At 63.8% G+C, this 55,903-nt stretch carries 58 protein-coding genes and 1 tRNA gene (1 of these 59 cut by a window edge); 28 read left to right on the top strand and 31 right to left on the bottom strand.

Annotation, left to right across the window (positions count from 1 at the left end; genetic code table 11):
* Positions 1–275 precede the first annotated feature (275 nt).
* From DFP89_RS15735 to DFP89_RS15775, 9 genes are all read right to left on the bottom strand, one after another.
* Positions 276–1,376 (bottom strand): hypothetical protein, encoded by a 1,101-nt coding sequence (locus DFP89_RS15735; protein WP_147273329.1) that lies wholly within the window; start codon positions 1,374–1,376, stop codon positions 276–278.
* Entirely contained in the window at positions 1,373–2,761 is a 1,389-nt protein-coding gene (locus DFP89_RS15740) for a hypothetical protein (RefSeq protein ID WP_147273330.1), read from the bottom strand. The genes DFP89_RS15735 and DFP89_RS15740 overlap by 4 nt, the downstream gene beginning before the upstream one ends.
* Positions 2,761–3,660 carry a DUF4123 domain-containing protein gene (locus DFP89_RS15745; RefSeq protein ID WP_181870363.1) on the bottom strand — a complete coding sequence of 300 codons (900 nt, stop codon included), beginning with the start codon at positions 3,658–3,660 and terminating at the stop codon, positions 2,761–2,763. The genes DFP89_RS15740 and DFP89_RS15745 overlap by 1 nt, the downstream gene beginning before the upstream one ends.
* Before the next feature lie 1,316 nt (positions 3,661–4,976).
* The gene (locus DFP89_RS21195) at positions 4,977–5,297 is read right to left on the bottom strand and encodes a PAAR domain-containing protein (protein ID WP_425452670.1); all 321 of its coding nucleotides are present in this window, start codon (positions 5,295–5,297) and stop codon (positions 4,977–4,979) included.
* A gap of 72 nt (positions 5,298–5,369) precedes the next feature.
* Positions 5,370–6,176 (bottom strand): hypothetical protein, encoded by an 807-nt coding sequence (locus tag DFP89_RS15755; RefSeq protein ID WP_114350348.1) that lies wholly within the window; start codon positions 6,174–6,176, stop codon positions 5,370–5,372.
* Positions 6,173–7,186: a type VI immunity family protein gene (locus tag DFP89_RS15760; protein WP_114350349.1), complete on the bottom strand. Its 1,014-nt coding sequence runs from the start codon at positions 7,184–7,186 to the stop codon at positions 6,173–6,175. The genes DFP89_RS15755 and DFP89_RS15760 overlap by 4 nt, the downstream gene beginning before the upstream one ends.
* Entirely contained in the window at positions 7,183–7,641 is a 459-nt protein-coding gene (locus DFP89_RS15765; protein WP_147273331.1) for a hypothetical protein, read from the bottom strand. Before DFP89_RS15765 ends, DFP89_RS15760 begins: the two co-directional genes overlap by 4 nt.
* A 312-nt stretch (positions 7,642–7,953) precedes the next feature.
* The gene (locus DFP89_RS15770) at positions 7,954–8,958 is read right to left on the bottom strand and encodes a DUF4123 domain-containing protein (RefSeq protein ID WP_114350351.1); all 1,005 of its coding nucleotides are present in this window, start codon (positions 8,956–8,958) and stop codon (positions 7,954–7,956) included.
* Positions 8,959–8,961: 3 nt separating this feature from the next.
* On the bottom strand, positions 8,962–11,358 hold the full coding sequence (locus DFP89_RS15775) for a type VI secretion system Vgr family protein (protein WP_114350393.1): 2,397 nt from the start codon (positions 11,356–11,358) through the stop codon (positions 8,962–8,964).
* 273 nt (positions 11,359–11,631) lie between these two features.
* Between DFP89_RS15775 and DFP89_RS15780 the strand changes: the two genes are divergently transcribed.
* The 3 genes from DFP89_RS15780 to DFP89_RS15790 all read left to right on the top strand — a co-directional run bounded on the left by DFP89_RS15780 (position 11,632) and on the right by DFP89_RS15790 (position 13,714).
* Positions 11,632–11,895: an antitoxin gene (locus DFP89_RS15780; RefSeq protein WP_114350352.1), complete on the top strand. Its 264-nt coding sequence runs from the start codon at positions 11,632–11,634 to the stop codon at positions 11,893–11,895.
* Positions 11,892–12,293, top strand: coding sequence for a type II toxin-antitoxin system VapC family toxin (locus DFP89_RS15785; RefSeq protein WP_220269854.1), 402 nt, complete (start codon positions 11,892–11,894; stop codon positions 12,291–12,293). The genes DFP89_RS15780 and DFP89_RS15785 overlap by 4 nt, the downstream gene beginning before the upstream one ends.
* A gap of 545 nt (positions 12,294–12,838) precedes the next feature.
* The gene (locus tag DFP89_RS15790) at positions 12,839–13,714 is read left to right on the top strand and encodes a hypothetical protein (protein WP_147273332.1); all 876 of its coding nucleotides are present in this window, start codon (positions 12,839–12,841) and stop codon (positions 13,712–13,714) included.
* 24 nt (positions 13,715–13,738) lie between these two features.
* Here DFP89_RS15790 and DFP89_RS15795 read toward each other — a convergent pair whose 3' ends face one another.
* Together DFP89_RS15795 and DFP89_RS15800 are read right to left on the bottom strand one after the other, a co-directional pair.
* On the bottom strand, positions 13,739–15,250 hold the full coding sequence (locus tag DFP89_RS15795; RefSeq protein WP_114350354.1) for a TniQ family protein: 1,512 nt from the start codon (positions 15,248–15,250) through the stop codon (positions 13,739–13,741).
* Position 15,251: 1 nt separating this feature from the next.
* On the bottom strand, positions 15,252–16,187 hold the full coding sequence (locus DFP89_RS15800) for a TniB family NTP-binding protein (RefSeq protein WP_114350355.1): 936 nt from the start codon (positions 16,185–16,187) through the stop codon (positions 15,252–15,254).
* Here DFP89_RS15800 and DFP89_RS20840 point away from each other — a divergent pair.
* Together DFP89_RS20840 and DFP89_RS20845 are read left to right on the top strand one after the other, a co-directional pair.
* On the top strand, positions 16,187–16,603 hold the full coding sequence (locus DFP89_RS20840; protein ID WP_245948807.1) for a hypothetical protein: 417 nt from the start codon (positions 16,187–16,189) through the stop codon (positions 16,601–16,603). The two genes, DFP89_RS15800 and DFP89_RS20840, sit on opposite strands and share 1 nt — an antisense overlap.
* Positions 16,604–16,645: 42 nt before the next feature.
* Positions 16,646–16,957, top strand: a complete 312-nt coding sequence (locus tag DFP89_RS20845) for a P-loop NTPase family protein (RefSeq protein WP_245948809.1) — start codon at positions 16,646–16,648, stop codon at positions 16,955–16,957.
* Between the two features lie 189 nt (positions 16,958–17,146).
* Here DFP89_RS20845 and DFP89_RS15810 read toward each other — a convergent pair.
* From DFP89_RS15810 to leuB, 3 genes are all read right to left on the bottom strand, one after another.
* A tRNA-Pro gene (locus DFP89_RS15810) sits at positions 17,147–17,223 on the bottom strand.
* A gap of 58 nt (positions 17,224–17,281) precedes the next feature.
* Entirely contained in the window at positions 17,282–18,235 is a 954-nt protein-coding gene (locus DFP89_RS15815) for a DMT family transporter (protein WP_114350356.1), read from the bottom strand.
* 60 nt (positions 18,236–18,295) lie between these two features.
* Positions 18,296–19,417, bottom strand: coding sequence for a 3-isopropylmalate dehydrogenase (gene leuB / locus DFP89_RS15820; protein WP_114350357.1), 1,122 nt, complete (start codon positions 19,415–19,417; stop codon positions 18,296–18,298).
* Positions 19,418–19,583: 166 nt separating this feature from the next.
* On the opposite strand from leuB, the gene DFP89_RS15825 reads away from it, so the two are divergent.
* Positions 19,584–19,985, top strand: a complete 402-nt coding sequence (locus DFP89_RS15825) for a carbohydrate kinase family protein (RefSeq protein ID WP_114350358.1) — start codon at positions 19,584–19,586, stop codon at positions 19,983–19,985.
* Positions 19,986–20,035: 50 nt separating this feature from the next.
* Entirely contained in the window at positions 20,036–20,854 is an 819-nt protein-coding gene (locus DFP89_RS15830) for a uracil-DNA glycosylase (protein WP_114350359.1), read from the top strand.
* Here DFP89_RS15830 and DFP89_RS15835 read toward each other — a convergent pair.
* Entirely contained in the window at positions 20,851–21,648 is a 798-nt protein-coding gene (locus DFP89_RS15835) for a protein-disulfide reductase DsbD domain-containing protein (protein WP_245948810.1), read from the bottom strand. The genes DFP89_RS15830 and DFP89_RS15835 overlap by 4 nt on opposite strands.
* A gap of 112 nt (positions 21,649–21,760) precedes the next feature.
* Here DFP89_RS15835 and DFP89_RS15840 point away from each other — a divergent pair, with 112 nt between their 5' ends.
* The 5 genes from DFP89_RS15840 to DFP89_RS15860 all read left to right on the top strand — a co-directional run bounded on the left by DFP89_RS15840 (position 21,761) and on the right by DFP89_RS15860 (position 26,069).
* A complete protein-coding gene (locus DFP89_RS15840; protein WP_114350360.1) occupies positions 21,761–22,333 on the top strand; it encodes a YqgE/AlgH family protein in 573 nt (190 codons plus the stop codon).
* A gap of 147 nt (positions 22,334–22,480) precedes the next feature.
* Complete coding sequence (locus DFP89_RS15845) at positions 22,481–24,172, top strand: acyl-CoA dehydrogenase (RefSeq protein ID WP_114350361.1); 1,692 nt, start codon at positions 22,481–22,483, stop codon at positions 24,170–24,172.
* Positions 24,169–25,191 (top strand): MBL fold metallo-hydrolase, encoded by a 1,023-nt coding sequence (locus DFP89_RS15850; protein ID WP_114350362.1) that lies wholly within the window; start codon positions 24,169–24,171, stop codon positions 25,189–25,191. The genes DFP89_RS15845 and DFP89_RS15850 overlap by 4 nt, the downstream gene beginning before the upstream one ends.
* Before the next feature lie 57 nt (positions 25,192–25,248).
* Positions 25,249–25,401, top strand: coding sequence for an aa3-type cytochrome c oxidase subunit IV (locus DFP89_RS15855; protein ID WP_114350363.1), 153 nt, complete (start codon positions 25,249–25,251; stop codon positions 25,399–25,401).
* A 23-nt stretch (positions 25,402–25,424) separates the two neighbouring features.
* Positions 25,425–26,069 carry a hypothetical protein gene (locus DFP89_RS15860; RefSeq protein ID WP_114350364.1) on the top strand — a complete coding sequence of 215 codons (645 nt, stop codon included), beginning with the start codon at positions 25,425–25,427 and terminating at the stop codon, positions 26,067–26,069.
* On the opposite strand, the gene DFP89_RS15865 is transcribed toward DFP89_RS15860, so the two are convergent.
* Both DFP89_RS15865 and DFP89_RS15870 read right to left on the bottom strand, forming a co-directional pair.
* Positions 26,054–26,386 (bottom strand): AzlD domain-containing protein, encoded by a 333-nt coding sequence (locus DFP89_RS15865; RefSeq protein WP_114350365.1) that lies wholly within the window; start codon positions 26,384–26,386, stop codon positions 26,054–26,056. The two genes, DFP89_RS15860 and DFP89_RS15865, sit on opposite strands and share 16 nt — an antisense overlap.
* Positions 26,383–27,159, bottom strand: coding sequence for an AzlC family ABC transporter permease (locus DFP89_RS15870; RefSeq protein WP_114350366.1), 777 nt, complete (start codon positions 27,157–27,159; stop codon positions 26,383–26,385). Before DFP89_RS15870 ends, DFP89_RS15865 begins: the two co-directional genes overlap by 4 nt.
* 98 nt (positions 27,160–27,257) lie before the next feature.
* On the opposite strand from DFP89_RS15870, the gene DFP89_RS15875 reads away from it, so the two are divergent.
* Positions 27,258–27,845 (top strand): GNAT family N-acetyltransferase, encoded by a 588-nt coding sequence (locus tag DFP89_RS15875; RefSeq protein ID WP_114350367.1) that lies wholly within the window; start codon positions 27,258–27,260, stop codon positions 27,843–27,845.
* Between the two features lie 9 nt (positions 27,846–27,854).
* On the opposite strand, the gene DFP89_RS15880 is transcribed toward DFP89_RS15875, so the two are convergent.
* Together DFP89_RS15880 and greA are read right to left on the bottom strand one after the other, a co-directional pair.
* On the bottom strand, positions 27,855–28,802 hold the full coding sequence (locus DFP89_RS15880) for a hypothetical protein (RefSeq protein ID WP_114350368.1): 948 nt from the start codon (positions 28,800–28,802) through the stop codon (positions 27,855–27,857).
* Between the two features lie 21 nt (positions 28,803–28,823).
* Positions 28,824–29,294 carry a transcription elongation factor GreA gene (gene greA, locus DFP89_RS15885; RefSeq protein ID WP_114350369.1) on the bottom strand — a complete coding sequence of 157 codons (471 nt, stop codon included), beginning with the start codon at positions 29,292–29,294 and terminating at the stop codon, positions 28,824–28,826.
* Positions 29,295–29,593: 299 nt separating this feature from the next.
* On the opposite strand from greA, the gene DFP89_RS15890 reads away from it, so the two are divergent.
* The 11 genes from DFP89_RS15890 (at position 29,594) to DFP89_RS15940 (ending at position 41,670) form a co-directional block, all read left to right on the top strand.
* The gene (locus DFP89_RS15890) at positions 29,594–31,240 is read left to right on the top strand and encodes an electron transfer flavoprotein-ubiquinone oxidoreductase (protein WP_114350370.1); all 1,647 of its coding nucleotides are present in this window, start codon (positions 29,594–29,596) and stop codon (positions 31,238–31,240) included.
* Between the two features lie 94 nt (positions 31,241–31,334).
* Complete coding sequence (locus tag DFP89_RS15895) at positions 31,335–33,272, top strand: tetratricopeptide repeat protein (RefSeq protein WP_114350371.1); 1,938 nt, start codon at positions 31,335–31,337, stop codon at positions 33,270–33,272.
* A 4-nt stretch (positions 33,273–33,276) separates the two neighbouring features.
* Positions 33,277–34,098, top strand: coding sequence for a 4-(cytidine 5'-diphospho)-2-C-methyl-D-erythritol kinase (locus DFP89_RS15900; protein ID WP_114350396.1), 822 nt, complete (start codon positions 33,277–33,279; stop codon positions 34,096–34,098).
* A 24-nt stretch (positions 34,099–34,122) separates the two neighbouring features.
* Complete coding sequence (locus DFP89_RS15905; RefSeq protein ID WP_114350372.1) at positions 34,123–34,869, top strand: pyridoxine 5'-phosphate synthase; 747 nt, start codon at positions 34,123–34,125, stop codon at positions 34,867–34,869.
* 31 nt (positions 34,870–34,900) lie between these two features.
* Entirely contained in the window at positions 34,901–35,323 is a 423-nt protein-coding gene (gene acpS, locus DFP89_RS15910) for a holo-ACP synthase (protein WP_114350397.1), read from the top strand.
* 57 nt (positions 35,324–35,380) lie between these two features.
* A complete protein-coding gene (gene lepB, locus DFP89_RS15915) occupies positions 35,381–36,172 on the top strand; it encodes a signal peptidase I (RefSeq protein WP_114350373.1) in 792 nt (263 codons plus the stop codon).
* A 46-nt stretch (positions 36,173–36,218) separates the two neighbouring features.
* Positions 36,219–36,908 (top strand): ribonuclease III, encoded by a 690-nt coding sequence (gene rnc / locus DFP89_RS15920; RefSeq protein ID WP_114350374.1) that lies wholly within the window; start codon positions 36,219–36,221, stop codon positions 36,906–36,908.
* A complete protein-coding gene (gene era / locus DFP89_RS15925; RefSeq protein WP_114350375.1) occupies positions 36,905–37,828 on the top strand; it encodes a GTPase Era in 924 nt (307 codons plus the stop codon). The genes rnc and era overlap by 4 nt, the downstream gene beginning before the upstream one ends.
* 24 nt (positions 37,829–37,852) lie before the next feature.
* Positions 37,853–38,188: a DUF1491 family protein gene (locus DFP89_RS15930; RefSeq protein WP_114350376.1), complete on the top strand. Its 336-nt coding sequence runs from the start codon at positions 37,853–37,855 to the stop codon at positions 38,186–38,188.
* A 102-nt stretch (positions 38,189–38,290) separates the two neighbouring features.
* Positions 38,291–40,726, top strand: coding sequence for a DNA topoisomerase (ATP-hydrolyzing) subunit B (gene gyrB, locus DFP89_RS15935; protein WP_114350377.1), 2,436 nt, complete (start codon positions 38,291–38,293; stop codon positions 40,724–40,726).
* Between the two features lie 218 nt (positions 40,727–40,944).
* Positions 40,945–41,670, top strand: coding sequence for an outer membrane protein (locus tag DFP89_RS15940; protein WP_114350378.1), 726 nt, complete (start codon positions 40,945–40,947; stop codon positions 41,668–41,670).
* A gap of 49 nt (positions 41,671–41,719) precedes the next feature.
* Here DFP89_RS15940 and DFP89_RS15945 read toward each other — a convergent pair whose 3' ends face one another.
* On the bottom strand, positions 41,720–42,193 hold the full coding sequence (locus DFP89_RS15945; RefSeq protein ID WP_114350379.1) for an Lrp/AsnC family transcriptional regulator: 474 nt from the start codon (positions 42,191–42,193) through the stop codon (positions 41,720–41,722).
* A 91-nt stretch (positions 42,194–42,284) separates the two neighbouring features.
* On the opposite strand from DFP89_RS15945, the gene DFP89_RS15950 reads away from it, so the two are divergent.
* Positions 42,285–43,688 carry an aminotransferase class V-fold PLP-dependent enzyme gene (locus tag DFP89_RS15950; RefSeq protein WP_245948813.1) on the top strand — a complete coding sequence of 468 codons (1,404 nt, stop codon included), beginning with the start codon at positions 42,285–42,287 and terminating at the stop codon, positions 43,686–43,688.
* On the opposite strand, the gene DFP89_RS15955 is transcribed toward DFP89_RS15950, so the two are convergent.
* Entirely contained in the window at positions 43,689–44,393 is a 705-nt protein-coding gene (locus DFP89_RS15955) for a helix-turn-helix transcriptional regulator (RefSeq protein ID WP_114350381.1), read from the bottom strand. It abuts the gene before it with no gap.
* Between the two features lie 62 nt (positions 44,394–44,455).
* Here DFP89_RS15955 and DFP89_RS15960 point away from each other — a divergent pair, with 62 nt between their 5' ends.
* Positions 44,456–45,043 carry a glutathione S-transferase family protein gene (locus DFP89_RS15960; RefSeq protein ID WP_114350382.1) on the top strand — a complete coding sequence of 196 codons (588 nt, stop codon included), beginning with the start codon at positions 44,456–44,458 and terminating at the stop codon, positions 45,041–45,043.
* Here the strand turns inward: DFP89_RS15960 and DFP89_RS15965 are convergent.
* From DFP89_RS15965 to DFP89_RS15975, 3 genes are all read right to left on the bottom strand, one after another.
* Complete coding sequence (locus DFP89_RS15965; RefSeq protein WP_114350383.1) at positions 45,004–45,921, bottom strand: DMT family transporter; 918 nt, start codon at positions 45,919–45,921, stop codon at positions 45,004–45,006. The genes DFP89_RS15960 and DFP89_RS15965 overlap by 40 nt on opposite strands.
* Positions 45,922–46,108: 187 nt before the next feature.
* On the bottom strand, positions 46,109–46,408 hold the full coding sequence (locus DFP89_RS15970) for an HU family DNA-binding protein (protein WP_114350398.1): 300 nt from the start codon (positions 46,406–46,408) through the stop codon (positions 46,109–46,111).
* Between the two features lie 163 nt (positions 46,409–46,571).
* Complete coding sequence (locus DFP89_RS15975; protein ID WP_181870365.1) at positions 46,572–48,053, bottom strand: AMP nucleosidase; 1,482 nt, start codon at positions 48,051–48,053, stop codon at positions 46,572–46,574.
* A gap of 98 nt (positions 48,054–48,151) precedes the next feature.
* On the opposite strand from DFP89_RS15975, the gene DFP89_RS15980 reads away from it, so the two are divergent.
* Complete coding sequence (locus tag DFP89_RS15980) at positions 48,152–49,138, top strand: LLM class flavin-dependent oxidoreductase (protein ID WP_114350400.1); 987 nt, start codon at positions 48,152–48,154, stop codon at positions 49,136–49,138.
* Positions 49,135–49,995: an SDR family oxidoreductase gene (locus DFP89_RS15985; protein ID WP_114350384.1), complete on the top strand. Its 861-nt coding sequence runs from the start codon at positions 49,135–49,137 to the stop codon at positions 49,993–49,995. The genes DFP89_RS15980 and DFP89_RS15985 overlap by 4 nt, the downstream gene beginning before the upstream one ends.
* Here the strand turns inward: DFP89_RS15985 and DFP89_RS15990 are convergent.
* From DFP89_RS15990 to DFP89_RS16020, 7 genes are all read right to left on the bottom strand, one after another.
* Positions 49,992–50,612: a COG3650 family protein gene (locus tag DFP89_RS15990; protein ID WP_114350385.1), complete on the bottom strand. Its 621-nt coding sequence runs from the start codon at positions 50,610–50,612 to the stop codon at positions 49,992–49,994. The genes DFP89_RS15985 and DFP89_RS15990 overlap by 4 nt on opposite strands.
* A gap of 57 nt (positions 50,613–50,669) precedes the next feature.
* Positions 50,670–52,601, bottom strand: coding sequence for a 1-deoxy-D-xylulose-5-phosphate synthase (gene dxs / locus DFP89_RS15995; RefSeq protein WP_114350386.1), 1,932 nt, complete (start codon positions 52,599–52,601; stop codon positions 50,670–50,672).
* 27 nt (positions 52,602–52,628) lie between these two features.
* Positions 52,629–53,492 (bottom strand): farnesyl diphosphate synthase, encoded by an 864-nt coding sequence (locus tag DFP89_RS16000; RefSeq protein WP_114350401.1) that lies wholly within the window; start codon positions 53,490–53,492, stop codon positions 52,629–52,631.
* Between the two features lie 23 nt (positions 53,493–53,515).
* Complete coding sequence (locus DFP89_RS16005) at positions 53,516–53,752, bottom strand: exodeoxyribonuclease VII small subunit (RefSeq protein WP_114350387.1); 237 nt, start codon at positions 53,750–53,752, stop codon at positions 53,516–53,518.
* Positions 53,749–54,666: a histone deacetylase family protein gene (locus DFP89_RS16010; protein ID WP_114350388.1), complete on the bottom strand. Its 918-nt coding sequence runs from the start codon at positions 54,664–54,666 to the stop codon at positions 53,749–53,751. The genes DFP89_RS16005 and DFP89_RS16010 overlap by 4 nt, the downstream gene beginning before the upstream one ends.
* Positions 54,667–54,785: 119 nt before the next feature.
* A complete protein-coding gene (locus DFP89_RS16015) occupies positions 54,786–55,250 on the bottom strand; it encodes a nuclear transport factor 2 family protein (RefSeq protein WP_114350389.1) in 465 nt (154 codons plus the stop codon).
* Between the two features lie 280 nt (positions 55,251–55,530).
* On the bottom strand, positions 55,531–55,903 hold the 3' portion of the coding sequence (locus DFP89_RS16020) for an FMN-binding negative transcriptional regulator (RefSeq protein WP_114350390.1). The gene runs 200 nt beyond the window's last position; the window shows 373 of its 573 coding nt (coding positions 201–573); its start codon lies off the right edge, out of view; its stop codon occupies positions 55,531–55,533.

Genomic DNA, 55,903 nt, shown 5'->3' on the forward strand with positions numbered 1-55,903 from the left:
TGCCAGAGGTCATCAGCGGGGTTGAGTTCCGCGACGGCGTCCGCCACATTCAAGCTGCCGCCTGATCAAGCGTCACCAACTTTCGAGCATATCTCTTCTGGCTATGATGCGAGAACGAGTCCTGACCCTAGAGGGGTCATTCGTTTCGCCCAACAAAGGCGAAGCATCACTACTACGAATACTTAGATTTCGCTGCGACATAGGCCAATCGGTTGCTCGTGGGAGCGGGGCATCGCGGCGAAATCGGTTCCTGACCGGTCGGCAACCGGTACGATCTATCGCAATGGTGCGACAGGCCCTGCATAATTGACCTTCTGCTCAAGCTCCTGCAGCAGCAAACAAAAATTTCGGCGTGTGTCAGCATCATTCCAATAATCATCACCGAGTCTCGACCAATCCAATTGCTCTAGGACACCCATATCCGTCACGATCTCACCATCGACCACGGGCGGGTAAAAATCACCGTAAAGACCATGAAAGATCCGCGCCGCCTGTTCTTGCGAATAATTGATTTTCTCTGGGAAAATGGCTTGCTGGTCATGACATGTCCGAACCAGTCGACTGAGACCGGCGCGGAAGAATTCGCGGACGTTCATTGAAAGCTTCAATCTCGATGGCGGTGCATTCGGCGCTGCTTCTGAGAACGGTATCACGGTCAACATGAGTAAGTTCCCGTTCGGCAGCCACCATTGGCCCAGATTTAAGGTCAGTGGAGTTCTGTTCAGGGCATCGGATTCATTCCTGATCTCTTCCCCTGCGTCGTGCAGAATTTGTCGCAATGCGACGCGCAAGTCGTCGGGGGCCTGAGGGTGGGCGATCAGTACGGTCCTGTCACAGTTGCCGCTTGCGCTATCACGCCGATCCTTCTCCAAAAATTCGAGCGGAATTCTATTATGATAACAAGATGCCATCTCTGCTGCGCGTGGTTCGACCGCCTGCAATCCGGCATAGATGCTGACGATGGCTTCGATATCGGCATCCGTTGCGCTGATATCGCCCGCAGTGCTGCCATCAACACGGGCAGCGTCGAAGTACATGAAGTCTAGGTCAATCTCATCTATGACGCCAAAGTTCATCCAGATCGTGCCACCTGAAGGGGTCCACGGAATGACGATGCTACTCTCGCCTCCGGCTTGCAGGGCCAACTGATAGGGGCCGTTGCCGTTCCATGATGCCAAAGGCGGCAGGGGCAGCCCCTGCATGTCGGGCGTGATGGGAATGTCGACCGCCATGGTCGAGCGCGTCATTGCGTCCCCCAACGGCTCGCCCGCTTGGATATCCAGCGTGAGAGGTTTGCTATCGCCCAGAGAACCTGCCATTGCAGCCAAAGATCCCATCATGAAAACCAAAACACTGGGCAGCGATTTTCCCGTCATCTTGGACCTGCGGCAGCGACCGCCTGAATTTCGGCATAGAGCAGGGGCTTCAGTTGAGGATGTCTGGACGCAGACACCCTGCCCAGATCCTCACCACCGCGCTTGAGAAATACAGGGTAAGAGGTATTGGTTCCTCCTTCGGGCCAAGTAAAATCCTCGTTCTCCGCACGAACGAAATGCCGGACCACATCCTTGAACCAGGGCGTGCGGACGTTCTGATCGGAGAAGTCGCCGCCAGTGAAGGGATACATAAACGGTTGCTTTTGGCTCTGAAGTGAAATTGACACCACGCCTGCCATAGTGATCGAAACATGCTCGATCCGGTAAGGCAGCGGCGTAGCGGAGAACAAGCCCCTGATACCGGAAAACATCGTGCCGGGACCGTAACGGTTTCCAGCCACTTTTTCCAGTGCATTCATAAACTTGCGGAACCTTGCATCACCACCACGACCGCCCAGATCAGAAAACGCGGCAGGTGGAATGCTGCTCTGGTTCAGGCGATACATAAAATCTTCAAGAATATTGCGCTGCTCGTGATCGATGATCGTCAGCGAGCGCTCAAAGTTATTTGCCGCGATTCCGCGAAGGCCATTTCGCAGATAGCCCCCTTCGGGTGAGCCGAAGGTGCCCTGACCGCTATAGACCTCATGCTCGTGGGCATATTTATCCTTCACGTAGTTTACGAAATGGTCGAAGCATTCGATGAACTCTTCAACCTTGCCGTCCCTGAAAAAATGAAACCGCTCTTCATGCATCTGGCAGAAATGCAGAACAGCACCCAGATCCATGTAGATGGCAAGATTTCCGTAGATCAGACGACGAAGGCCAACCAGCGTGTCTTGGTATGTAACCCCGTCGAACCAACCATCGCCGGTCAGTACCCAAGAACCGATCTCCTGCCAATCCACGAGATCGCCCGGCAATCCGTCATTCCTGATGCGCGTGCCATTTTCCAAGACGATATCGGCCGGCTCGTTCGGCGCCGCGGTGGTGCCCCACCCTTCCAGCGCATCGACCGCCGTATCCATGCCATAACCGATATGGGTCGATCCAAGCGCTGCACCGCCTGCGAATTTCAGGCGTTTTGCTTCGCCCGTTGGCTTCATGTAGATATTGGCATAGTCGGCCGAAATCGCCTTGTTTCGGCGTCGCTGAGCAGAAAAATTTTTAACCGTACAGGTATTTCCTGAACTGGTGCACATGTTCTTGACCCGCAGAACGCGCGACATGACCTGATCGTAAACTTTCTCGCACTGGCAGCGGTGGCATTCGAGCGGCTCAGTCTCACCAACCGCCTGTGAGGTCGAAAATCTGTTCGCCGCTCGCCCAGTCTCAACGGGTGCTTCGCGCAGAATGATGGCAAACTGGTCAAGAAATCTGAACACTATGAACTCGCTTTGAAAAAGTCATATGCTATGTCATGTATGCGGGCCAGTGTTGCCTGGGGAATTTCGTGGCGCAAAGGGCGCATGTCCAACCGCCGTTCCGCTGGCGCCCGCAAGAGCCACGAGGCGGCGACGTAGTCCGAGATGGTCCGTTCTGTTTTCAGCCCAAGCGTGTCACGCGCATGCACGGACAACTCCAACACAAAGCGCCGCTCAGATATTTCGCAGGGTAAGCTTCCATACGAGGATCGCATCCATATCAATACTCTGGTCACGAAATCATCCAGCCGCGCCACCTTTAGCGCGTAACGATCCATCGCATGCAGGCGAAATGGACTTTTCGATTTGAGGTCGCGCAACTTGTCGGGAAGGCTCCATATCAGAAACTCATCTGTCTCGGCCCCCCTCATCATCATAGGACCTGTGCGCAAGAGTCTTAAACGCATTTCTGTCGATCCATGTGACAGTAGGTATCGTGCATAAAGAGGATCCCAAAACCTCAGAAATACCTGCTTTCCACTTTCATCGTCGTAAAACTGGGTGATCTTGCGAAAGTTGGCGCGTACCCGCTCCAATGGCAGATCCGATCTGAGGATCAAGCCGCATTTGGCATCCCAAAGCCCGCTTCCGCGATCTCCTGCGGTGAATAGGCTGCGGGTGAAACGATCATTGTCAGCAATTTCGATTAGCCAAGGGGACGACGATGATGCGACCTCCGCCATCTGGCCATCGAAAAGGCATTGCGCTCTCGGTGTATGGTCTTCCAGCCGCTGAGCAAGATCGTCAACCCGCGCTGCATCAACCAATGCATAGCTATATGCCCACCGTTTTCCAAATATGTCGTCGCGCAACACATCCGGCACGGCTTTCTTTGGCCATACTCCAAACTGCTGACCCAAGGGCTGTACTGTTCGGGTCAGTAGTGTCAGCCTATCCTCAACATCGCGTGCATAACTCGCTGGGCTGGCGGGCAGTGCCCACGGATCTACAACAATGGGCTCGACTGACAAGTTAACTACCAAAGTTTAGTATTGGCCTGAACCGCAAGAACATGCTGGGCGATCATAGCGGCTGCCTGAAGAAGCAGCAACCTTTCCCTTGCTCGTGATGAAAGCGCCCTCGGGACATGCTCCGAGACGGCTGGTTACTTATTGGCGGAGCCATCTCGCTTCCCTGTTTCCATGAAATCGTCGCTCAGCCTTCCCCAACGAGAATCTGCCCTCTGTCAGCGGCTGCGGCACCGGGGTGAACCTGCACACTATGTTCGATAATGACGAATTTCTTTCCCGCGGCATCAACGCCTTAGCGTTGGAGGTAGGTTGTAGCATTTGAAAGGACAGGAATGCGCATGTCAGGACATCTCTTGTATATATCGCCGCCTTCGCCATCCTGGCCTTCTTCGGCCGTGCCTACGAGGATCTGTCGCCGGGGCTGGCGTTTCGGGATGCTGAGGGCCCCTTTTCTGTCGCGATCTTTTCAGTTCCGGGGTGGCGACGATGCTATGATCGCAGCTTAAGGATCTGCCTCACCCCACATCGCTACGCCTCGTATGCAGAGGAACGCGGAGCTTCGCGCGGACGAATTTCTGTGCCACACGTCGAACGACCGCTTCCGGGAACGCCGCCGCGCAGCATTCGCACATGGCGAATGTCTGCAAAGGGGCCGGTTTCGACGCTCAGAATGTCAAGTTGAGCAGACAAATATACTGTCAGTCACGCACTTTGCACAGGCTAGCGAAAGCGTCGGGGGCCCATCTGTCTAGCCAGAAGCTCCGCCTTCGTGAAACAAAAGGCAAACCTTCCTGAAACGCCAAATCGGGTGTGAAATTTCACGAAGTCTTGCTTTGTTCATGTAACGAATCATGAACGATTGCTGGGTCTCGCGCCAGTAATTTTTTGACGATTGCCTTTCGTTTCATCCAATGCTGTGCGGACTGAGAAACGCAAGTCCTATAGCCATTGCCCGTTTCGGACGCTTGAAGTCAGGAAATATTGAATTCTTCTCTTTATCTGGGTTGCTCTCCGATCAAATCGGCCAGATCGTCATAGTCGAATTGCTCCCGCGGGGAATCGGATATTTGGCGCGACATCCTGCGCCCGTCAGTGCGAGCCAGTGTCATGCTCGATGAAGCTCCCGCAGCAGTTTATCTTTACGATCAGTCAACTGCCGGCGCTCTCGCTCCAAAAGGCAAAGTACCCTGATGACACAAATGCGATCAGTCGGATCTAAGTGCCGGAACGCCCATCGCGATCTTTCCGCTATGCGCGGTTTGATCACCCACTCGCATGACCCCACGCCCGTTGATCTTCACTACACTTGATCCCTTGACCATCGGGTCGGGCAGCGGGGGCGCTCCGGGGCAACCGCATTGCCCGCCTTCAACGGCAAGCGGAATGCCATTGAACCGGACGAGAAATTGACCGGGGTTCAGCACTGGGCCACCGCCATGGACAGGACAGGTATGGGCATGGCCGATAAGTGCGATTGGCTGGGGCATCGTGCCTCCTATTCGATCCAAATCGGATGCATTCAGCATTACCCATGGGTGCCGACCACCAATGCAGTAACGCAGCGACAAATCAGGTCCCGCCCCCTTCAAAGAGCGAACTTACCAACCCTCGCGCAGTTCAACCATCCAGCGTGTCACCGTCACCCTATACCGGAACTCAAGCGTACGCTCGAACAGTATCAGGATCAGCGCCGGATCGGATGGCGGCATCTCAATGGCGAGCTTCATGTCGGTCGGTCTTACTTCGGCCGCAGCTGGGTAAGGCGCAAGCGCCTCTTCAAGCCACACAAGCGGGTCAGCTTCCGGATCAAAGGCGGTCTCTCCCAACAAGGCGTTCAACAACTCAAACCTCGCCGCGACCTCTGCCCGCGCCTCTGGCCGAAGAGCGTGCGAAAGCTCGAGTTGCATATCGATTAGCCAGTCGATCGGATGTTCAGGCCACGAACTGCCATCGCCGGCACCACTTGATGTAAGACGGGAATTAAGCGCGCTTCTCGCGGCCTGAACCGCAGCACCAAGGGATTGTTGCAGCCGCTCCATCGATGCGTCGGCGAACCGCGCTGCGCGCAAGACGCCTGCAATTATGAAGGGGTCTTCTTCCTGCCCCAGAAAGATCGCCTGTTCGATAAGGTTGAAAATGGCGGCCAAATGCCAGTCTTCGGAAAATACCGCGCCCGGCAAGATCACTTCGATCTCATGGCGAGACTTGGCGGAAATCCTTACTTTGGGCGCATCCGCGGAAGCTGCAGCGTCCGCCAGAACAAGGCCAAGATCAGAAAGCGCTCTGCCCATCACGCCGTCCGCCAACAGATCCTTCGCTGGATGACGCTCTGCTGTCGCCAGCGTGATTTGGATCACATCAGCCGTGCCGGTCTCGAATACCACGGGAAATCCAGGGTTTCTCATTCAGCTTGTCCCTTCTTAAACCACCTTCGGTCATAGAACCGCCTGTCCCAGTCTACGCCTTCATTCTGCAGCGTGTTCACGAAGACCGGACGTGGGTACTTCCTGCTTGGTGTCACGTCACCAGGTGGCTGAAGTCGCGCCCCAAGTTCGAAATAAAGCGGCAAAAGCGCGTCATCGATGCCTGCCTCGCCGGTGATCGGTCGATCGCCGATCTGGAAAAGGACAGTTTCGTTGCCCTTCTCCCAGGTTATCTCGGAAGGAAGCCCATCGGTGATCGAGGTAACCCCGCCCATGCGGGACAAAAATGGCTCACCCACCAGGGTGAGCCAGTTCAGCCCCAGAATCCAGGTTCGGTTCGGATCGTCGTCCGAACCGTTAGCCCAGCCCCGCGAACTCAGATACTGCGTATCAATCGCCGGAAACTTGCGTGCTACCTCATACGTCCTGTAACCCTGCGAAGGACCGGTTCCGTGATGGTCTTGCGACAGGCACAAGCCATAACCGGCGAAGCCAGACCTTGTGGGGATCGCCAGCAGCGCCGCCTTAAGTTCATCTACATCCAGCGTGCCATCGTCAAGGGCGTCTACCGGTACGGTGGCGTCCAGCCAGCTGGTATCGGTAATACGAACCCTGAACGAGGTAGGACCCGCGTCGTGAATATCGTCTACCGTCTTGCCTGACTGAAATTCGAAGCCGACAAATGTGAAGTCCGGTGGCGGCACCGATGCTTTCAGATGTGCGAAAGGCGTCCAGTCCCCTTTCTGTATCGACTTTCGTCGTCGGATCAGTCCGGGCTCTTCCCAGAATTTCAACCGCTTGGCGTCACGACGCAGGATCGGTTCAAAAACTTCGAACAGCCTCTGGTACTCATCGACAAATTCGAACGGGTGCGCCTGATGGATCGACGACAAAAGGCCAAGCCGAAAGGCGGGGCGCGCCGTTTGGGACAACAGGATGCGACCGTGCTCTTCATGCGAACCGTTGAATATGGGATCGTTGATCCAACTCATGATAACGCTCCACCGCTTCGAATATTGGCAGGTCCGTCACAGCCGCATTCCGCCGAGTTCACCTGGTGTGGTCGCTGATCAGCCGCGTTGGAATCCTGAAGCGACTTCCGATACAGTTCCTCCTGACCCTCCTGCCACTGATCGCCATCAAACTTGAAATCATAGATGCTTTGCAACTGTCCATTGGCGCCCTCAACCGCAACGTCAGGGCGCACGCGATAAATATCGCCCGACAATTGTTGCCGCGCTTGCCGTATCTCTTGCACGATCTCTATGCCTGCACTTCCGATATCGTAGACGTCATAGGCGGTCGAAATGACGTTCAGTATGGGAACAAGCTTGATCCAGGATCGTGCGGCCGCGCGACCGGCTTTGGTGGCCATTATCCTTGCGCCGCGCCGGCGGATCTGGCTTTCAATATTGTCCAGATGCCGCCGGATCGTTTCCGGCGACACGGGTGTTCTCCTCCACCGTCTGGGCATATTGTCGTAACGAACATAACGTTGGCTGTTGACTTGGGGCTGACCGCCGCGGATCCGGGGGTCAGCGTTGTTCTGGATGGCCCCTCGGAGCCGTCCGTCCGTCTTGGCCCTGTCCTCGGCCACTTGGCTCTGGGTCTTTCCTCTATGGCGGCCTTCGCAAAACTCTTTGCGGACCTGGCACATAATTCTGCAGAGGGACATATATATTGGATCGCCCTGGCGGTGACGGGCAGGATTTGACGCTCCGTTACCGCAATTCTGTCGGCAGGTCGGGCAGGTCATCAGTTAGGTCTCCGCTCGATTGCAGGCTTGTTTGGCATAGTGGATCCGTGCGTCAGGAGGCTTTTCGAGGTCACAAAGCTCCTCGAGCGCCTCTGCAAATTGTGGCTTTGTTTCAAATCCAGCGCCCATCAGAAGATCAAGCGTAACAAAGGTATGCAGATCTTCCAGTTGACCGATTTCATACTGTTCGGCCCGAATGACGGCGGCGTGGACCTGCCGCTCAAGGGCTTCTAATGAGAGGGCTGACGTCTGCTTCAACTCGGCCGAAATCAGCCTTGCGGCACCTTCTCGATTTGCGGCAGCAATGGATTGCGCCTCTTGGATAGTCAGGTGCATCAAGCCACCCGGACGTCGATCACGCGTGGGGCCGGTCAGCGAGATAAGCGTATCAGCGAACCAGATATTTTCGGGCGAGCAAAGCAGCGCGGAGGCGGGCCCAAGAACGCGTGTCTGGTTGGCGGGGCTCAAAGCGAAGATGGATTGCGCAATAACATTGGCGTCAGCGTGCCGATAGAGGACGGCGATCTCATTCTCCGCAACGAATTGCTGTTCGTAGATGGTCAGCGCCGCTTTCGGGTACATCACCACATTGATGCCCCTGAGGTGCTTATAGAGAGCATCGGCTCCATCCGGGCATTGCCAGAACACGGCGGCCGGGCGGCCGGCAATAAGTGCCATGAGGGCGGGGATGGTGTCCTTTGGCGCGCGGCCGGTTATTTTTTCCGGGTGTTCGTCCAGCCAGACCATATGCGGGGCGGTGATGATCTGTTCGGGGTTGTTATCGCCGCGATCCAGATAGAGCGGGCGACTGACGAAATCGCCCATCAGCAATTCCTGCGGCAGGTTGTCGAATTGCGCGCCGTCCAGAACCGCGAAGACCGGCGCGGATTTGTGGTCAAGGGCCAGCAGAGCATCTTCGAGAGAGGTGGGGGCCTGCGGTTCCACTTTCAGCTCTGTGCGTGCGGGTTTGTTTGCCGCATCAAGCGACCAGGGATCGTCCTGCTGCATCCCCTACCTCACGAATGGCGTTGCGGATTTGGCCATGGCACGGAGGCATTTGCTGCCTTCACCGGGGCCGCCGGACTTGAAGTCGATGGCGTTGCCCTCGATCAGCACCTTCAGGCCACGGATGCGGACGCCCGACTTGTTGATCTCGACATAGCCGCCGGGTGCGGACAGCAGCAGTGTGTCGTTGGCCTTGATCTCCCAGACCTTCGACGTTCCCTCGAACTTCTCCTCGGACGAGATCTGGTAGAGCTTGCCCGAACTATGCGCCGCGCGCTGGCCGGTATGGGTGGTGTATTCCTCGCCCACATCGACGGTCTTGGTCTTGCCGACCTGCAGCCGCTGCTCGACCCCGATCTTGGTGAACTCCTTCTGTCCGACCATGGTGTTGCGCACCGATCCGACCATGGTGTTCTTGAACAATCCGATCTGCTCGGTCCGCGCCAGGCCGATCGTGTCGGCCTTGAACTTCTCGACCAGCGTGTTCATCACGCCTGAGACCGGCATGATCGCCGACAGCGCCGAGCCAAGCGTCGTGCCGGCGCCGACCTGCTCGGCCCCGGCGATGGCCCGGTTCTGGCCCGCGCCGTCAAAGGCCGAGATCAGCGGGCTCGATGCCATCTCGCCGCCGACGGTCGCGGCCACGACACCACCCAGAAAGGCCGGGATCGAGGGATCGCCCGCTTCGCCCGCGACATTCAGCGCGTCCTTGGTCGCCTGACCGGCGATCCCGGCAAGCGCCGCGAAGAGCCCCATCTTGCCGCCACCGACGGTCAGGTTCATCGAGCCGCCGATGCGTTCCTGATGATTGCTGCCGATCTCGATCGATTTGTTGCTGCCGACGCTTTCGATCTGGTCATTATCCACCCGCTTCATGCGGTTGTTCAGAACCTTCAGCGTCTGGTCCTTCTGGGCATGAATAGCGATATTCTCCTGCCCGACCTCATCCTCGAAGCTGATCTCATTGAAGCCCTCGCCTTGATGGGTCTTGGAGCGCCAGACGGCCTTGGTCTTGTGTTCGGGCAGCGGGTATGGCGCGTCGTTCTTGCCGTTGAATACGTTCCCCACGACGATGGGCTTGTCGGGATCACCTTCAAGGAACTCGACCAGTACCTCCATGCCGATGCGGGGGATGACCATGCCGCCCCATCCGGCGCCGGCCCAGTTCTGGCTGACCCGGCAGCGCATGGAATAGGCGTTCTGCAAATCCCAGTGGAAGCGCACCAGAATACGGCCGTATTCGTCGCAGTCGATCTCGCCCTCGCCCACGACCTCGGCGGTCTGCGGCCCCTGAACCACCGCCAGCGGGGTCCGCTTCGGCGGCGCCATCGGCGCGGTGTCGGGCATCAGCACATAGCTGCCGGTAAAGGCATAGCCGTCGCTGCCCTGCCCGCCGGAACCATAAGCCTCGCTCACGAAGTGATGGCTGGCCGAGAGGCACAGATAGGTCTCGCCGGTCCCCGGCACCCTGTCGCCCGACAGTGTCATCCGCATCCCGGCGCCGAGTGAGACACAGTCGCCTACCGCGCGGTTGCGCCGGTCGGCGCCGCGCTCCTGCTCGGTGCGCAGACCCGCGACCAACCGGCCGACATCCTGCGCCAGGTAGTCGCCCGGGTAGTCGAAGCTTTCGATCTGGCCTTGCGCGTATTGGGCATCGCCCAGACGATCCACTTCCATGGCCTGGCTGGGCTTCTTGAAGTTGTAATCGACCAGCCTGACCGCGCCGGTGGTTACATTGCGCTCAGGCGCCCAGTCCCAGAAATGCTCCTGCTCATATTGGTGATGGCCATCATAGCGCTTGAAGGGGCGCGGCCCGATCTCTTCATGGGCCAGAACGTCGTCGGTTAGGACCAGCGTGTGGCTGCCCATCGCGTGCCTGAAGTGGAAGCTGATCCCGTGTCGCTCCATCTGCCGGCGGGCGAAGTCCAGATCGGATTCGCGATATTGCACGGTGTATTCAAGCGTCGGGTAGTCCTTCGACAGACTTATCTCCAGCGCCGGATCGCCTAGGGACGCGTAATCCGACAGCAGCTCCTGCAGGATCTCGATCACGGTCTTGTTGTGAAAGATCCGCTGGTTGCGCCGTCGCCCGGCCAACCAGAACCATGGCCGCAGCGTCAGATCGTAACGATGCCCGTTCTCGCCCACACCCGCCCAACGTGCTGAGGTGACGATACCGTCAAAGGGCCGCATTTCCTCATGAGCCTCGATCTCAACAGTGGCATGGGTGCCGATCAGCGCGTCGAAATCCAGATCGTCCCGGGTGGCGAGGGCCTCGACGCGATATTCGAAGAGGTCATTCAGATGATCGCTGCCATCAAAACGTAGGAGGGACAGAACATCGGCCCCAAGCTCCGTGGTCAACCGACCCAACCGCTCGGTCTGGCTAAAGGGGGCGTTCACCAACCAGCCTCCAAAATCTTCAACTACGCATCAACCCCACGCTGATAGCATATTGCGCAAATCACCGCCAGCGACAGTTGGCTAGGGTCAGCAGAGTTCAACCTTGCATCCATTGGTCTCAGTTCCGGCGCTTTGGGTTGATGAGATGAGCGGGCCCCGGCCCGCTCCTCACAATACGGGTTGTAGGGACGGGGCTGGCGCCGGTGCAGATTGAAAATCTCCGCATGATGATGTATATGTCACTGCATATACATATGAACAGGAGGGGCGATCATGCCGCGACCGCAGTCATATTCAGAACCTCGTGAAGCCAAGCTCTTTCGTAACAACAAGAGCCAGGCTGTCCGAATTCCCGCAGACTTCGAGATGCCGGGGGATCGGGTGAACATCTATCGTGATGGGAACCGGCTTATCATCGAGCCGGTGCGCCGCAAGAACCTGCTTGAAGTGTTGGCTGGGCTAGGCCCACTCGGACCAGAGGATCAGTTTCCAGACGTGGACGAGACGCTTCTCCCGGCCAGGGAAGTCGACCTTTGACCCTCTACATGCTCGACACCAATATCGTCTCCGATCTGCTGCGACATCCTGACGGCAGCGTGGCAAAGCGCATTGCCGAGGTCGGCCCGGACGCAATCTGCGTGAGCATCATCACAGCCGCAGAGCTGCGATATGGGTGCGCCAGGAAAGGGTTTGCGAAACTCCTGGCGCATGTTGAAGCGATACTGGAAAGTGTGCAGATTCTGGCGCTCGATGTGCCTGCTGACGCGGAGTATGGCGGCATTCGTGCCGAGCTTGAGGCCGCTGGCAAGCCCATTGGTCCGAACGACCTGTTGATCGCGTCACATGCCTGCGCCGCAGGTGCAATCCTCGTGACTGACAACACGGACGAGTTTTCCCGCGTTCGCGGGCTGCGGGTTGAAAACTGGATCAGGTAGTCGATGAACCGGGGTTCGATCCATGAATCTGAACGCCGCTCAGGGAAGGGACACTTCCAGACCCCATCGACCCGAAACGCCGGATAGCCCAGAAAACAGATCATGAGCACCTTTTGCTGTCATCATTGGGCGCATTCCTGCGAATGCGTTATAGGAATGCGTCGTCCCCGCTCCGCCTTCGTTACCTCAATCAAGGCCGCGACATCGCGCTCAGCTCTAAGCACTGTCGGCAGCCCGCGCTTTCGCATATCACGGAGTAATCCCTGTCCAAATATCTGTGCAGCACACAGCTGATAGGGCGTGCCCGCAAAGCGGGACAGCGCAATAGCCATCAGGTCAACCTTTGCTTTCCGACGCCGCATTTGATCCCTACAATTGGCAACGGATTCCACCAACCAGCCTTCGCCGACTGGCGATAGCTCAAGCAATGGGAACAGCAGCAAATGGAAGTCATACGCTTCTGTCGGGACGGGGTGCTCCGTCGCTCCTTCAGTATCGGCAGCAGGCGTACTGACAACCGGATCTCGCGGCGGGTGCCTTTGAGGGTGTGGGAGAACGCCGTAGATCCTGATGTATTTCTGAAATCCTTGAGTTCTCATGTCATTTTTGAGGACGGGCTGACGGTTGGCGAACTGATGGCGAACCTTGCCCCTTGGGCCGACACGATGACCGGGGTGGCCGCCATGGATTTTCCGGCCTTCCTCGCCGAAACGAGGCGTCCGTCCGCCGAGCCGCTAGAGGAGATATCGCATGTCGCTTTGCGCTATCACGTCTCGATCCAACCCGTGCCCGCATTCGAAAAATGCGAACCGTTGCTCCGCAAGACCAATGACGGATTGGACGCAGCCACGCCCGGAAAGCGGCTGCGGACAGGTCGTTTACAGGTGGAGGCAGGTTGGGACAACCACGCCATCCTCAAGCCGGAACGACGGTATCTCTATGACGGAAGCGAAAGTATTTCGCTGAGTTTCTCACCGCTGTCAGACTGGCAGCACCTGCCGATCATGATCAAGATGACGGGTACATTGGTGGACGAAACTGCGTTGGCAGGCAGCGCCGCCTATCTTGGTACGAGGAAGGCTCTCACCCGCAAGGACCACCCCAACGTGAGCGCTCAGGTACTGTCTGACGGGCGGCGGGGCAATCATGAAATCCAGATCGATGCACCTCTGCCGACGTTCTTCGACAGTATCGTGCGTGGATTCCTGTGGGATGTCGGCTTTCATTATACCCCCAAAGAACGCGACCGATTCAGCGAGGATCTGCGCGACCAGGCCGAAAAGATCGACGCTGGCACCATTGCCGCCGACGAGGACAAGTATGATCGTCAGGATCGGGAAGAGTTCGAGGCAGGTTTGAAAATGCTTGAGCGACTTGAGGCGGTCGCGGCAAAGATCGGCCTTCCGATCCAAGAGCTATGATCAGATAGCCTTGAATGCCACCAATTAGGTATTCGCACTGGTTATGCTGCTATTAATACCAGCAGGCAGGACTCTGCGCCGAGTTAACTTTGCGGCTTCCAACAGCGGAGCAATATCCTGGTCCGCCACACAGAGCGCCGCCAACCCACGTCGCCGTCGATCAGGAATGAAGGTCACATCCGCACCTCGCGCGGCGAGTAGCAGTTGGGATGTCCGCGTCCGGTTTGCCCGCGCGATGGTGGTCAACGGGGTCCTGGCAGTCCTGCCGCCTGACCTCTGAACCTGCGCTGGACTACTCCACCGGTTCAGGAATGCATCCAACGTCTCAGGTCGAAACCCCACCATCCTGTCGTTGAACCGATAGTCGGGCACCAGCACCTCATCCGCCATCAAACCTCGCAGCACATCGACACTGACACGGAGATAGCGCGCGGCGTCCTGAGCATTGATCAAATCCTTCAGCCTCGGGGCGAGATCGGCGATCAGGGACGGATCGACCTCATCACTGGCACCGGCACGGATGCCGTGCTGGGCCATCAGCACTTGGGCGGTGATTTTCAAACCGATCCCGTGTTGCGTGCAGAGCGAACGCAAGGTAGTTGGCGGAGTGCCGCGTGTCCTGATGCCGAATACCTTCTCCTGATGGGTGAAGCGGAAGTTCTCGCCGACATATTCGGCAAGGACGGCGCAGATCGGCTGATAGGCAGGCTGATCCTTGCGGAAGTAGAATGGATTGAAGGCCCGACCGAACGCGTGGTGATAGTCGTTACCATATCGTCCCCGGCCAATATGCTGGCCCAAGAAATCCTTGATTGCCATGGGCCCCTGGATCAGCACGTCCGCCCCGATATGGCCGTGCTGGCTAAGTTCATCGGCAGATATGCCCTCCCAACTGGCCTGCGGCCCACGGGTGGCCAATGCGCCGAAGACCTCCGCTGTATGGACAACGACATCAAGCTGCACGCCATCGATCCAGCGCCCGGCAGATCGCCCATCGAGACGTTCGAGAATGTAGGCTTCGAGGGTGGTGGGTTGGTCTGCAATTGGTGGCGGTACTTGCGCCGCCACCAGTGCCGGGATCATCCGGGAGAGATCGGATTGCATCCTTGCCTTTTTCGGAGGCTTGACGGCCATCAGCCTGACACCATGCTCGCCACAGACATGGTTGGCATCGATCAACCAATCCGTCCGCCCGATGCAGATCGCCCACATATCGCCTGCTGCCAGCCCGGCGATGCAAATCGGGCAGAACCGATAGCGATCCGGCGTACATTGCACTTTGTTACCAGGATCGGCCCCTAATTGCAGGCGGCGCGGATTTCTGGCATCCATGGCGCCGTGGCGAAGCGCCTGTGGATTACAGCCGGTATATCTGGCAAGGCGTTCGATACTGTGCCGATCCCCCATCAGGAGGGCACGGAGGTCCAGATCGAAGAGATGGGTCAACTCTGGCAGCGAGGCCAGACCCGACAGCCGGGCGATGCGATAGCCGTAGGAAGCAATGGTTTCGCGGGGGTGCGGGGCGGAAAAGATCATCTTAGCGCCTCCCGCGTGGTTTTCTGCGGCCTCCCTTGGGCGGCGTCGGAGGCTCCGGGTCAAGAGGAGCCCTCCCGGTCGGTATGCTGCGGAAATCAGGCACCAGGAATGGATTTCGCGCTGATACGTCCCCGCTACGCTCAGCGTAAAAGCGGGCGAAATCCTTGAGGCCGACCGCTGCCTTTCCGTCGCCTAAAGCACGGGTGATCGCACCGATGATCAGTTCGACCACGATCCCGAATTGTTCGCGCCCTGCATGGATCAGGCGGGGGACGAATTCGACATCCGCCAAATCAGGCGCCAACGGCAGATCCGCGAGGCCAGCATAACCCGCCGTCAGGCCGCGAACCTCGTCGCAGGCATCGAACTCGGTCACCGGTAGAAAGCGGACGACAAAGAACCGCCTGGACAGCTGGGGATCCTGCATCAGCAGGTCGTTCAGTTCCAGCGTGCCACTGACGATCAGATTGACCGGCCAGTCGGGGATCTGCATCAGGCTTTTGAGCGCATTGATGACTGCGGCCTTCTCGGTTTCGGATCCTCGGCCGCCAAGCTCCTGGCCTTCATCGAGGTGGATCAGCCAGCATTTGCGCAATCGCAGATGGTGGTGGACCAGCTCCCACATGCGTGAGGCTGTTGTGTCCCGCAGGATCGGGAAACTCAGTGCTTGCAGAATGCCCCGGGCGAGATCCTTCTGGGTGGCCGGAGTCGGGACGCGGATCGATATCCACCGCAACTCGCCCGATTCGGTGTGGGGTAAGTCCATCCGGCGCAGGATCCGCTGAACGGTGGTGGTTTTGCCGCTGCCGGATTCGCCGATCACGGCGATGCCACGCCCCTCCGACGACAGGCCAAGGCTTAACTCAGCCTGCCGCTTGTCCATCAACTCGCGGAACAGCCGCAGGGTGGTATCGTAGCCCGGATGCCTTTGCCGCAATGGCGGTGCTGCGCGACGGCTCACCGCTGGTCGATAAGAGAGGTATCCGGGCGGGGCGCGGGGGCCAGGCCACTGGCCTCGACGCAGCGTTGGCGGGCGTCGAAGCGCTGATGGCGCTATTTAAGAACGAACGGGATCCGAGTTGCGCCGAAGTGTTAGCGGTCGTGGCCGAGCACCGGCTGTTCCCGATCCCCGACCAGCTTCGGCCTTGTTTGCCTGACAAAAGTCCCGTGGACCAGGACATGGCCGACATCCTTGCCGATCTTGGTCGCTCATTTGACGAGCTGGATCTGACCACGCCCGAGGGCACACCACCCACCGAAACCACCATCACCGAGGCCTGGACGCAGGCGCTTAAGGCCCCGTTTTCCCAGGTGGCGCGCTACCTCGCCTATGTCGAAGACCGCAGCGCCTAAGGCACCCACCAAGGAGTCAAGGGGCTCGAATTTCCCCGGGTCATGGTGATCGCCGACGACGTCCATACACGCTTCAAAGGCCTTGCCTCGTATGAGACGCTGTTTGGCGTGAAGCACCTGAGCAACGACTCTCAGAAAAAAGCGAGTAAGGGTGAGGAAACCACGATCGAGCGCACCCGCCGCTTACTCTATGTCACCTGTACTCGCGCAGAGGAGAGCCTCGCGCTTGTGCTCTATTCCGAGGCCCCTGAAACAATCCGCAGGTTTCTGATCTCCAACGGATGGATGGCCCAGGACGAGATCGTGATGGCTGCGACCGACGGGACCTATCAGGAAGCTGCACTGCAGCGCTGAACTAGTTCAGTAATGACAGCTTTTGGCCGTTCTCGACTACCTTATGAGCCTTCTGAAGTGGGTGATGGCCGCTCAGAACCACCGGAGGTCATAGCCACGCAAGTTCAGGCGAGTGGGTGTGCGCCGCCGCGCGACAGGCGGCCTGACGACACAAAAGACAAACCTTCCTGAAACGCGATATCGGGGAAATGGTCGGAGCGAGAGGATTCGAACCTCCGACCCCCTGCTCCCGAAGCAGGTGCGCTACCAGGCTGCGCTACGCTCCGACCGTGAGGGGGCAGGTAGCCCGTGGGCTGGCGGAATGCAAGGGGGAATCTTGCAGCTTCAATCCCGGTCGCGCAGCAGCCGCTGAAGCAGGCTCCAGCGCGGGGCGGTGACCGGCTCGGCGCTCAGCCGCGATCCCGTCACCGGGCGCGTCCGCGACGTCCCCAGCCGCTCACGCATCAGGATGTAAAGCCCCGAGGCGACGATCAGCCCCGCACCCAGCACCGTCGCGCCGTCGGGATGTTCGTCGAACAGGAACCAGCCATAGCCCACCGCCCACAGGATCTGCGAATATTGCATCGGCGCGACATTGGTCGCCTCGCCCGCCTGATAGGCCAGGATCAGCAGGAACCCCGCCACCAGCCCAAGGATCGCGATGACCCCGGTCAGCGCCAGATCGCCCAGCTCCATCGGGCGATAGGCCAAGCCCAGCGAGGCGCCGGTCACGATGAAGTTGCCGATCATCGGCCACAGGATCAGGATCACCGTGCGCTCGGACCGGCCCAGCTTGCGCACCGCGATGGCCGAGACCGCCCCCGCCGTCGCCCCCACCAGCGCCGCCAGATGCCCCAGACCGATCTGGGTCGCACCGGGGCGCAGCACCACCAGGACGCCGCACAGCCCGACGACCACGGCCAGTGCACGGTGAATGCCGACCTTTTCGCCCAGAAACGGCACCGACAATATGGTGACGATCATCGGGGCGGCGAACAGGATCGAATAGACCTGCGCCAGCGGCAGCGTCGAAAAGGCGTAGAACCCGCAGACCCCCGAGATCACGATGCAGGCCGAACGCAGCCCCACCCAGAACGGGTTGCGCGGGCGCAGCGTCGCCGGTGTCGGATCGCGCAACAGCAGGAGTGCAATGGGCGGAAATGACAGCAGCGCCGAAAAGAACAGCACCTGCAGGGCCGGATAGGTCTCGCCCAGCAGCTTGATGATGACATCATGGGTCGAATAAAGCCCCATGGACAGCAGGGCCAGCAGTGCGCCCTTGATATTGCCCGGCGTCATGGACCCCTCAACGCTTGAATGAAAGACCCGCGCCCGTCGGGGACGGACGCGGGCAAGCCATCACAGTTCGGACAGTGCCTTGACGATGTGATCGCCCATCTCGGCGGTCGAGACCGGCTTGCCGCCCTGCGGCCCCATCAGATCAGCGGTGCGCACGCCATCGGCCAGCACCTTTTCGACGGCACGCTCCAGCAGATCGGCCTCGGCGCCCAGATCGTAGCTATAGCGCAGCGCCATGGCGAAGCTGAGGATACAGGCGATCGGGTTGGCCTTGCCCTGCCCGGCAATGTCGGGGGCCGAGCCATGGACCGGCTCATACATGGCCTTGGGCCGGCCATTCGCCATCGGCGCACCAAGGCTGGCCGAGGGCAGCATGCCCAAGGACCCGGTCAGCATCGCGGCGGCGTCCGACAGCAGGTCGCCAAACAGGTTGTCGGTCACGATCACGTCAAACTGGCGCGGGTTGCGCACCAGCTGCATGGCGCCGTTATCGGCATACATATGCGACAGCTCGACGTCCGCGTATTCGTTGTCATGGACCCACTGGACTTCCTCGCGCCACAGGATGCCCGATTCCATCACATTGGCCTTTTCCATCGAGCAGACGCGATTGCCGCGCTTGCGCGCGAGCTCGAACGCGGCGCGGGCGACGCGGCGGATCTCGCCCGAGGTATAGCGTTGGGTGTTGATGCCGACGCGGCCGCCCTCGTTCTGGGGGTTATTGTCGTCGGAATGGATGCCGCGCGGCTCGCCGAAATAGACGCCCGAGGTCAGCTCACGCACGATCAGGATATCCAGACCCGCGACCACGTCACGTTTCAGCGAGGAAAAATCGGCCAGCGCATCAAAACATTGTGCGGGGCGCAGGTTGGCGAACAGGTCCATTTCCTTGCGCAGGCGCAGCAACCCGCGTTCGGGCTTCACGCTGAAATCGAGGTTGTCGTATTTCGGCCCGCCGACGGCGCCCAGCAGCACCGCATCGACCGATTGCGCGCGGGCCATGGTCTCGTCCGACAGGGGTTTGCCATGCTTGTCATAGGCTGCGCCGCCGACCAGATCCTCGCTGACATCGAAGGAAAGGCCGCGGTTCGTCTCGAACCAGCCGATCACCTTGCGGACCTCGGCCATGACCTCGGGACCGATGCCGTCGCCGGGCAGGATCAGCAGGGAATAAGTCGTCATCGCAGGCATCCTCATATGCTTATGACTGTCGCGAACCCGCCTAGCCTTGCAGTCCACCCACGTCAAGTTCACGGCGAATTGGGTTGCGCCGGCGTGGCGGATCGGGCGGGATAGGGATCGAATTCGACTGCCCAAAGCCATGCCCAAAGCCACAAGGGGCCAATCCATGAAGACTGTCGCAACTGTTGCCGGCGCCCTCGCCATGATGTCGGGGGCCGCGCTGGCGGGCGGAGGCGTGACCGTGCAGCTTCCCGATGTCTCGGGACTTTCCGAGGCCGAGGCGAAATCCCTGATCGCCGAACTGGCGCAGGTCAATGTCATCACCTCGAACTGCCCCGATTACGCCATATCGGACGGGGAATGGACGCTGATCACGGGCTCGGGCGACCGGCTGGCGGCGCGGCTGGGACTGGATGCGGCGGGATATGAGCGCACCTATTACGCCCCGGCCTTCAAGCTTCTGGACGATCCGGCGGCCTGCGACCGCGTCGGCCCGGCCGCCCGGCCGCTGATCGAGCGCCTGAAATCCATGGGCGGCGACACGGTGCCGCTGACGCAATCGCAATGACGCAGGACGGGCACCTTGCCCGCGCCCGCATCCGGCCCTAGCCTGCCGCCATGACCGCCGATCCGACTTACAGGGGATTCGCGCTGGATGCCGAGACGGCGCTGGCGCTTTTGCAATGGCAGGCCGAGATGGGCGCCGATGAGCCCTGTCTCGACGCCGCCATTGACCGCTATGACCTGCCCGACCGGGCCGAGATCGCCTCTGCGGCTAAGCCCGCCGCCCAGACCGCCGCCCCAAAGCCCCGCGACGAGGCCGAGGACCTGACCGCCCGCGCCGAGACCATGGCCGGCGCCGCCGCCAGCCTGACCGCTCTGGCCGAGGCGCAAGAGGCATTCGACGGCATCGAGCTGCGCAAGGGCGCGCGGAATTTCTGCTTTGCCGATGGCAATCCGGCGGCGCGGGTGATGATCGTGGGCGAGGCCCCGGGCGAGGAGGAGGACCGCGTCGGCCGCCCCTTTGTCGGCCGCGCCGGCCAGCTTCTGGACCGGATGTTCGACGCCATCGGCCTGTCGCGCATGGCGGTCGATGCCGAAAAGGCGCTTTATATCACGAATGTCCTGCCATGGCGGCCGCCGGGCAACCGCCGCCCGGAACCCGCCGAAATCGCCATGATGCTGCCATTCCTGCGCCGCCATGTCGAACTGGCGCAACCGGATCTGTTGGTCCTGATGGGCAATACGCCCTGCATCGCGCTGCTGAACCAGCAGGGCATCCTGAAGCTGCGCGGGACATGGGCCACGGCCTTTGGCCTGCCGGCGCTGCCGATGACGCATCCGGCCTATCTCTTGCGCACGCCTCTGGCCAAGCGCGAGGCATGGGCGGATCTTTTGTCGCTGTCGGCGCGGCTCGAGGGCGGCGGGGCGTCTTAATCGACCAGTTTGCAGCCGTGATATTCGACGGCGTCCTGCGGCCCGATCAGGGTCAGGCGGATGTCGCCGGGGTCCAGCGGAAAGGGCTTGCCCGAGGCGGCGACGAAATCGGCGGCGACGGCAAGCCGGCCATCAAGCTCTGCCGTCTCGGGGGCCGAGACCCAGATATCCTTGCTTTGATGCTCCATCGCGACCTGATCGCCGGCCGCGCGGCCGCTTTCGGGCAGCATGGCGGTGACCTGCATGCCGTCGGCAATCTCGGTGATGCGGCAGTCGGGATGGTCCTCCGAAGACCCCGGAACCCGCGCCAGCGCCGCCTCGATCCGGGGGTCGGGCGCAGGCTCGGCGGGACCGGCCTCAAGGCTGACCTGCACCGGCACGCAGATGTCCAGACAGATGCCCAGATCGACCACGGCGCGCGGCTCGACCGGCTGGCCCGGCGCGGCGGGGGCGATGCGGATCGGCAAGAGCATGCGGTCGTGATAGCCCAAGGTCCGCTCGCCGCCCGAGGAGATCACCTCGGGGCGCGGCCAGAACAGTTCGACCTCACCAAGGTTCCCGGCCGCCTGCCAGTCGAAATGCGGCGGAATGCCCGCATCGCCCGGGCTGCGCCAATAGGTCTTCCAGCCCGGCTCCAGCTCGACCGCAAGGGCGGTCATGCGGGCGCCGTCAGACGTGACCCAGCCGGGCAGCAGCCGCGCGGAAACCAGCCCCGGCGGCATCTCATCAGGGGCAATATCCTGCGCGAGGGCGGGCGCGGCGGTCAGCACAAACAGGGCAAGGGTCTTGATCATGCGGCCTTATTAGTCGCGAAGCTCCGCCTGCGTGAAGTCACAAACGCGGCAGTCCCTTGCGAAACGCGCCCGCAGGGTCAATCTTGAAGGCAAAAGCGGAACGGAGCAGATCATGGACAAGGCCGCCAACCTGACAGGCAAGATGCTGATCGCCATGCCCGGCATGCGCGACCCGCGCTTCGAACATTCGGTGATCCTGATCTGCGCCCATTCCGATGACGGCGCCATGGGGCTGGTGGTGAACCGCCCGCTGCCGGATCTGGATTTCTCGGACCTGTTGGCGCAGTTGAACATCGACGCCAGCGACGACCTGATCGACCTGCCGGTGCGCTTTGGCGGCCCGGTCGAGCCGGGGCGCGGCTTCGTGCTGCACCGGGTGCCGCGCGACATCCAGATCGCCGACAACCAGATGCGCATTGGCGACGATCTGGCGATTTCGACCACCCGCGACTTTCTGGTCGATTACGCCCATGGCCGCGGTCCGCAACCCGCCGTGCTGGCGCTTGGCTATGCCGGCTGGGGACCGGGGCAACTGGATTCCGAGATCCTCGACAATGGCTGGCTGACCGCGGATCGCGGCGATGAACTGATCTTTGGTCCCGACAATACCGGCAAATGGCGCGCGGCGCTGAATTCGCTGGGGATCAACCCCCTGATGCTGTCGCCCGATGCCGGACATGCCTGATCCGGACGGATCGGCATAAGGTTGCTCAGCGCCGAACTTGTTGGTTTTACGTCAGGTTGTTGTTGTCGCCGCGCCCTGCCCGAATATGCTTTCGTCAGGGAACAGCATTGCACCGCAGCCCAGACGCGGCGCCCAAGGGAGATTGCCATGGCCTATACCGCCCCGGTCGAGCAGATCGAATTCATCCTGAACGAAGTCGTCTCGTTCCCGCAGCTTGCCGGTACCGAAATCTTTGCCGAAGCCACCCCCGAGACCGTTTCCGCGATCCTGTCCGAGGCCGGAAAGCTGGCCAGCGAAGTGATCGCCCCGGTCAATCGCGCCGGCGATCTGACCCCCGCGCGGCTGGAAAACGGCAAGCTGCGCTCGAGCCCCGGCTATGCCGAGGCGTTTCGCGCGCTGGCCGAGGGCGGCTGGATCGGTGTTTCCGCGAATCCGGAATATGGCGGCATGGGCCTGCCGCAGGCGCTGAACATGGCGGTGATGGAGATGGTCGCCTCGGGCTGTCTGGCGCTGCAACTGAACCCGCTCTTGACTCAGGGCCAGATCGAGGCGCTGGAGCATCACGGCAGCGAGGAGTTGAAGGCGCTCTATCTGCCCAAGCTGATCTCGGGCGAGTGGTCGGGCACGATGAACCTGACCGAGCCGCAGGCCGGCTCGGATGTCGGCGCGCTGACCAGCAAGGCCGAACGCGCGGGTGACGGCACCTATCGCGTCACCGGGCAAAAGATCTTCATCACCTGGGGCGACAGCGACGTGACCGAGAACGTCTGCCATCTGGTGCTGGCACGCCTGCCCGATGGCGGCGCCGGCACGCGCGGCATCAGCCTGTTCATGGTGCCCAAGTTCATCCCCGACGAAGCCGGCAATCCGGGCGTCGCCAATGACCTGCGCGTGGTCAGCCTGGAACACAAGCTGGGCATCCATGGCAGCCCCACCTGCGTCATGAGCTTCGAGGGCGCGAAAGGCTGGCTCGTGGGCGAGGAACACAAGGGCATGGCCGCCATGTTCACGATGATGAACGCGGCCCGGCTTGGCGTCGGCGTCCAGGGCGTGGCGCAGGCCGAAGCCGCGCTGCAGGCCGCCACCAGCTACGCGGCCGAGCGCGTGCAGATGGGGCCGATCATCCGCCATCCCGACGTGCGCCGGATGCTGGCCGAATCGCGGGCCGAGGTCTTTGCCGCCCGCAGCATCTGTCTGGCCTGCGCCACCGCGCTGGACATGGCCCGCGCCACCGGATCCGAGGAATGGGCCGCGCGCGCCGCCCTGCTGACCCCGATCGCCAAGGCCTACGGCACCGATGTCGGCATCCGCGTCGCCGACACCGCCGTGCAGATCCATGGCGGCATGGGCTATATCGAGGAAACCGGCGCCGCCCAGTATCTGCGCGACGTGCGCATCACCGCGATCTATGAGGGCACGAACGGCATTCAGGCCATGGATCTGGTCGGGCGCAAGCTGGCCGATGGCGGCACCGCCGCCATGACCCTGCTGGACGAGATTCTGGACGGCGCCAAGGCCGCGCAGGCGTCCGAGCCCGAGCTGGCCCATCAGGTCTGGCAGGCCGCCGAGACCCTGCGCGAGGCCACGCTGGAACTGCTTGAACGCGACCTGCCCGAGCGTTTCTCGGGCGCGGTGCCCTATCTTTCGGCCTTTGCCCGGGTGCTGGGCGCGGCCTATCACGCGCTGGCGGCGATGCGGGGTGGCAATGCGGCGCTGGCGCGGGTCTATATCACCCGGATCCTGCCGCATTACGCCGGCGATCTGGCGGCGGCCCGCGCCGGGCTTGCCGATCTCGAGGCGCTGGATGACGCGGTTTTCGCGGGTCAGATGGCCGGGTGATCCGCAGCCATACCCATAGCCCTCCGCCCGAGGGCGAGGCGCTTGAAATCGCCCCGGGCGTGCTGTGGCTGCAGATGCCCCTGCCCTTCAAGCCCGATGCGGTGAATGTCTATGCCCTGCGCGACAGGGATGGCTGGACGGTCATCGATACCGGCCTTGACACAAGGCGCGGCCGCGCGCTGTGGCAGGATATCCTTGCCGGTCCGCTGGCGGGTGCGCCGGTCACGCGGCTGATCGCCACCCATCACCATATCGACCATATCGGGCTGGCCGGCTGGTTTCAGGACCGGGGCGCAGAGCTTTGGACCTCGCGCACGGCGTGGCTGATGGCGCGGATGGGGGCGCTCGATGTGCAGGAACGCCCGACCCCGCAGGCGCTGGCCTTCTGGCGGGCCGCCGGCATGCCCCCCGAGATGCTCGAGGAACGCAGCCATGAGCGGCCCTTCAACGCATCCGATGTCTGCGCGCCCCTGCCCCCCGGCTATCTCCGCCTGCAAGAGGGACAGGACATCGCCTTTGGCGAACGGCGCTGGCGGGTGCGGATGGGCCATGGCCATGCCCCCGAACATGTGACGCTGTGGTCCCTGGACGACGATCTGGTGATCGGCGGCGACCAGATGCTGGCCACGATCTCGCCCAATCTGGGCGTCTATCCGACCGAGCCGGGTGCCGATACGGTCGGCGACTGGCTGGAAAGCTGCCGGCGGCTGGCCGAATTCGCCCGGCCCGAACAACTGGTCCTGCCCGGCCACAAGCTGCCCTATCGCGGGTTGCCGACCCGGCTGCGCCAGCTTGAGACCAATCAAGGCGCCGCGCTTGAACGCATTCTGGCCGCCCTGCGCGAGGCCCCACGCAGCGCGGTCGGCTGTTTCGAGGTGCTGTATCGCCGCCATATCGGCAAGGCGGAATTCGGCCTCGCGCTGGCCGAGGCGGTCGGCCATATCAACCATTTGCACGCAACCGGCCGGGTGTGGCCCGCCGGCAAAACCCCCGAGGGTGCCGCGCTTTGGGGGGCGTGACACAGGCCCGGCCTTAGGTTATCCCTGCCTGAACGCATCGCAGTTCAGGACAGGACCATGGCTTCGCATCACGAAATTTCCGAACACAAGCACGGCGAAATGGACATCCGCGCGCAGCAGGCGACATTCGCCGGCTTCGTCAAGGCCTCGGTCTGGGTGTGCTGCCTGGCAATCGCAGTGCTGGCATTCATGGCGCTGTCGAACAGCTGATCCCGACGGTCGGAGATTTCACGATGCAAAGGCGCGCGTTTCTTGCGCTGGCGCTGCCCATGGCCCTTGCGGCCTGCGGCGCCGACAATATCTGGGCCAGTGACGAATCGCTGCGGCGCGCGGCCTATGTCTCGGACGAGCCGCCCTCGATCACGCTCTTGACCGTCATCGGCATCCCCAAGGGCGAAGGCGCGCATTCGGCGCTGATGATCAATGGCAGCCAGCGGATCATCTTTGATCCGGCGGGCAGCTGGAACCATCCCGCGATCCCCGAACGCCATGACGTGCTTTACGGGATCACGCCGAATTTCAAGAATTTCTACATCGATTACCACGCCCGCCAGACCTACTGGGTGGCCGAGGACACCAAGCTTGTCCCGCGCGAGGTGGCCGATGCCGCGATCCGCGCCGCGCAGGCGCAGGGCGCTACCAACAAAAGCTTCTGCGCCGTCTCGACCGGGCAGGTGCTGCGCCGGATTCCGGGCTTTGAGGGCGCGCCCTCGGGCTTTTCGCCGCTGAAGCTGCGCGAATGGTTCGTGACCCTGCCCGGCGTCACCTCGCGCAAGCATCAGGATGGCGACCCGGCCAACAACCACAACGTCCTGCTGCGCCAAAAGGATGGCGTGGTCGCCGGCTATACCGGCGGCCATCTTCAGCCGATCAGGTAAAGCCCCAGATACAGCGCGGCCATCCCGGTCAGGATGGCCGCCAGCACATTGCGCGTGACCAGCCCCACCCCCATCGTGACCACCGCCGCGATCAGCCGCGCGGGATCGGGCGCCCCGCCCGTCGCGGCGGGCCATGCGACCAGCGGCGCGGCAATCGCCGGCAGCACCGCCACCGCCGTATAGCGCAGCAGGCGCTGCGCCCAGACCGGCATCGGGCGATTGCTAAACGCGCCCAGAAACGACCAGCGCAGACCATAGGTGCCAAGGCCCGACAGCAGGATGATCGCCCAGATCGTCAGGTCCGAATATCCGCTCATGCGCGCACCCCCTGCCTGCGTTCCATCAGCACCTCGACCCATGCCCCGGTCGCCATCGCCAGCGGCGCCGCCACGAACAACCCCAGCCCCGAGGGCAGGAAAGAAAAGACCAGCGAGGCGATGATTGCCACCAGCGCCGCCGCGATATGCGCGGGCGTGCGCAGCATCGGCCCGATCATCGCCAGAAACGTGATCGGCAGGGCGAAATCCAGCGCCAGCCCCTCGGGGATGGTGCGGCCCAGCACGTGACCCAGCCCGCTGGCCACCACCCATGGCACGCAGCACGCGACCGAAGCACCCAGAAAATAGCCGACGCGCTGCGGGATGCTCAGCCGCGGATGCTTTTCGTAATGCTGCACCGACAGGGCAAAGGTCTGGTCGATCAGCAGATAGGCGATCAGCCGCTTTTGCCCCGGCGTCGCGCCCCCCAGCCACGGCACCATGCTGGCCGAATACATCGCCATGCGCAGATTGACCGCGATGGCGGTGATGATGATGACCAGCACCGGCGCATTGTCGGTCAGCAGCTGCACCGCCGTGAATTGCGACGCCCCGGCAAGGACCAGCGTCGAAAAGCCCAGCACCTCGACCAGACCCAGCCCGGCCTCGGCGGCGACGACGCCGAACAGCAGGCCAAAGGGCACCAGTACCAGCATGAAGGGCAGAGACTGCACCAGCCCGTGCCAGAAAGCCTGCCTCGGGCTGCGGTTCAGCGCGCGGATTTGCGCCGGGGTCAGATCGTCCCCGGATGGAATATCGGCGGTGGCGGGCATGGTGAAAAGGACTCGTCTTGTCGCGAAAGCTTTGGGCAGATAGGCCGAAAGCGCCCAGAGTGACAAGAACCCAAGGACAAGAAGGCCCAAGCCCGCCGATGCCGCGCCCCCTGCCCCAGATCCGCATCCAGCACGGCCTGCCCGTTGAGCTGCGCACCGCCGCAGCCGCGCTCTATTGGCGGCATTTCGGCGCGCAACTGCTGCCGCTGCCGGCGCGGCACCGGCGCGGCATGGCGCTGGTCCGGGCGGCGCTCAGGGCCGATCACGCGCTGGTGGCGCTGTCGCCGCAGGGGCGGCTGATCGGCATTGCGGGCTTTCGCGATGCGCAGGGCGGGCTGCTGGCCACCGACCCGCACAGCTTTCGCGCCGTCTGGGGCGGGGCGCGGGGGCGGCTTTGCCATCTCAGCACCGGGCTTTACCGCGCCGGGCCGCAGACCGAGGATCTGGTCATCGACGGCATCGCCATCCATCCGGGCTGGCGCCGGCAGGGCATCGCCCGGGCGCTGGTCAGGGCCGTCGCCGATCATGCCCGCGCCCGCGGCCATAACGCGTTGCGGGCCGAGGTCGCCGCCGGCAACCCCGAGGCGCTGGCGGCATGGCGGGCCATGGGGTTTTCGCGGCTGTCGCGGCACCGGCTGGGCTGGCCATGGTCGCGCCCGGCGCATGTGCTGCGCCTGACGCTTTAGCCGATCCGCTCAGGTCGTGGCCGCCATCGAGCCGCGCCCCAGCATGCCGGTCGCCTGCGCCAGCAGTGTAAAGGCCCGGCCCGAGCGGGTCTCGGTCAGCACCGCCAGCACCTGCGGGTTTTCATCTTGCGCCTTGCGGCTCAGCAGGCGGTCGAAATGGCGCAGGAAGTGATGGGCGACATCGCGAAATACCTCGTCCCCGCGCAGCATCTGGCCGGCGGTCTCCAGCGCGTTTTCATCCTCGATCACTGCAAGCCCGGCCACGGCATCGCCGCGCGCCCCCTCGGCAAAGCGGCGCCACAGCATGGGATCGGTTTCGGGGATACGCAGTTCGTCCATATAGACACCCTGCCCGGCCAGCAGCGTGACCACGTCCTGCGCGGCGCGGATCAGCCGCGCCAGCCCCGGATCGGCCAGCGCCAGACGCAGGCAGCGAATCGCCTCGCGGTCATCGGGGCCATCGGGAAAGTTCAGGGCAAAGAACAGCTCGGGCGCGGTCAGTTCGGTCGCAGCGGGCGAATCAAGCTGCAACGAGGCCTGACGCCCATCCCCGGACGGACGGGCCGCGGGGGCCGGCGCCGGACGTGGCGGCGCGGGGGTCGGGCGGGGGATGCGCGCCTCGGGCTGCGGGGGCGCGACCGGGCGGGCCATGCCGCCGTCGCCGCCATCCGCCTGATCCTGCATGTTCTCAAGCAGGGCGCGCAGCTCCTGCGCCTCTTCGCGCAGCAGGGACAGGCTGCGGGCCGACCAGACCGCCAGCCAGATCAGCGCCAGCGGCAGCACCAGCCCGGTGAGCCAGATCAGCGTTGATCCGCCCTCGGCCCCGTCATCCGGGGCCAGCGCCGCAAACAGCGCCGCCAGCGCCAGCCACGCCGCGCTGGCACCGGCGCCGACCAGCAACAGCCGGTTGCGCTGCTGTTCGGCGGCCAGCCGCTGCAGGGCGTCGCGCGCGCTCATCCCAGGCGCCCCGCCTGCGGGTCAGAGATAGCGGATATTGAGGATTTCATAGGATTTTCCGCCGCCGGGGGTCACCACCTCGACGCTGTCCCCCTCGTCCTTGCCGATCAGTGCGCGCGCCAAGGGCGAGCGCATGTTCAAAAGACCGCGCTCCAGATCGGCCTCGGCCTCGCCGACGATCTGATAGGTGCGCTCTTCCTCGGTGTCCTCGTCCAGAAGGGTGACGGTGGCGCCGAACTTGACCGAGCCGCTCAGCTTCGAGGTATCGATCACCTCGGCGCGCGAGATCAGGCCTTCAAGTTCCTTGATGCGGCCTTCGACAAAGCTCTGCTTTTCGCGCGCGGCGTGATATTCGGCATTTTCCGACAGGTCACCATGTTCGCGCGCCTCGGCGATGGCGCGGATGACGGCGGGCCGCTCGACCGAGCGGAGCTGGCGCAGTTCCTCGTCCAGCTGGTCATAGCCCGCGCGGGTCATCGGTATCTTTTCCATTCCAGTCCTTCCGATCGCATCATATCGCCACGGCGCGACCTGCGCCGGTTCAACAGACAAAAAATTTGCCGAACGCCCCCAGCCTTGGGCCGGGGGCGTCCAGTAAATCGTCGGAAGGCAGCTTGGCCGGTTCCGTGAGCTGTTGCAAGACCCGGTGAAACCGATTTGCAAGACCCCGCCAATCGCGTGAATGACGCCACAAGAAGCACGATTGTTCGCTGCGTTCCGATTGCCCGAAAGAATATTACGCGCTAGGTGTTTGCCCCAGATCACGAGCCAGGGGAATTGGGGGCCGAGCCATGTCTGAGATCATCCGTGAATCCATGGATTATGACGTCGTTATCGTTGGCGGCGGACCGTCCGGATTGTCGGCGGCGATCCGGCTGAAACAGATCAACCCCGAGCTTTCGGTCGTGGTGCTGGAGAAGGGCTCCGAGATCGGCGCCCATATCCTGTCGGGCGCGGTCCTGGACACCAGCGGCCTGGACAAGCTGATCCCCGACTGGAAGGACAATGGCGCCCCGGTCGAGACCGAGGTGACCTCGGACAATTTCTACATCCTGGGCGAGGCGGGCCAGATCCGCGTGCCGAACTGGCCGATGCCGCCCCTGATGTCGAACCATGGCAAATACATCGTCAGCATGGGCAATGTCTGCCGCTGGCTGGCCGAACAGGCCGAGGCGCTCGAGGTCGAGATCTTCCCCGGCATGGCCTGTTCGCAACTGGTCTATGACGGTGACCGCGTCGCGGGCGTCATCGCGGGCGAAATGGGGCTGAATGCCGACGGCACCCCCGGCCCCGGCTATGAGCCGGGCATGGAGCTGCGCGGCAAATACGTCTTTATCGCCGAAGGCGTGCGCGGCAGCCTCGCCAAGGAGCTGATCGGCAAATACGACCTTTCCGCCGGCCATGATGTGCAGAAATTCGGCATCGGCATGAAAGAGATCTGGGAAATCGACCTCGCCAAGGCGAAACCCGGCACCGTCACCCATACGATGGGCTGGCCCCTGGGCAAGAATGCCGGCGGCGGCTCTTTCATCTATCATCTGGGCGGCAATCAGGTGCTGGTCGGCTTTGTCGTCCACCTGAACTACGCCAACCCCTATCTGTATCCCTACATGGAATTCCAGCGTTTCAAGCACCATCCGATGGTCGCCGAACTGCTGGAGGGCGGCAAGCGCGTGGCCTACGGCGCCCGCGCCATCAGCGAGGGCGGCTGGCAGTCGATCCCGAAACTTACCGTGCCGGGTGCGGTTCTGCTGGGCTGCTCGGCCGGGCTGGTGAACGTGCCGCGCATCAAGGGCAACCATAACGCCATGCTCTCGGGCATCGCCGCCGCCGAGGCCGCCGCCGAAGCCATCGCCGCCGGCCGCGAAGGCGACGAGCTGACCGGCTATGAGGCCGATATCCGCTCGGGCGACATCGCCCGCGACCTCAAGCCGGTGCGCAACGTCAAGCCGCTGTGGTCGAAACTGGGCCTGTGGTCCAGCCTGGCGCTTGGCGGTTTCGACATGTGGGTCGCGAATGTGACCGGCTGGAACCCGCTGGGCACCTGGAAACACGGCAAGACGGATGCCGAGGCGACCGGCAAGGCCGCCGATTTCAAGCCGATCGACTATCCGAAACCCGATGGCAAGCTCAGCTTTGACCGGCTGACCAATGTGAGCTTCAGCTTTACCAATCACGAGGAAAGCCAGCCCTGCCATCTGCGGCTGAAAGACAGCGCGATCCCGATTTCGGTGAACCTGCCCGTCTATGCCGAGCCCGCGCAGCGCTATTGCCCGGCCGGCGTCTATGAGGTGATCGAGGGCGAGGGCGGACCGCGCTTTCAGATCAACTTCCAGAACTGCGTCCATTGCAAGACCTGCGACATCAAGGACCCGTCGCAGAACATCACCTGGACCACACCGCAGGGCGGCGACGGGCCGAATTACCCGAATATGTGATCCAAAGCGGGTACGCCGCGCCGGACGCGGCGTTGCCCTGCGCCGCGACGGCGGCTAGGGTCGCGGCGGGATTGCCAAGAACTGGGCCAGAGCCGTGACGAAAAGACTGTTTCCATTGGCGCTGATCGCGCTGACCGCCGCACCGCTTTCACTGGCCGCGCCGCAGGGCCGGGCCGAGGCCTTGCCGCGTCTTGCGCAAGCGCAAAACCCGGCGACACCCGACAGCCAGCGCCCCGTGCATCGCCCCAATGTCCCCGGCAATGATGCTCCGGCCGCTGAAGGCCAACCCTCGGCGGATCAACCGCAAAAGGATCAAGCCGCCAAACCTCCGGCGCCTGATATCCACGGTCTGGCCGGCCCCTATCTCGCGGCCCGCATGGCCGCGATCCAGAATGATTTCCGCACCGCAGGTGACTATTCGCTGCGCGCGCTGGCCCAGGACGACACCGACCCCTTCCTGCAAGACAGCGCGCTGGTCGCCCTGATCGCCGCCGGCGACATGGAGCGCGCGACCGCTCTTGCCGGCACCATGGCCCATCAGGGCCGCCCGACCGAACTGGGGCGACTGGTGCGCCGCAGCGAACTGGCCCGGGCCGAGCGCTGGGACGAGGTGATCGCCGATATCGACGCCGCCCCCGCCGCCTCGGATGACGGCGACGCGACGGGTGGCAGCGCGCTGATCGACGGCATGATCCGCGCCTGGGCGCTGCTGGGCGCCGGCCGCGCCAGCGAGTCGCTGTCGGCCTTCAAGGAACTGGCCAAGACCCGTGGCGCCGCGCCGATGGTGAATTACCATCTGGCGCTGGCCAAGGCCAAGGTCGGCGATTTCGAAGGCGCCGAGGAATTGCTGGCCGATCCGGCGACCGGCAGCCATATCCTGGGCGTCATCGCCCGCGCGCAGGTGCTGTCGCAGCTGGAACGCAACCGCGACGCCATCGCCATGCTTGATGCCACGCAGGGTCTTGACGAAGAGCCACACCTGATCGCACTGCGCGACCGCATGGAAAAAGGCGAGACGCTGCCCTTTGACATCATCAAGACCCCCGCCGACGGTATGGCGCAGGTCTTTCTGACCTTTGGCTCGGTGCTGGCAGGCAGCGAGGAACCCGACCCGCTGGCGCTGATCCATGCCCGGCTGGCCGAATACCTGTCGCCGCAACTGGGCGAGGCGCGGCTGCTGGCCGCCCAGATCCTGCAAGGCTTCGGCGAATTCGATCTGGCCGAGCAGGAATTCGAGGCGCTGCGCGATCTGGGCGACATGCGCCCGGTGGCCGAACTGACCCGCATCGACGCGCTGGCCCGCGCCGACCGGCTGGATGATGCCGAAAAGGCGGCGCTGACACTGACCGCCGCCCATCCCGAACTTGCGCCGGGCTGGATCGCGCTTGGCGACCTGCTGCGCCAGCAGGACAAGTTCGCGCAGGCGGTGCCCGCCTATGACAAGGCGCTCAGCCTGATCGGCGACGCCTCGCCCGAGGCGCGCTGGTTCCCGCTTTACGCGCGCGGCATCGCGCTGGAACGCGCCGGCCAGTTCAAAAAGGCCGAAGCCGATTTCCGCGCGGCGCTGAAGATCCGCCCCGATTCCGCGCAGGTGCTGAACTATCTGGGCTACAGCCTCGTGGACCGGAACGAAAACCTCGACGAGGCGCTGAAGCTGATCCAGCGCGCGGTCGAGCTGCGCCCCGATGACGGCTATATCCTCGATTCGCTGGCATGGGCCTATTACCGGCTTGGCCGCTATGACGAGGCCGTGGCGCCGATGGAACGCGCCGTGGCCGCCATGGCGAGCGATTCACTGGTCAATGACCATATGGGCGACATCTACTGGATGGCCGGCCGCAAGCGCGAGGCGGAGATCCAGTGGCACCGCGCCCAGTCGCTGAAACCCCAGACCGAGGCCGAGGCGCATCGCATCCGCGCCAAGCTGGACCGGGGCCTCGACGCGGTTCTGGCCGAGGAAAAAGCCAATGGCGGCAAACTGCCGCCGCCGCCGCCCGCGCCCGAACCGGCGCAGGACGAGGCCGCCGACTGATCCCATGACCCAGATCCGGCGCGAGGCGGCCCCCGCCAAGCTGAACCTGACGCTGCATGTCACCGGCCGCCGCAGTGACGGCTATCACCTGCTGGATTCGCTGGTGGTGTTCTGCCAGATCGGCGATGTGGTGACGCTGACGGATGGCCCGCTGTCGCTGACCGTGACCGGCCCCTTTGCCACGGGCCTCGCGGCCGAAGCGGACAATCTGTGTCTGCGCGCCGCCCGCTTCGCCGGGCGCGAGGTGGCGATCACGCTGGAAAAGAACCTGCCCGTGGCCTCGGGGATCGGCGGCGGCTCGGCCGATGCGGCGGCGGTGCTGCGCGCCCTCGGCACCAGCCCCGCCGGAACCCAGAGCCTCGGCGCCGATGTGCCGGTCTGCATGGCCGGCCTGCCCACACGGATGCGCGGTCTGGGCGAGATCCTCGACCCGCTGCCCGCCCTGCCGCCCTTGCATCTGGTGCTGGTCAATCCGGGGCGCGGCCTCTCGACGCCGGCGGTCTTCAACGCCCTGCCCCGGCGCGAGAACCCGCCCATGCCCGATACCCTGCCCGATTTCCCGGACGCGGATGCGCTGATCGGTTTCCTGCGCGATTGCCGCAACGATCTCGAGGCCCCGGCGATCAGCCTGATGCCGGAAATCGCCACCTGCCTTGCGGCGCTGAATGACGCGGGGGCACGGCTTACGCGCATGTCCGGTTCGGGTGCGACCTGTTTCGGCCTTTTTCCCGATGCGGCCCGCGCGCAGGCCGCGCGGACTGCCATCGCCCGCGCCCATCCGTCATGGTGGATCGCCGCATCTGGACTTGCGCCCGCAAAGGGCTAACCTGCGGGCAAACAAGGGGGAAGCATGCAGCGTCTTGGCGTCAATATCGATCACGTGGCCACCATCCGCAACGCGCGCGGCACGCCTTGGCCCGACCCGGTGCGCGCCGCCCAACTGGCCGAAGAGGCCGGCGCCAATGGCATCACCGCCCATCTGCGCGAGGATCGCCGCCATATCTCGGACCGCGACATCGACCGCCTGATGGCAACACTGCGCCTGCCCCTGAATTTCGAGATGGCGGCAACCGTGGAAATGCAGGCCATCGCGCTGAACCACCGCCCGCATGCCGTCTGCGTCGTCCCCGAAAAACGCGAGGAACGCACGACCGAAGGCGGCCTCGACGTCGCCGGACAAGAAGCCTATCTCGCCGACTTCATCGCCCCCCTGCGCGAGGCGGGCTGCCGGGTCTCGACGTTCATCGGCCATGAGCCGGCGCAGATCCAAGCCTCGGCCCGGATCGGCGCGGCGGTCGTCGAACTGCATACCGGCGCCTATTGCGACTTCGACACCGAAGGCCGCATCGCGGAACGGGACGCCGAACTCGCAGCCCTGCAAAAAGGCGCGGCCTTCGCCGCCAGCCTCGGCCTCGAGGTGCATGCCGGCCACGGGCTGACCTTCGACACGGTCGGCCCCATCGCCGCCATCCCGCAGGTCATGGAACTGAATATCGGCCATTTCCTGATCGCCGAATCCGTCTTCATCGGCCTCGACGGTGCCATCCGGGAAATGCGCCGTCGCATGGACGCGGCGCGTGCAGGTTCTTCTTCATGAAAATATCCAAAAACCCAACCGGGCCACGGGCATGATCCTCGGCATCGGCACGGACCTGTGCAATATCGACCGCATCAGCGGCGTTCTGGCGCGCCATGGCGACCGCTTTCGCAACCGGGTCTTCACCGAAACCGAACTGACCAAGGCCGCACGCCGCAAGGACGAGGCAGGGACGCTTGCGAAACGCTGGGCCGCCAAGGAGGCCTGCTCGAAAGCCCTTGGCACCGGCCTTGCCATGGGCATCAGCTGGAAGGATATGGCGGTCCGGAACCTGCCCAGCGGCCAGCCCAGCATGACCCTGACCGGCTGGGCGGCCGAGCGGCTGGCGGCGATGACGCCCCCCGGCCACAGCGCCCATATCCATGTCACGCTGACCGACGATCACCCCTGGGCGCAGGCCTTTGTGATCATCGAGGCGCTTCCCGACGTCGTGAAAGCCCCTGCGGGCGCTTGACTTTCGGGCAATGCGCGGATCATGAACGCGCGACTTCCGCATGAGGGGACGGCATACATGGCCAACAGCGACGCCCGCAAGGATGGCGGCATCTGGGAAACGATCAAGACCATCTTCTGGGCGCTGGTGATCGCAGGCGTCTTTCGCACGCTGTTCTTCCAGCCTTTCTGGATTCCCTCGGGCAGCATGAAGGACACGCTGCTGATCGGCGACTTTCTGTTCGTGAACAAGATGGCCTACGGCTATTCGCGTGTCTCCTGCCCGTTCGAGATGTGCCCGATCTCGGGCCGCATCCTGGGATCGGAACCGCAGCGCGGCGATGTCGTCGTTTTCCGCCACCCGACCCGGGGCGATGATTTCATCAAGCGCGTCATCGGCCTGCCCGGCGACCGCGTGCAGATGAAGGACGGCATCCTGTGGCTGAACGGCCAGGAGGTTCCCCAGACCCCCGCCGGCACCTTCACCGAGGTGAACGAGCCGCAAGGCCCGCAGCAAAGCCTGCCCAAATGCGCCAATGAGCCGGTGATCGAGGGCGGTCCCTGCGAAAAACCCCGCTATACCGAGGCCCTGCCGGGCGGCCCCAGCCATGATGTGCTGAACATCTTCGACAACGGCCCCGGCGACAACACCGCCGAATTCACCGTGCCCGAGGGAAATTACTTCTTCATGGGTGACAACCGCGACAATTCGGGCGACTCGCGCTGGCCGGCGGCCACGGGCGGCGTCGGCATGGTGCCGGCCGAATACCTGATCGGGCGCGCCGACCGGATCATGTTCTCCTCGGCCGGGAAATCGCTGCTGTATTTCTGGACATGGCGCGGTGACCGCTTCTTCAAGGCGGTCGAGTAAAAGGAGAAATTGCCGCGATGCCCCGCATCGTGGCAAGATCACGGGCATGAAGATTTCCGCCGAACTGCGCGCCTTCTCGGAACGTCTGGGGTACGAATTTTCGCGCCCCGAATTGCTGCAGCGCGCGCTGACCCATGGCTCGATCTCGACCGCGACGCGGCCCGACAACCAGCGGCTGGAGTTTCTGGGCGACCGGGTGCTGGGCCTGACCATCGCCGAGGCGCTGTTCAAGACCGACCGCGCCGCCACCGAAGGCCAGCTTGCCCCGCGCTATAACGCGCTGGTCAAGGGCGAGACCTGCGCCGCCATCGCCCGCGAGATCGGGCTGGGCGATGTGCTGAAACTGGGCCGTTCGGAAATGCTGTCGGGCGGCCGCCGCAAGGAGGCGCTGCTGGCCGACGCCATGGAAGCGGTGCTGGCGGCGATCTATCTGGATGCCGGGCTCGAAGCCGCGCGCGGCGTCATCCTGCGGCTTTGGGCCGACCGGCTGAAGAATGTCGACGACGACGCCCGCGACGCCAAGACCGCGCTTCAGGAATGGGCGCAGGCGCAGGGCATGCAGCCGCCGCGCTATGTCCAGATCGCCCGCAACGGCCCCGACCACGCCCCCGAATTCGAAATCGCCGTCCGTCTGGACGATGGCCGCGAGGCCATGGCCCGGGGCACCGGCACCAAACGCAGCATCGAACAGGCGGCGGCGCAGGCCCTGCTTGACCAGATCGAAGGATCGACATGACCGAAACCCGCCCAGAAACCCGTGCGGGCTTTGCTGCCCTGATCGGCGAACCCAATGCCGGCAAATCCACGCTGCTGAACCAGATGGTCGGGGCCAAGGTCTCGATCGTCACGCATAAGGTGCAGACGACCCGCGCCCGCATCCGCGGCATCGCCATGCATGGCGACGCGCAGATCGTCTTTGTCGACACGCCCGGCATCTTTCGCCCGCGCCGCCGGCTGGACCGTTCCATGGTCAAGGCGGCATGGGGGGGGGCTGCGGATGCCGATGTCATCCTGTTCATGATCGAGGCCCATCGCGGGCTGACCGATGGCGCGCAGGCGATCATCGACCAGCTTCGCGAACATGCGGGAAAAACCCCGGTGGCGCTGGTCATCAACAAGATCGACCGCGTCAAGGCCGAGGCATTGCTGGCGCTGTCGCAGCAGGTCAATGCGGCGTTCGATTTCGCCACCACCTTCATGATCTCGGCCGAAAAGGGCTATGGCTGCGCCGACCTGATGGACTGGCTGGCCCGCGAGATGCCCGCAGGCCCCTGGCTTTACCCCGAGGATCAGGTCGCCGACCTGCCCATGCGCATGATCGCCGCCGAAATCACCCGCGAAAAGCTGACCCTGCGCCTGCACGAGGAAATCCCCTACCAGCTCACCGTGGAAACCGAGAAATGGGAGGAAAAGAAGGACGGCTCGGCCCGCGTCGACCAGATCGTCTATGTCGCCCGCCCCGGCCACAAGGGCATCGTCCTTGGCAAGGGCGGCGAGACGATCAAGGCCGTGGGTCAGGCCGCCCGCGCCGAGATGATGGAGTTCATGGGCCGTCCCGTGCATCTGTTCCTGCAGGTTAAGGTCCGCGAGAACTGGCAGGACGAGGCCGAGCGCTATAACGAGATCGGTCTGGATTTCCGCGACGGCGATGCCTGAGGCCCGATATGCTTGAGGCCCGCCATGGCTGAAGCCCGCCTTGCGGCCGGCGTCTGGGTGGCGGCCTATCTGCGCCGCCTGATGCTGGCCGATATCCCCGCCTATGTCACCCGCCATGGCGACGACACGGCAGGCGCGGTGATGGTCAAATGCGCCACATTGGACGGCCGCGCCAGCCTGTGGACCCGGCAATGGGATCTGGACACCGACCAGCGCCTCTGGACCCGCCTGAACGAGGCGTCCGAGCGTGACATCGACGCCGAGATCGCCCGCGAGGCCGGCCGCGACCCCGATCTGTGGGTGATCGAGATCGAAAGCCGCGACGCCCGCACGCTGCTGGATCAGCCGGGTCTGGCCTAGAGCTTGTTTGCCCGGCCGAAAGCCCTAAATCTTGTGGCTTTCCCGTGACATTCCGCGTGACCCACACTATAAGATGCGAGTCCAAGGCAGGATAAGACAACAATGAACGAACCCGCCCCGCAGCCCGCAGAATACGGCGCCGATTCCATCAAGGTTCTCAAGGGCCTGGAGGCGGTGCGCAAGCGCCCCGGCATGTATATCGGCGATACCGACGACGGCTCGGGCCTGCATCACATGGTCTATGAGGTCGTGGATAACGGCATCGACGAGGCACTGGCCGGCCATGCCGATTTCGTGCGCGTCAAGATTCATGCCGACAGCAGCGTTTCCGTTCGCGACAACGGGCGCGGGATTCCCGTGGACATGCACCCGACCGAGGGCGTCAGCGCGGCCGAGGTCATCATGACCCAGCTGCATGCCGGCGGCAAATTCGACCAGAACAGCTACAAGGTTTCGGGCGGGTTGCACGGCGTCGGCGTCTCGGTCGTGAACGCGCTGTCGGACTGGCTGGAACTGCGCGTCTGGCGCAATGGCAAGGAACATTTCGCCCGCTTTGAAAACGGCGACACCGTCGAGCATCTGCGCGTCGTCGGCGACACGCCCGGCGAAAAAGGCACCGAGGTGCGCTTTCTGGCCTCATCGAAAGAGGACCGGCCGGACGGCACCTTCTCGAACCGCGACTTCATCTTCAAGACGCTGGAAAACCGGCTGCGGGAACTGGCCTTCCTGAACTCGGGCGTGCGCATCATCCTTGAGGACGAGCGCCATGCCGAGCCGCTGCGGACCGAGCTGTTCTACGAAGGCGGCGTGCGCGAATTCGTGAAATTCATCGACCGCTCGAAAACCCCGGTCATGCCCGAGCCGATCTTCATCCAGGGCGAAAAGAACGGCATCGGCGTCGAGGTGGCGATGTGGTGGAATGACAGCTACCACGAAACCGTGCTGCCCTTTACCAACAACATCCCGCAGCGCGATGGCGGCACCCATCTGGCCGGTTTCCGTGGCGCGCTGACCCGCGTCATCAACAATTACGCGCAAGGCAGCAGTCAGGCGCGCAAGGAAAAGGTCGATTTCACCGGCGACGATGCCCGCGAGGGCCTGACCTGCGTGCTGTCGGTCAAGGTGCCGGACCCGAAATTCTCCAGCCAGACCAAGGACAAGCTGGTCTCCTCCGAGGTGCGCCCGGCGGTCGAGGGGCTGGTCGGCGAAAAGCTGGCCGAGTGGTTCGAGGAAAACCCCACTGAAGCCAAGCAGATCGTCGGCAAGATCATCGAGGCCGCGCTGGCCCGCGAGGCCGCCCGCAAGGCCCGCGAACTGACGCGGCGCAAGACTGCGATGGACGTCGCCAGCCTGCCCGGCAAGCTGGCCGATTGTCAGGAAAAGGACCCGGCGCTGTCGGAACTGTTCATCGTCGAGGGTGACTCGGCCGGCGGTTCCGCCAAGCAGGGCCGCTCGCGCCAGAATCAGGCCGTGCTGCCCTTGCGCGGCAAGATCCTGAACGTCGAACGCGCGCGTTTCGACCGGATGCTCAGCAGCGACCAGATCGGCACGCTGATCACCGCGCTGGGGACCGGCATCGGCCGCGACGAGTTCAATCTGGACAAGCTGCGCTACCACAAGATCGTCATCATGACGGACGCCGACGTGGATGGCGCGCATATTCGCACGCTGCTTTTGACCTTCTTCTTCCGGCAGATGCCCGAGCTGATCGAGGCCGGGCACCTCTATATCGCGCAACCGCCGCTTTATAAGGTGAACCGGGGCCGCTCCGAAGTGTATCTCAAGGACGAGGCCGCGCTGGAGGATTACCTGATCGAACAGGGCATCGACGGCGCCAGCCTGCGGCTTGGCAATGGCGAACAGATCACCGGCGCCGATCTGGCCCGCGTGGTCGAGGAAGCCCGCATCGTGCGCCGCGTGCTGCGCGCCTATCCGACGCATTATCCCCCGCATATCACCGAACAGGCCGCGATTGCCGGGGCGCTGATGCAGGGCAAGATCGACGCCGATGCCCCGGGCGCGGCCGAGGCCGTGGCCAAGCGTCTTGACCTGATCGCCGAGGAATATGAGCGCGGCTGGTCCGGCCGCCCGACGCAGGATGCCGGCATCCGCCTGACCCGCCAGCTGCGCGGGGTCGAAGAAAGCCGCACGCTGGACGGCCCGATGCTGCGCAGCGCCGAAAGCCGGCGCCTGGGCGCGATGACGCAATCCCTGAACGAGATCTATGGCCAGACCGCGCATCTGATCCGCAAGGACCGCGATACGCCGATCCACGGACCGCTGGGTCTGTTGCAGGCCATCTTCCTTGAGGGCGAAAAGGGCCTGTCGCTGCAACGCTACAAGGGTCTGGGCGAGATGAACCCCGAACAGCTGTGGGAAACCACGCTGGACCCCTCGGCGCGCACCATGCTGCAGGTCCGTATCGAGGATCTGGGCGAGGCGGACGACATCTTCACCAAGCTCATGGGCGATGTGGTCGAACCGCGCCGCGATTTCATCCAGCAGAACGCGCTGAGCGTCGAAAATCTGGACATCTGATCGCGCGCTGGGCGAGTGACCGGCGCCGATCTCACGGCAGAGTGACGCGAACAGCACAGATTGTTGCAGCGATGCCGCGCATTGGGTGCAGTGTCGAGGCAAAAGGGTAACAAAACTTGCGGGGCGAGGGCTGCGGCTCTAGGTCTGTCGGCAAGTCAGATGCCCCCGAGTCGATCTTGGTTTTCAGGCATCCCGCTCGATTACAGGAGTAGATCGTTATGTCCGCACTGCGCTCGAAAGCCTTGGTTGCCGCGACGCTTTCCCTTGCCACCACTGCGACCGCATTTGCCGGTGGCTATGCCGCGCCCGTCGTTGATCCGGTCGTTGCCCCGATCGTCGAGTCCGCACCGGCGGATTGGCAGGGTGGCTATGCCGGTCTGACGCTGGGCTATGCCTTCAACGGCGATGACGAGGTTGGCATCGACCAGCCGCCGCGCGGCTCTGGCGCCGGCACCCCGGACGAGCTGACGCTGAGCGGCGCGAATGCAGGCCTGCGCGTCGGCTATCGCTGGCAGCGCGACCGCTGGGTCTTTGGCCCGGAACTGGGCTATGAGGGCGGCGACATCAAGGACGACTTCTCGACCGCCGGCTATGACGCCGAATCCAAGATCAAGAACGTCCTCGCCCTGCGCTTCAAGACCGGCTACGTGCTGAACAACGGCGTCATGCTCTATGGCATCGTCGGTGCCGCCCGCGCCAAGATCGACTACAAAGTCGAGGGCGACGGCGAACATGGTGCGATCGACCTGAACGACGATTATTCGGAGAACGGCTATATCGTCGGCTTCGGCGCCGAGAAAATGCTGACCGAGCGCCTGTCGCTGACCGGCGAATATGAATATGCCAACTTCGGCAAGAAGACCCTGTCCGACGATGCCGATGTCGCGACCCGGGCCACGCCGAAATATCACAATGTGAAGGTCGGTCTGAACTTCAAGTTCTGATCCGGTCCGACAGCTGATCAGGAGGGGCCGCCGCAGGGCGGCACTTTTTTCATGCCGGGCTGAGCGGCCGGCCCTCAAAGATTGTCTCCATCGAAAAGACGCCGGTCACGCGTTCCAGATCCATGTCGGCGATCAGCTGCTTATACAGCGCGTCATAGCCGGCCATGCCCGGGATCACCGCCTTGGCCATGTAATCCCATTCGCCGCCGATGCGGTGGAACTCGGTGATCTGGGGCAACGCCTCGATCCGGGCGCGAAAGCGCCGCGCCCAGGCATCGTCGTGATGGCGGGTACGGATCATGATGAAGACCGTCAGCTGCAACCCCAAAGCATGCGCGTCGATATGGGCACGGCTGCCCCTGAGCACGCCCGCTTCCGTCAGCCGGTGCAGCCGCCGCCAGCAGGCATTCTGCGACAGTCCGACCCGCTCGGCCAGTTCGCGTTGAGACAGGCCGGCATCGCGTTGAAGCAATATCAGCAAGCGGTTGTCAATTTCATCGAAAGTTACAGATCTATCGTTCATATGACACGATAGATCAGAATACATGATATGAAATAAGAGTGATTCTTCGCATTACTCGGGTCAAGATGGCGTCGAAATCATGAGGAATGCAATGTCCCCCTTTGACAGCTATCTGACCCGGCTTGGCGCCGATCCCCTGCAGGCAATCCATCAGGGCATCATCGGCCGCGACGCGGTGATCGACGGCCCCTTCGGCCCCCGCCGGATGATCTATGCCGATTACATCGCCTCGGGCCGGGCGCTGCGCCCGCTTGAGGAATGGGTGATGGAGCATGTCCTGCCCTGGTATGCCAACAGTCATACCGAGGCCAGCCATTGCGGCGGCACCATGACCCGGATGCGCCGCGCCGGGCGCGCCGCCATCGCCGGTTGCGTTGGTGCCGGGCCGGAACATGCGGTGATCTTTACCGGGGCCGGGGCGACGGCGGGGATCAACCGGCTGGTGCATCTTCTGGGTGCGGGACCGGGCATGACCGTGCTGATCGGCCCCTATGAGCATCACTCCAACATCCTGCCCTGGCGCGAAAGCGGTGCCGAGGTGATCGAGATTGCCGAGGCCGCGACCGGCGGCCCGGATCTGGACGCGCTGCAAGAGGCGCTGGACCGTGCCGGCGGGCCGGTGATCGGCAGTTTCTCGGCCGCCTCGAATGTCACCGGCACCTTGACCGACGTCGCGCGCGTCACCGCGATGCTGAAAACGGCGGGCGCAAAGGCGGTCTGGGACTATGCCGGCGGCGCGCCCTATCTGCCCATTGACATGGGGCTGGGCATGAATGCGGTGGTCACCTCGCCGCACAAGTTCATTGGCGGCCCCGGCGCCTCGGGCGTGATGATCCTGCGCCGCGATGCGGTGGTGGTGACGCGGCCCAGCCTGCCCGGCGGCGGCACGGTGCGCTTTGTCTCGCCCTCAGGCCACGACTATTCGCTGTCGCTGGAGGCCCGGGAAGAGGGCGGCACCCCGAATGTCGTCGGCGATATCCGCGCCGCGCTGGTGTTTCTGACCAAATCCGCCATCGGCCAGGCGGAAATCGACGCCCGCAATGCGGAATGGCTGGCCATGGGGATGGCGCGGCTGCGCAACCATCCCGGGGTCGTGCTTCTGGGAAATCTGGATGCGGCGCGGCTGCCGTTTTTCAGCTTCCGCATCCGCGACGGGCGGGGCGGTTTCATCCATCAGCAGCTGGCGACGCGGATGCTATCAGATCTTTACGGGCTTCAGGCGCGGGGCGGTTGCGCCTGCGCCGGACCCTATGTCCATCAGCTTCTGGGCCTGTCGCCCGCCGAATCCCAACGCCTGCGCGCCGCCATTCTGGCCGGCGAGGAAATCGAGAAACCCGGATTCGTGCGGCTGAACCTGTGCTGGGCGGCCCCCCGTGACGAGGTGCAGGAGATCCTTGATGCCATCTGCGATCTGGCCGAGCACGGCCCGGCGCATCTTGAACAGTATCAGTGCGATACGGCCACGGCGATCTTTACCCCCATCGCCGCCGAGTGATCAGACGCCCGGCGCGGGCGCCTCGCTCCGGTGGGCGGCGATATATTCGCGCACCAGCCCTACCCGGCGCGGGCGAAAGCTGGTGCCGCCCGGCCGCATCGCCCGGATGCGCGGGACGTGAAAGAGGCGGAAATCCCCGCGCAGCCGGCAATGCGCCAGCAACATGATGTGATTGTCGCCATAGCTCAGGCCCAGCGGCCAGATCTCGCGCGTGGTCGCGGCGTCCTTCATGTCCAGATAATCGATGATCAGGCTTTGCTCGTCCCAAAGCGCCTGCCGCAGCAGCGTCATATCGACCTGCGGGCTGGGCAGTTCGGCGACGGGACGAAACAGCCGCATGATACTGTGCATGGCGTGGCGGCCCTGCGACTCGGGCAGGGTGGCGACGATGCGGGCCATGGCCTCTTCGCCGGCGCGGGTCAGTTCGCGGTCGCCAATGCTGCGCAGGGACGAGATCGCCAGCAGCAGCGCCTCGATCTCAAGGCGCGAAAAGCTTTGCGGCGGCAGGGCCGGGTCCTCGGTCAGGGAATAGCCCACGCCCGCCTCGCCATCGATCAGCGCGCCGCCCGCGCGCAATGTGGCGATGTCGCGGTAAAGCTGGCGGGCCGAGACGCCGGTTTCCGCGGCAAGCCGCCCGGCCGTGACCGGCGCCGGCAGTCGGCGCAGCGTATCCATCAGGCGCATCAGCCGGTCAGTGCGGGACATGCTGTCACCTTCTGTCAGGATTACAGGCCTATACCTGCCCCGTCAGAACACAGGAGTCCACCATGCTGACCTTTTATCACGCGCCCAATTCCCGTTCGACCTCGGTCAAGGTGCTGCTCCACGAGCTGGGCGTCGCTGATCAGGTCAAGACGGTCACCGTGAACATTCCGCGTCAGGATGGAAGCGGCGCGCGCGATCCGGCCAACCCCCACCCCGAGGGCAAGGTGCCCTATCTGACCGATGGCACCGATCACGTCCGGGAACGCGCGGCGATCATCCTGTATCTGACCGACCGCTTTCCCGCAGCCGGTCTGGGCCGCCCGGTCGGCGATCCGCAGCGCGGCGCATATCTGTCCTGGCTGTTCTGGTATCAGGGCGTGTTCGAGCCGGTGGCGATCCTGAGCTGGACCGGGCTGAGCCATCCGGCATTCACCGCATCCTGGCGCGACTATGACACCGCCATCCAGCGTCTCGATGAGGTGCTGACCCAGCAGCCCTATCTGCTGGGCAAGGAATTCAGCGCCGCCGATCTGCTGTGTTCCGGCCCCTTTGCCTGGTTCGGCGACCAGATGCCGGCAACGCCCGCGATCCTTGACTGGGTCGCGCGCTGTCAGGACCGCGAGGCGGTGCGGCTGGTCGCCGAGCGCTGATCCTCTTCGGGCGCGGGGATGCGGGCCATCTGCACGGCCAGGATCCCTGCCGCCACGATCAGCGCCCCGATCACGTCCGAGGCACCAAAGCGTTCGCCCAGCAGCATGGCGGCAATGGCGACGCCAAAGATCGGCGACAGAAAGTGAAAGGTCGCGGCGCGCACGGCGCCGATGCGATTGACCAGCAGAAACCACAGCCATGTCGCGCCGATCCCCGGCGCCAGCACCGTATAGGCAAAGGCCAGCAGCAGCTGCGGGCTCCAGTCCACGGAGCGGCCCCATTCCATCGCTGCGGCGGGCAGGATCAGCGCCAGCGCGCCGACGGCCATTTGCAGGCCCACGATCATCATCATGTTGCGGCTGCCGCCCGCGCCGCGCGCGGCCAGCGTCGCAAAGGTCAGCGCAACCACCCCCAGCGTACACAGGACCAGCCCCGGAATGCTGAGCCCATGTTGCAGCCGCACCCCCATGATCAGCGCCACGCCCAGAACGCCGGCGATCAGGCCGCCGACGGCCAGCGGACGCAGTTTCTCGCCATAGATCGCCCAGCCCAGAAAGGCCACGGCCAGCGGCATGACCGAGGCGATGATCGCCGCGGCCGAGGCCTCGACATATTGCATCGCCATCCAGTTGAGGCCCAGATACAGCGCGTTCTGGCACAGGCCGAATATGACGACCGTGCGCCATTCCGCCCGGCTGAGATGCCAGCTTTGGCCCATGGCCCGCGCCAGCGCCACCGCCACCACGGCAGACAGCGCGAAACGGATGACCAGCGCCGTCAGGGGCGGCGCCGCCAGCACGATCATGCGCGTCGTGGTAAAGGCCGAGGCCCACATGAGCGCAAAGCCCAGCCCCATCAGAACGGCTTTGAAATCCATGCGCGGTCCCCTGCTTGCCCCGAAAGGGCTAACAGATGAGGGGGCGGGTGCAAGGGGGGCGGGTCGGCTTTGTCGCCATCCGGCCCGAAATGCCGGCGGCCGGGGCGGGCGACGCGACCGACAATGCCGCACATGCAAGGGGCCGCGCATCGCTGCGCGGCCCCTCATGAAGAATGGTCGCCAGAGATCAGGCGTTCACGCTGTCCTTCAGCGCCTTGGCGATGGTGACCTTGACCACCTTGTCGGCGGGCTTCGTCATCATCTCTTGCGTCTGCGGGTTGCGGACCTGACGTTCGGGGCGCGCACGGCAAGCAACTTTGCCGATACCCGGCAGCGTGACAGCGCCACCTTCAGCGACGGTCTTCGAAACGATCGCCGACAGCGCGTCCAGCGCGGCGTTGGCGGTTTTCTTGTCGCTGCCCATCTCTTCGGCCAGCGTGGCCACGAGCTGGGTCTTGGTCATCGGTTTGGAAGCGGCCTGAGCCATATTCATTGTCTCCTCGTTGTTCCCCGTTCGGGAAATTTTCGGACGCCACCTTGGCGGCATGCAAGCCGCTACACAAGCTTTTTGCGCATAGTTCAAGCTTTTTCCTTTGTTTTCGCCTATCCGACGCAACGAAAACGGCAGAAAAGTGCTGTTCAGCGCCAAATCAGAGGAAAGCGGTCTCGTTAAACGACCTGAGCTTGCGCGAATGGATGCGTTCCAGAGGCGTCGCGCGCAGCTTCTCCATGGCGCGAATCCCGATCAAAAGATGGTTCGCGACCTGCGTGCGATAGAAATCCGTGGCCATGCCGGGCAGCTTCAATTCGCCATGCAGCGGCTTGTCGCTGACGCAAAGCAGGGTGCCGTAAGGCACGCGAAAACGAAAGCCGTTGGCGGCGATGGTGGCGCTTTCCATGTCCAGCGCGACGGCGCGCGACTGCGACAGGCGCTGCACCGGGCCGGACTGGTCGCGCAACTCCCAGTTGCGGTTGTCGATGGTGGCGACGGTGCCGGTGCGCATGATCCGCTTCAGCTCATAGCCGTCCAGCTGCGTGACCTCGGCCACCGCATCTTGCAGCGCGACCTGCACCTCGGCCAAAGCCGGGATCGGCACCCAAAGCGGCAGGTCGTCGTCCAGAACGTGATCCTCGCGCAGGTAGGCATGGGCCAGCACGAAATCGCCAAGGGACTGGCTGTTGCGCAGGCCCGCGCAATGGCCGACCATCAGCCAGGCATGCGGGCGCAGGACGGCGATATGGTCGGTCGCGGTCTTGGCGTTCGAGGGGCCGACGCCGATATTGACCAGCGTGATGCCATCGCCATCCGGCCGCTTGAGGTGATAGGTCGGCATCTGGGGCATCTTGCCGCCATGGGCAATCGCCCCGTCGGCGGTGGTGATGACCTGATTTCCGGGCGCCACGAATTCGGTATAGCCGGAATTCGGATCGGCCAGGGCCCGGCGGGCAAAGCCCTCGAATTCGTCGACATAGAACTGGTAGTTGGTGAACAGGACGAAATTCTGGAAATGCTCGGGCAGGGTCGCGGTGTAATGGCTCAGCCGCGCCAGCGAATAATCCACGCGCTGCGCGGTAAAGGGCGCCAGCGGATGGCTGCCATCGGGGTTCGGCCCGGCGGTCCCGTTCACGATATCGTCGTTCATCGTGTTCAGGTCCGGCACGTCAAAGACGTCACGTAACGAATACGCCAGCACGCCCTCTTGCGGGACGTTCAGGTCGCTTTGGGTCGCCACGGCGAAATGCACCGGCATCGGCGTGTCACTGTCGCCGACCGAGACCGAAACCCCGTGATTCTTCATCACCAGCGCGATCTGTTCGGTCAGGTAGCCGCGAAACAGATCCGGCCGGGTGATCGAGCTGGCATAGGTCCCCGGCACCGAGACATGGCCGAAGGACAGCCGCGAATCCGTCTTTGTATGCACGGGAATATTGATCCGCAGCTCGGGGTAAAAGGCGCGATAGCGGGCCTCGGGGGGCCTGCCCTCCAGCGTTGCGACAAAATGATCCAGCAGATATCGCGAGGAACGTTCGTATAGCTCATTCAGCCGCGCGACGGCGGCGGCGGGATCGTCGAAAAAGACGCGCTCGGCGGGTTCCGGGGTTTCAATGGGCAAGGTCCGGTTGTCGATCATGATGCGCGTTCTCCAGTTTCGCAGGACTGTGCCAGCGCCGGCGCGGGGTGGCAAGCCGGTCACGGGCCACCTATCTGTGCGATGAAGGAGCAATGCCCATGCAGTTTTCCATTCTTGATCTGGCGGTCGTCGCCGAGGGCTCGGATGCCCGTCAGGCCATCGCCAATTCCGTTTCGCTGGCCCAGGCCGCCGAGGGCTGGGGCTATCACCGTTTCTGGCTGGCCGAGCATCACAACATGCCCGGCATCGCCAGCGCCGCGACCTCGGTGCTGATCAACCACGTTGCCGGCCATACCAGCACGATCCGCGTCGGCGCCGGCGGCGTCATGCTGCCCAATCACGCGCCCTTGGCCATTGCCGAGCAGTTCGGCACCTTGGCCACCATCCATGGCGACCGCATCGATCTGGGGCTGGGCCGCGCGCCGGGCGGCGACGGCGCGGTCATGCATGCGCTGCGCCGGTCGATGCAGCGCAATGACGATTTTCCGAACGATGTCGTCGAACTGCTGCGCTATCTTGGCCCCGCGCAGCCCGGCAATCCGGTCGCCGCGCATCCAGGGCAAGGCACCAATGTGCCGGTCTGGATCCTTGGCTCGTCGCTCTATGGCGCCAGCCTCGCCGCCGCGCTTGGCCTGCCCTATGCCTTTGCCAGCCATTTCGCCCCCGGCGATCTGGACGAGGCGCTGCGGCTTTACCGCTCACGCTTCCAGCCCACCGAATTTGGCGACAAGCCGCGCTTCATGCTGGCGGTGAACGTCATCGCCGCCGATACCGATGCCGAGGCGCAGCGCCTGCGCACCAGCCAGCAGATCAGCTTTGCCCGGCTGCGGCTGGGCACGCCCGGCCTGTTGCCGGCGCCGGTCGATGATGTTCTGGACGCGGTGCCGGTGCGCATCCTGCCGACGGTCAACGCGGCCCTTGCGGTCAGCGCGGTGGGCACGCCCGACACCGTCGCGGCGGAACTTGACCGGCTGATCGCCCGCTATCAGCCCGATGAGCTGATCCTTGTCGGCAATATCTACGACCCCGAGGCGCGGATGCGGTCATTCGCCATGGCCGCCGAGATCCTGCGGGGCCGGACATGAAGGCGCTGGTGCTGGGCCATGGCTACACGGCCGGTTTCCTGACGCCGCTTCTGCTGGCCGAGGGCTGGCAGGTCACCGGCACCACTCGCGACGCGCCCCAACGCGTCCTTGACGCGGGCGCGACGCCCCTGCTTTGGCCCGGCGATGAGGACGCCCTGCGCGACGCCATCGCCGGGGCCGATGCCATCCTGATCTCGGCCGGGCCGGATCAGGGCTTTGACCCGGCGCTGGCCGCTTTTGCGGCGGATTTCGCCCGCGCCCGCCCGCGCTGGCTGGGCTATCTGTCCACGACCGGGGTTTACGGCGACCGCGATGGCGGCTGGGTGGATGAGGGGTCGGAACTCGCGCCCTCGACCCGGCGCGGGCGCTACCGCGTGGCGGCGGAACAGGCATGGCAGCGGCTGGCCGCCGACCACGGGCTGCCTTTGCATATCTTTCGGCTGGCGGGGATCTATGGCCCCGGGCGCGGCCCCTTTGCCAAGCTGCGGGTAGGCACGGCGCGGCGCATCGTCAAGCCGGGGCAGATATTCTCGCGCATCCATGCCGCCGATATCGCGCAGGTGCTGCTGGCCTCGATCCACGCGCCGCGCCCGGGCGCGATCTATAATGTCTGCGACGACGACCCTGCCCCGCCCGAGGCGGTGATCGGCCATGCCGCCGAACTGCTGGGCCTGCCCCTGCCCCCGGCCGAGGATTACGCCAGCGCCGAAATGACCCCGATGGCGCGCAGCTTTTACGCCGAAAGCAAGCGGGTCGCGAATGACCTGATCAAGCGCGAGCTGGGCGTGCGGCTGATCTATCCCGATTACCGCGCGGGCCTAGCCGCCCTGCTCAAGGTCGAGGAGACCGCCCCCTAGGGCGCGATCGAGCAGCAGCCCGTCAGCATCCGCGACGGGCTGTCCTGCCCGTCCATGATCACGGTGACCGCCAGTGCATAGGCGCGATCCGACATGCCGTCCGAACATTGCTGCGGCTGCAGAAAGGCGGTCAGCCGGCCCTTGTCATCCCCGGCGATCATGCCGCGCGTCGGCTCGCCCTCGATCCCGCGATCCATGACCTTGCGCAGCGTCAGCTTGCGCTCTCCGGCTTCGGGTTCGCTAAAGACCAGCCCGCTCTCGACCGTCTGCACCGACCAGAAGGGCTCGGTCCCGCCGCATTTCAGCGCCAGCGGCAACGAGGCAGGTTTCCAGACCGAAGCCTGTGCTTTCAGGAACCGCAGCGCCACCCAGCCCGATTGCTCGCCGATATTCACCCGACCCCATTTGCCCGAGGCGTCACGGCCCAGAAGCTCGACCCCGGTGGCGTTCGAGCGCAGCGTGCCGATGACCTTGGCCTTGCCGTCCGGCGCCTCGCGCACGTTCAGCGTGTCCCATGTCTCGACCACGGTCACGTCGTAAAGATTGGGCAGGAAGTCCTGCGCCGCCACGCCCAAGGGCGCCGCCACCAAAAATCCGGTCAGAAGAATACGCAGCATTCCATCGCCCCCTGTCACAGGCCGTCACTGTCAATTTTCACCGGGCATCGGCCAAGCCTATGCCCGCTTTTCCCCGATCTGCGCCACGCCCAGAACCTCAAGCACCTTGGCCTCGATATCGGCGGCGGACATGCCGGCCTCGCGATACATGGCATCGGGGCTGGCATGGTCGATGAAGGTGTCGGGCAGCACCATCTGGCGGAATCGCAGGCTTCGGTCAAAGACAGCCTCGTCCGAAAGAAGCTGCGCGACAAGACTGCCGAAACCGCCGACCGAACCTTCTTCGATGGTGATCAGCGCCTCATGCGTTGCAGCAAGCTTCAGGATCAGATCGCGGTCGAGGGGCTTGGCGAAGCGCGCATCCGCCACCGTGGGCTGGATGCCCCGCGCCATCAGCGCCTCACGCGCGCGCATGACCTCGGACAGTCGGGTGCCAAAGGACAGGATCGCCACACGGGCGCCCTCGGCAATGATGCGGCCCTTGCCGATTTCCAAGGGCTCGGCGCGCTCTGGCATCTCGATGCCAGTGCCCTCGCCACGCGGATAGCGGAAAGCGATGGGGCCGGCATCATGGCCGGCGGCGGTGGCAACCATGCGGGCCAGTTCCGCCTCGTCGGCGGCGGCCATGACCACCATGCCGGGCAGGTTCGCCATGAAGGCGATGTCATAGGCGCCGGCATGGGTGGCACCATCCGCGCCCACAAGCCCGGCGCGGTCGATGGCGAAACGCACCGGCAGGCGCTGGATCGCCACGTCATGCACGACCTGATCGTAGCCGCGCTGCAGGAATGTCGAATAAAGCGCGCAGAAGGGTTTCATCCCCCCCGCCGCCAGCCCGGCCGAAAAGGTCACGGCATGCTGTTCGGCAATGCCCACGTCGAAACAGCGGCGCGGAAAGCGTTCGGCGAACATGTTCAGCCCGGTGCCATCGGGCATGGCGGCGGTCACCGCCACGATCTTGTCGTCGCGCGCCGCCAGATCGGTCAGCATGCGACCGAATACCGAGGTATAGCTGGGCGCGTTCGATTTCGCCTTGGCCTGCGAGCCGGTCATCACGTCGAATTTCGCCGTGGCATGGCCCTTGTCGGCGGCGCGTTCGGCCGGGGCATAGCCCTTGCCCTTTTTCGTCACCGCATGGATCAGCACCGGGCCGGTCGCCCGCGCCTTGACGGTGCGCAGCAGCGGCAAAAGCTGGTCCATGTCATGACCGTCAACCGGGCCGACATAGGAAAAGCCCAGTTCCTCGAACAGCGTGCCGCCCACGGTCATGCCTTTCAGCATTTCCTTGGCGCGCCGCGCCCCTTCTTGCAGGGGCGAGGGCAGGAAGCCCACGGCGCCCTTGGCCACGGCCTTCAAGTCTTGGAACGGCCCCTCGGCATAAAGCCGGGTCAGATAGCTGGAGAGCGCGCCGACCGGCGGCGCGATGGACATTTCATTGTCGTTCAGGACCACGAACAGCCGCTTGCCCAGATGACCCGCGTTGTTCAGCGCCTCGAATGCCATGCCCGCCGACATGGCGCCGTCGCCGATCACGGCAATCGCGTCGCCCGGATCGCCACCCAGCTCGCGCGCCATGGCAAAGCCCAAGGCCGCGCTGATCGAGGTCGAGCTGTGCCCGGCCCCGAACGGGTCATAGGCGCTTTCCGAACGCTTGGTGAAGCCGGAAAGGCCCTTTTCCATGCGCAGCGTACGGATGCGGTCGCGCCGCCCGGTCAGGATCTTGTGGGGATAGCACTGGTGGCCCACGTCCCAGATGATCTTGTCGCGCGGCGTGTCAAAGACCGCATGCAGCGCCACGGTCAGTTCCACCACGCCAAGCCCCGCGCCCAGATGGCCGCCGGTGACGCTGACCGCGCTGATCGTCTCGGCCCGCAACTCATCGGCCAATTGGCGCAGCTCGCGATCCGTCAGATCCTTCATGTCCGCAGGGACATGGATCCGGTCAAGAACCGGGGTCGCGGGACGGTTGGAAGAATCGTCTTGGGTCATGGCTTGCCCCTCTCTGGGCGGGCTCTGTCAGGCGTCGCGTTCGATAACGAAACGCGCAAGTTGCCGCAAGTTTCCAGCCGCCTCACCATAAGGTTCCAGCGCGGCCTCGGCATTGCGGACCAGCTTGCGGGCCTTGTCCTGCGCGCCCTCAAGGCCCAGCAGCGACACGAAGGTGGCCTTGCCGGCGGCGTCATCCTTGCCGGTGCGCTTGCCGGTTTCGGCCTCGTCCCCGGTCACATCCAGAACGTCGTCCTGAATCTGGAAGGCAAGGCCCAGATTGCGGGCATATTCGGCCAGAGGTTCAGGGTCTTGCCCGGCCAGCACCGCGCCCGCCGTGGCCGAGAACTGGATCAGCGCCCCGGTCTTGGCCTGCTGCAGGCGCTTGATGGCCACGATATCAAGGGGCTCGATGGCGGTTTCGGCGGCAATGTCCTGCGCCTGCCCCCAGACCATGCCGCGCGCGCCGACGGCCTCGGCGAAACCCTGCAGCAAGGTCAGGCGGGTTTCCGCCGCGCCGATGCGTTCGTCGGCAAAAAGCCCGAAGGCGAGGCTTTGCAGCGCGTCGCCGGCCAGAATCGCCGTCGCCTCGGACCATTGCACATGCACGGTGGGCAGGCCCCGGCGCAGGTCGTCATTGTCCATCGAGGGCAGGTCGTCATGGACAAGGCTATAGGCATGCAGCGCCTCGACCGCCGCCGCGACCGGCAGCGCGGCGCTGTCCTCGATCCCGAACATGCGCGCCGATTCCATTACCAGAAAGGCCCGGACGCGCTTGCCGCCGATACAGGCATAGCGCATGGCATCCGTCATCTCGCCCGGGGGCAGATGGGCCATGGCTTCCTCAAGCGCGGCCTGGACCTGCGCCTTCACGTCGTCCAGCCGGTGCTGCATCACTTCCTGCATTGCGTCCTGCATCACAGGCCCTCGACCGGGGTGGTGCCTGCGGGCTGGCCATTCGCGGCCAGCGTGATCTTTTCGACCCGCTCCTCGGCCTGACGCAGCACCGCATCGCAATGCTGGCGCAGGGCCGCACCGCGTTCGTAAAGAGCGATCGATTCCTCCAGCGTGGCCTCGCCGTGTTCCAGCTTGCCGACCGTGGCCTCAAGCTCTTTCATCGCGTCCTCAAAGGACATGTTCCTGATCTCGGTCACGGCGACGTCTCCTTCAGCACTTCGACATGGGCGCGCGCCGAGCGGCCCAAAGCCGCCAGATCATAGCCGCCTTCCAGCGCCGATACCACCGGGGCCGAGCAGGCCGCCGCCGTGTCGCAGATCATCCGGGTAATGGCGGCGAAATCACGCTCGCGCCAGGTCAGGAAGGCCAGAGGGTCATCGGCATGGGCATCAAACCCCGCCGAGACCAGAAGCAGTTGCGGGCGCCAGTCCAGCACACGGGCGCAGATGCCCTGCCAGACCTCGCGCGCCCGCGCCCCGTCGCTACCCGAGGCCAGGGGCACGTTCACGATCTGGCCATGCGCGCCGCGTTCAGAGGCGGCCCCGGTGCCCGGATAGAGCGGAAACTGGTGGCTTGAGGCGAACATCGCCCGCCTTTCGTCCCAAAGCAGATCCTGCGTGCCATTGCCGTGATGGACGTCGAAATCCAGCACCGCCACCCGGTCCAGCCCATGATGGTCCAAGGCCCGCAAGGCCCCCAGCGCCACGGTGGAAAAGATGCAGAACCCCATGGCGCGGGCGCGTTCGGCGTGATGACCGGGCGGGCGCATGGCGAGAAAGGCATTGGCGTCCTCGCCCGCCAGAACGGCATCGACTGCGGCGCAGATGCCGCCCACGGCATGGCGCGCGGCGGTCAGGCTGCCGGGCGAGAGGTACGTGTCCGCATCCAGCATCGACCAGCCGTCATCGGGGGTCTTGCGGTCCAGCTGGGCCAGATAGGCGGGGTCATGGCCGCGCAGGATATCGGCCGGGTCGGCCTCGGGCGCATCGCGGCGGGTCAGGTCAAGCCCGTCCAGCGCGTTCAGAACGGCATCCAGCCGCGCCACCTGTTCGGGATGGCTGGGCGGCGTGACATGCGAATGGGCCGAAGGATGGGTGAAAAGCAGTGTCATCACCGGGCATTATGCTGCGGCGGCAGGAAACGGCAAGGGCTTCGCGGCGCGCATGGGTCCCGGCGGGTTCCGGCGGACAGGCCATGCCCGCCGGGTTCCCGCATCGGACGCCAGCGCGCCTAGAACATGGTGTTTTCATTGGCCGAGGTTTCGGGCACCGGCTGGATGACATCCCAGTGCTCGACGATCATGCCATCCTCGACGCGGAAGATATCGACGATGGCCTCGCCGCGGTCCTCGGCGTTCTGCGTCGAATTCAGGTGCAGCCAGACCAGATCGCCATCCGCGGCCGAGCGCACGACCTTGGCGCGGGCCTCGGGGTTGTCCTTGAAGAACTGGGTGAAATAGGAAACGAAGGGTTCCTTGCCATCGGGCACATGGGGATTGTGCTGCTTGTAATCCTCGGTCAGCACGGCGGCGCCTTCTTCGACCATGTGCTGGTTGAACACCTTGTCATAGAAATCGACCACCAGCTTGCGGTTGGCCTCCTCCTGCGCGGTGTCGCGCGGCTCCTGTGCCAGGCTGGGCGCGGCAAGACCCGCTGTCAGGATCGCTGCGGCAAGCAGGGGTTTCAAAGCTTTCATCAATGTCCTCGTGCTTTCGGTTGCAGGGACAGGAAAGCAGAAAGCCGCGCCGTTGGGAAATGAACTTTCCCACACGGCCTTGTCATGATTTCATTGGATTATAGGTATCCAGCCGTATCCGCATGCAGCCGCGCCACCTGCTCGGGATGGCTAGGCGGCGTGACATGCGAATGGGCCGAAGGGTGGATGAAAAGCAGCATCATAATCAAAGTGTTACGAAGCTGTCACGCCACCAGCAAGACGCATCCGCGCAACCCTGCCGAAAAGGCCGGGCCCGCGCTTAGCCCTGCTGCATCAGCCGTGCCAGATCCGGTGAGACGTGATCGGCCGCTGCCAGCCGCGCCTCATCAGGCTTGTTTTGGGAAAATTTCCACGTTCCGTCGACTTCCTCGACGATCAGCCGGAAAGGCAGGATCATGCGCATCATCCGCGCCAGCGCGTCTGCGTCCATCTTGGCCGCAGTCCATGGCATCTTGGGCAAAAGGCGGCTTTCAAAATGCGCCGACAGCCGGTCCAGATGGGCGCGCAGATCCTCGGCCGGCTCAATCCGGCCACGCAGGTGTACGGCAAGGTAATTCCAGGTCGGCACCTGATCGTCCATGCCATACCAGTCGGGCGAGATATAGCCATCAGGCCCAAGCACGGACAGCGTG

Source organism: Paracoccus lutimaris (genome assembly GCF_003337565.1).
GTDB classification, from domain to species: domain Bacteria; phylum Pseudomonadota; class Alphaproteobacteria; order Rhodobacterales; family Rhodobacteraceae; genus Paracoccus; species Paracoccus lutimaris.

Excerpts from the sequence above, each read along its gene's own strand:
- DFP89_RS15735 (WP_147273329.1), bottom strand. The coding sequence starts at position 1,376 with ATGACGGGAAAATCGCTGCCCAGTGTTTTGGTTTTCATGATGGGATCT.
- DFP89_RS21195 (WP_425452670.1), bottom strand. The coding sequence starts at position 5,297 with ATGCTGAATGCATCCGATTTGGATCGAATAGGAGGCACGATGCCCCAG.
- DFP89_RS15755 (WP_114350348.1), bottom strand. The coding sequence starts at position 6,176 with ATGAGAAACCCTGGATTTCCCGTGGTATTCGAGACCGGCACGGCTGAT.
- DFP89_RS15760 (WP_114350349.1), bottom strand. The coding sequence starts at position 7,186 with ATGAGTTGGATCAACGATCCCATATTCAACGGTTCGCATGAAGAGCAC.
- DFP89_RS15770 (WP_114350351.1), bottom strand. The coding sequence starts at position 8,958 with ATGCAGCAGGACGATCCCTGGTCGCTTGATGCGGCAAACAAACCCGCA.
- DFP89_RS15780 (WP_114350352.1), top strand. The coding sequence starts at position 11,632 with ATGCCGCGACCGCAGTCATATTCAGAACCTCGTGAAGCCAAGCTCTTT.
- DFP89_RS15795 (WP_114350354.1), bottom strand. The coding sequence starts at position 15,250 with ATGATCTTTTCCGCCCCGCACCCCCGCGAAACCATTGCTTCCTACGGC.
- DFP89_RS20840 (WP_245948807.1), top strand. The coding sequence starts at position 16,187 with ATGGCGGTGCTGCGCGACGGCTCACCGCTGGTCGATAAGAGAGGTATC.
- DFP89_RS20845 (WP_245948809.1), top strand. The coding sequence starts at position 16,646 with ATGGTGATCGCCGACGACGTCCATACACGCTTCAAAGGCCTTGCCTCG.
- DFP89_RS15815 (WP_114350356.1), bottom strand. The coding sequence starts at position 18,235 with ATGACGCCGGGCAATATCAAGGGCGCACTGCTGGCCCTGCTGTCCATG.
- leuB (WP_114350357.1), bottom strand. The coding sequence starts at position 19,417 with ATGACGACTTATTCCCTGCTGATCCTGCCCGGCGACGGCATCGGTCCC.
- DFP89_RS15825 (WP_114350358.1), top strand. The coding sequence starts at position 19,584 with ATGAAGACTGTCGCAACTGTTGCCGGCGCCCTCGCCATGATGTCGGGG.
- DFP89_RS15830 (WP_114350359.1), top strand. The coding sequence starts at position 20,036 with ATGACCGCCGATCCGACTTACAGGGGATTCGCGCTGGATGCCGAGACG.
- DFP89_RS15835 (WP_245948810.1), bottom strand. The coding sequence starts at position 21,648 with ATGATCAAGACCCTTGCCCTGTTTGTGCTGACCGCCGCGCCCGCCCTC.
- DFP89_RS15840 (WP_114350360.1), top strand. The coding sequence starts at position 21,761 with ATGGACAAGGCCGCCAACCTGACAGGCAAGATGCTGATCGCCATGCCC.
- DFP89_RS15845 (WP_114350361.1), top strand. The coding sequence starts at position 22,481 with ATGGCCTATACCGCCCCGGTCGAGCAGATCGAATTCATCCTGAACGAA.
- DFP89_RS15855 (WP_114350363.1), top strand. The coding sequence starts at position 25,249 with ATGGCTTCGCATCACGAAATTTCCGAACACAAGCACGGCGAAATGGAC.
- DFP89_RS15860 (WP_114350364.1), top strand. The coding sequence starts at position 25,425 with ATGCAAAGGCGCGCGTTTCTTGCGCTGGCGCTGCCCATGGCCCTTGCG.
- DFP89_RS15865 (WP_114350365.1), bottom strand. The coding sequence starts at position 26,386 with ATGAGCGGATATTCGGACCTGACGATCTGGGCGATCATCCTGCTGTCG.
- DFP89_RS15870 (WP_114350366.1), bottom strand. The coding sequence starts at position 27,159 with ATGCCCGCCACCGCCGATATTCCATCCGGGGACGATCTGACCCCGGCG.
- DFP89_RS15875 (WP_114350367.1), top strand. The coding sequence starts at position 27,258 with ATGCCGCGCCCCCTGCCCCAGATCCGCATCCAGCACGGCCTGCCCGTT.
- DFP89_RS15880 (WP_114350368.1), bottom strand. The coding sequence starts at position 28,802 with ATGAGCGCGCGCGACGCCCTGCAGCGGCTGGCCGCCGAACAGCAGCGC.
- greA (WP_114350369.1), bottom strand. The coding sequence starts at position 29,294 with ATGGAAAAGATACCGATGACCCGCGCGGGCTATGACCAGCTGGACGAG.
- DFP89_RS15890 (WP_114350370.1), top strand. The coding sequence starts at position 29,594 with ATGTCTGAGATCATCCGTGAATCCATGGATTATGACGTCGTTATCGTT.
- DFP89_RS15900 (WP_114350396.1), top strand. The coding sequence starts at position 33,277 with ATGACCCAGATCCGGCGCGAGGCGGCCCCCGCCAAGCTGAACCTGACG.
- DFP89_RS15905 (WP_114350372.1), top strand. The coding sequence starts at position 34,123 with ATGCAGCGTCTTGGCGTCAATATCGATCACGTGGCCACCATCCGCAAC.
- acpS (WP_114350397.1), top strand. The coding sequence starts at position 34,901 with ATGATCCTCGGCATCGGCACGGACCTGTGCAATATCGACCGCATCAGC.
- lepB (WP_114350373.1), top strand. The coding sequence starts at position 35,381 with ATGGCCAACAGCGACGCCCGCAAGGATGGCGGCATCTGGGAAACGATC.
- rnc (WP_114350374.1), top strand. The coding sequence starts at position 36,219 with ATGAAGATTTCCGCCGAACTGCGCGCCTTCTCGGAACGTCTGGGGTAC.
- era (WP_114350375.1), top strand. The coding sequence starts at position 36,905 with ATGACCGAAACCCGCCCAGAAACCCGTGCGGGCTTTGCTGCCCTGATC.
- DFP89_RS15930 (WP_114350376.1), top strand. The coding sequence starts at position 37,853 with ATGGCTGAAGCCCGCCTTGCGGCCGGCGTCTGGGTGGCGGCCTATCTG.
- gyrB (WP_114350377.1), top strand. The coding sequence starts at position 38,291 with ATGAACGAACCCGCCCCGCAGCCCGCAGAATACGGCGCCGATTCCATC.
- DFP89_RS15940 (WP_114350378.1), top strand. The coding sequence starts at position 40,945 with ATGTCCGCACTGCGCTCGAAAGCCTTGGTTGCCGCGACGCTTTCCCTT.
- DFP89_RS15945 (WP_114350379.1), bottom strand. The coding sequence starts at position 42,193 with ATGAACGATAGATCTGTAACTTTCGATGAAATTGACAACCGCTTGCTG.
- DFP89_RS15950 (WP_245948813.1), top strand. The coding sequence starts at position 42,285 with ATGTCCCCCTTTGACAGCTATCTGACCCGGCTTGGCGCCGATCCCCTG.
- DFP89_RS15955 (WP_114350381.1), bottom strand. The coding sequence starts at position 44,393 with ATGTCCCGCACTGACCGGCTGATGCGCCTGATGGATACGCTGCGCCGA.
- DFP89_RS15960 (WP_114350382.1), top strand. The coding sequence starts at position 44,456 with ATGCTGACCTTTTATCACGCGCCCAATTCCCGTTCGACCTCGGTCAAG.
- DFP89_RS15965 (WP_114350383.1), bottom strand. The coding sequence starts at position 45,921 with ATGGATTTCAAAGCCGTTCTGATGGGGCTGGGCTTTGCGCTCATGTGG.
- DFP89_RS15970 (WP_114350398.1), bottom strand. The coding sequence starts at position 46,408 with ATGGCTCAGGCCGCTTCCAAACCGATGACCAAGACCCAGCTCGTGGCC.
- DFP89_RS15975 (WP_181870365.1), bottom strand. The coding sequence starts at position 48,053 with ATGATCGACAACCGGACCTTGCCCATTGAAACCCCGGAACCCGCCGAG.
- DFP89_RS15980 (WP_114350400.1), top strand. The coding sequence starts at position 48,152 with ATGCAGTTTTCCATTCTTGATCTGGCGGTCGTCGCCGAGGGCTCGGAT.
- DFP89_RS15985 (WP_114350384.1), top strand. The coding sequence starts at position 49,135 with ATGAAGGCGCTGGTGCTGGGCCATGGCTACACGGCCGGTTTCCTGACG.
- DFP89_RS15990 (WP_114350385.1), bottom strand. The coding sequence starts at position 50,612 with ATGCTGCGTATTCTTCTGACCGGATTTTTGGTGGCGGCGCCCTTGGGC.
- dxs (WP_114350386.1), bottom strand. The coding sequence starts at position 52,601 with ATGACCCAAGACGATTCTTCCAACCGTCCCGCGACCCCGGTTCTTGAC.
- DFP89_RS16000 (WP_114350401.1), bottom strand. The coding sequence starts at position 53,492 with ATGCAGCACCGGCTGGACGACGTGAAGGCGCAGGTCCAGGCCGCGCTT.
- DFP89_RS16010 (WP_114350388.1), bottom strand. The coding sequence starts at position 54,666 with ATGACACTGCTTTTCACCCATCCTTCGGCCCATTCGCATGTCACGCCG.
- DFP89_RS16015 (WP_114350389.1), bottom strand. The coding sequence starts at position 55,250 with ATGAAAGCTTTGAAACCCCTGCTTGCCGCAGCGATCCTGACAGCGGGT.